Annotated in this window: 51 protein-coding genes, 3 pseudogenes and 1 riboswitch (1 of these 55 running past the window's edge); of the genes and pseudogenes, 38 read left to right on the top strand and 16 right to left on the bottom strand. The window is 63.7% G+C overall.

Annotated elements, in window-relative coordinates:
- Positions 1–313, top strand: the 3' end of a protein-coding gene (locus E3T41_RS13580) for a hypothetical protein (protein WP_092450349.1). Its footprint begins 569 nt before the window's first position; the window shows 313 of its 882 coding nt (coding positions 570–882); the start codon falls outside the window, past its left edge; it ends in the stop codon at positions 311–313.
- A 160-nt stretch (positions 314–473) separates the two neighbouring features.
- Here the strand turns inward: E3T41_RS13580 and E3T41_RS13575 are convergent, their stop codons facing one another.
- Positions 474–1172: a hypothetical protein gene (locus E3T41_RS13575; RefSeq protein WP_241991180.1), complete on the bottom strand. Its 699-nt coding sequence runs from the start codon at positions 1170–1172 to the stop codon at positions 474–476.
- A 287-nt stretch (positions 1173–1459) separates the two neighbouring features.
- On the opposite strand from E3T41_RS13575, the gene E3T41_RS13570 reads away from it, so the two are divergent.
- The 9 genes from E3T41_RS13570 to E3T41_RS13530 all read left to right on the top strand — a co-directional run bounded on the left by E3T41_RS13570 (position 1460) and on the right by E3T41_RS13530 (position 6884).
- Positions 1460–1888 carry a hypothetical protein gene (locus tag E3T41_RS13570; RefSeq protein WP_134479060.1) on the top strand — a complete coding sequence of 143 codons (429 nt, stop codon included), beginning with the start codon at positions 1460–1462 and terminating at the stop codon, positions 1886–1888.
- A 620-nt stretch (positions 1889–2508) separates the two neighbouring features.
- Positions 2509–2934: a hypothetical protein gene (locus E3T41_RS13565; RefSeq protein WP_092450343.1), complete on the top strand. Its 426-nt coding sequence runs from the start codon at positions 2509–2511 to the stop codon at positions 2932–2934.
- Positions 2935–3013: 79 nt separating this feature from the next.
- The gene (locus E3T41_RS13560; RefSeq protein ID WP_134479058.1) at positions 3014–3295 is read left to right on the top strand and encodes a type II toxin-antitoxin system RelE/ParE family toxin; all 282 of its coding nucleotides are present in this window, start codon (positions 3014–3016) and stop codon (positions 3293–3295) included.
- Entirely contained in the window at positions 3270–3590 is a 321-nt protein-coding gene (locus tag E3T41_RS13555; protein WP_134479056.1) for a HigA family addiction module antitoxin, read from the top strand. The genes E3T41_RS13560 and E3T41_RS13555 overlap by 26 nt, the downstream gene beginning before the upstream one ends.
- Positions 3591–3851: 261 nt before the next feature.
- Positions 3852–4526, top strand: coding sequence for an SDR family oxidoreductase (locus tag E3T41_RS13550; RefSeq protein ID WP_104132099.1), 675 nt, complete (start codon positions 3852–3854; stop codon positions 4524–4526).
- 170 nt (positions 4527–4696) lie between these two features.
- On the top strand, positions 4697–5152 hold the full coding sequence (locus tag E3T41_RS13545; protein ID WP_092450335.1) for a hypothetical protein: 456 nt from the start codon (positions 4697–4699) through the stop codon (positions 5150–5152).
- 67 nt (positions 5153–5219) lie between these two features.
- The gene (locus E3T41_RS13540; protein ID WP_092450332.1) at positions 5220–5789 is read left to right on the top strand and encodes an HhH-GPD-type base excision DNA repair protein; all 570 of its coding nucleotides are present in this window, start codon (positions 5220–5222) and stop codon (positions 5787–5789) included.
- 6 nt (positions 5790–5795) lie between these two features.
- Entirely contained in the window at positions 5796–6518 is a 723-nt protein-coding gene (locus E3T41_RS13535) for a DUF2461 domain-containing protein (protein ID WP_092450330.1), read from the top strand.
- 69 nt (positions 6519–6587) lie between these two features.
- A complete protein-coding gene (locus E3T41_RS13530; RefSeq protein WP_092450328.1) occupies positions 6588–6884 on the top strand; it encodes a bacteriorhodopsin in 297 nt (98 codons plus the stop codon).
- Between the two features lie 121 nt (positions 6885–7005).
- On the opposite strand, the gene E3T41_RS13525 is transcribed toward E3T41_RS13530, so the two are convergent.
- The 5 genes from E3T41_RS13525 to E3T41_RS13505 form a co-directional block, all read right to left on the bottom strand.
- A complete protein-coding gene (locus E3T41_RS13525) occupies positions 7006–7806 on the bottom strand; it encodes a hypothetical protein (RefSeq protein ID WP_134479054.1) in 801 nt (266 codons plus the stop codon).
- Between the two features lie 88 nt (positions 7807–7894).
- Positions 7895–10228, bottom strand: a complete 2334-nt coding sequence (locus E3T41_RS13520) for a hydantoinase B/oxoprolinase family protein (protein WP_092450326.1) — start codon at positions 10226–10228, stop codon at positions 7895–7897.
- 52 nt (positions 10229–10280) lie between these two features.
- Complete coding sequence (locus E3T41_RS13515) at positions 10281–12407, bottom strand: hydantoinase/oxoprolinase family protein (protein ID WP_092450324.1); 2127 nt, start codon at positions 12405–12407, stop codon at positions 10281–10283.
- 2 nt (positions 12408–12409) lie between these two features.
- Positions 12410–12865: an acetone carboxylase subunit gamma gene (locus E3T41_RS13510; protein ID WP_233195111.1), complete on the bottom strand. Its 456-nt coding sequence runs from the start codon at positions 12863–12865 to the stop codon at positions 12410–12412.
- 48 nt (positions 12866–12913) lie between these two features.
- Complete coding sequence (locus E3T41_RS13505; RefSeq protein ID WP_134479052.1) at positions 12914–14770, bottom strand: hydantoinase/oxoprolinase family protein; 1857 nt, start codon at positions 14768–14770, stop codon at positions 12914–12916.
- 166 nt (positions 14771–14936) lie between these two features.
- Between E3T41_RS13505 and E3T41_RS13500 the strand changes: the two genes are divergently transcribed.
- Complete coding sequence (locus E3T41_RS13500) at positions 14937–16784, top strand: sigma-54-dependent Fis family transcriptional regulator (protein WP_092450318.1); 1848 nt, start codon at positions 14937–14939, stop codon at positions 16782–16784.
- Between the two features lie 18 nt (positions 16785–16802).
- On the opposite strand, the gene E3T41_RS13495 is transcribed toward E3T41_RS13500, so the two are convergent.
- Positions 16803–18056 (bottom strand): MFS transporter, encoded by a 1254-nt coding sequence (locus E3T41_RS13495; RefSeq protein WP_241991179.1) that lies wholly within the window; start codon positions 18054–18056, stop codon positions 16803–16805.
- A 323-nt stretch (positions 18057–18379) separates the two neighbouring features.
- Between E3T41_RS13495 and E3T41_RS13490 the strand changes: the two are divergent.
- A pseudogene (locus tag E3T41_RS13490) lies at positions 18380–18868 on the top strand (class I SAM-dependent methyltransferase); the annotation flags it as partial.
- 40 nt (positions 18869–18908) lie between these two features.
- The gene (locus E3T41_RS13485) at positions 18909–20573 is read left to right on the top strand and encodes an ABC-F family ATP-binding cassette domain-containing protein (RefSeq protein ID WP_104132105.1); all 1665 of its coding nucleotides are present in this window, start codon (positions 18909–18911) and stop codon (positions 20571–20573) included.
- Positions 20574–20591: 18 nt separating this feature from the next.
- On the opposite strand, the gene E3T41_RS13480 is transcribed toward E3T41_RS13485, so the two are convergent.
- Positions 20592–21533 (bottom strand): Brp/Blh family beta-carotene 15,15'-dioxygenase, encoded by a 942-nt coding sequence (locus tag E3T41_RS13480; RefSeq protein ID WP_166791563.1) that lies wholly within the window; start codon positions 21531–21533, stop codon positions 20592–20594.
- On the bottom strand, positions 21530–22738 hold the full coding sequence (locus tag E3T41_RS13475) for a lycopene cyclase family protein (RefSeq protein WP_092450452.1): 1209 nt from the start codon (positions 22736–22738) through the stop codon (positions 21530–21532). Before E3T41_RS13475 ends, E3T41_RS13480 begins: the two co-directional genes overlap by 4 nt.
- Before the next feature lie 234 nt (positions 22739–22972).
- Between E3T41_RS13475 and E3T41_RS13470 the strand changes: the two genes are divergently transcribed.
- Positions 22973–23791 carry a bacteriorhodopsin-like gene (locus E3T41_RS13470; protein ID WP_233195115.1) on the top strand — a complete coding sequence of 273 codons (819 nt, stop codon included), beginning with the start codon at positions 22973–22975 and terminating at the stop codon, positions 23789–23791.
- 100 nt (positions 23792–23891) lie between these two features.
- Here E3T41_RS13470 and E3T41_RS13465 read toward each other — a convergent pair whose 3' ends face one another.
- Positions 23892–24272 carry a LysR family transcriptional regulator gene (locus E3T41_RS13465; protein WP_092450309.1) on the bottom strand — a complete coding sequence of 127 codons (381 nt, stop codon included), beginning with the start codon at positions 24270–24272 and terminating at the stop codon, positions 23892–23894.
- Positions 24273–24446: 174 nt separating this feature from the next.
- Between E3T41_RS13465 and E3T41_RS13460 the strand changes: the two genes are divergently transcribed.
- The 5 genes from E3T41_RS13460 to gcvP all read left to right on the top strand — a co-directional run bounded on the left by E3T41_RS13460 (position 24447) and on the right by gcvP (position 30707).
- A complete protein-coding gene (locus E3T41_RS13460; RefSeq protein ID WP_134479048.1) occupies positions 24447–25046 on the top strand; it encodes an LON peptidase substrate-binding domain-containing protein in 600 nt (199 codons plus the stop codon).
- Positions 25047–25327: 281 nt separating this feature from the next.
- Complete coding sequence (locus tag E3T41_RS13455) at positions 25328–25936, top strand: DNA-3-methyladenine glycosylase I (RefSeq protein WP_092450450.1); 609 nt, start codon at positions 25328–25330, stop codon at positions 25934–25936.
- A 33-nt stretch (positions 25937–25969) separates the two neighbouring features.
- A riboswitch (glycine riboswitch) is annotated at positions 25970–26065 on the top strand.
- A gap of 157 nt (positions 26066–26222) precedes the next feature.
- The gene (gcvT, locus tag E3T41_RS13450; RefSeq protein ID WP_134479046.1) at positions 26223–27386 is read left to right on the top strand and encodes a glycine cleavage system aminomethyltransferase GcvT; all 1164 of its coding nucleotides are present in this window, start codon (positions 26223–26225) and stop codon (positions 27384–27386) included.
- A gap of 26 nt (positions 27387–27412) precedes the next feature.
- Positions 27413–27799 (top strand): glycine cleavage system protein GcvH, encoded by a 387-nt coding sequence (gene gcvH, locus E3T41_RS13445; RefSeq protein WP_092450303.1) that lies wholly within the window; start codon positions 27413–27415, stop codon positions 27797–27799.
- 7 nt (positions 27800–27806) lie between these two features.
- Positions 27807–30707 (top strand): aminomethyl-transferring glycine dehydrogenase, encoded by a 2901-nt coding sequence (gene gcvP / locus E3T41_RS13440; RefSeq protein ID WP_092450301.1) that lies wholly within the window; start codon positions 27807–27809, stop codon positions 30705–30707.
- Between the two features lie 9 nt (positions 30708–30716).
- Here the strand turns inward: gcvP and E3T41_RS13435 are convergent, their stop codons facing one another.
- On the bottom strand, positions 30717–31508 hold the full coding sequence (locus tag E3T41_RS13435; protein ID WP_092450299.1) for a CPBP family intramembrane glutamic endopeptidase: 792 nt from the start codon (positions 31506–31508) through the stop codon (positions 30717–30719).
- 322 nt (positions 31509–31830) lie between these two features.
- On the opposite strand from E3T41_RS13435, the gene E3T41_RS13430 reads away from it, so the two are divergent.
- From E3T41_RS13430 to E3T41_RS13415, 4 genes are all read left to right on the top strand, one after another.
- Positions 31831–33489, top strand: a complete 1659-nt coding sequence (locus E3T41_RS13430; RefSeq protein WP_241991178.1) for an ABC transporter substrate-binding protein — start codon at positions 31831–31833, stop codon at positions 33487–33489.
- Positions 33490–33641: 152 nt separating this feature from the next.
- Positions 33642–34571 (top strand): ABC transporter permease, encoded by a 930-nt coding sequence (locus tag E3T41_RS13425; RefSeq protein WP_092450296.1) that lies wholly within the window; start codon positions 33642–33644, stop codon positions 34569–34571.
- On the top strand, positions 34561–35508 hold the full coding sequence (locus E3T41_RS13420; RefSeq protein ID WP_092450294.1) for an ABC transporter permease: 948 nt from the start codon (positions 34561–34563) through the stop codon (positions 35506–35508). Before E3T41_RS13425 ends, E3T41_RS13420 begins: the two co-directional genes overlap by 11 nt.
- The gene (locus E3T41_RS13415) at positions 35505–37253 is read left to right on the top strand and encodes an ABC transporter ATP-binding protein (protein WP_134479042.1); all 1749 of its coding nucleotides are present in this window, start codon (positions 35505–35507) and stop codon (positions 37251–37253) included. The genes E3T41_RS13420 and E3T41_RS13415 overlap by 4 nt, the downstream gene beginning before the upstream one ends.
- Positions 37254–37693: 440 nt before the next feature.
- Here E3T41_RS13415 and E3T41_RS13410 read toward each other — a convergent pair whose 3' ends face one another.
- Positions 37694–38302, bottom strand: coding sequence for a PH domain-containing protein (locus tag E3T41_RS13410; protein WP_134479040.1), 609 nt, complete (start codon positions 38300–38302; stop codon positions 37694–37696).
- 65 nt (positions 38303–38367) lie between these two features.
- Here E3T41_RS13410 and E3T41_RS13405 point away from each other — a divergent pair, with 65 nt between their 5' ends.
- From E3T41_RS13405 to typA, 11 genes and pseudogenes are all read left to right on the top strand, one after another.
- Positions 38368–38547, top strand: a complete 180-nt coding sequence (locus tag E3T41_RS13405) for a hypothetical protein (RefSeq protein ID WP_134479038.1) — start codon at positions 38368–38370, stop codon at positions 38545–38547.
- A gap of 72 nt (positions 38548–38619) precedes the next feature.
- Complete coding sequence (locus tag E3T41_RS17965; protein WP_166787603.1) at positions 38620–38790, top strand: hypothetical protein; 171 nt, start codon at positions 38620–38622, stop codon at positions 38788–38790.
- 110 nt (positions 38791–38900) lie between these two features.
- Positions 38901–39434: a hypothetical protein gene (locus E3T41_RS13400; RefSeq protein ID WP_134495622.1), complete on the top strand. Its 534-nt coding sequence runs from the start codon at positions 38901–38903 to the stop codon at positions 39432–39434.
- Between the two features lie 153 nt (positions 39435–39587).
- The gene (locus E3T41_RS13395; RefSeq protein ID WP_241991177.1) at positions 39588–41363 is read left to right on the top strand and encodes an ABC transporter family substrate-binding protein; all 1776 of its coding nucleotides are present in this window, start codon (positions 39588–39590) and stop codon (positions 41361–41363) included.
- A 224-nt stretch (positions 41364–41587) separates the two neighbouring features.
- The gene (locus E3T41_RS13390; protein ID WP_092450286.1) at positions 41588–43126 is read left to right on the top strand and encodes an ABC transporter permease; all 1539 of its coding nucleotides are present in this window, start codon (positions 41588–41590) and stop codon (positions 43124–43126) included.
- Complete coding sequence (locus tag E3T41_RS13385; protein ID WP_092450284.1) at positions 43126–44124, top strand: ABC transporter permease; 999 nt, start codon at positions 43126–43128, stop codon at positions 44122–44124. The genes E3T41_RS13390 and E3T41_RS13385 overlap by 1 nt, the downstream gene beginning before the upstream one ends.
- A complete protein-coding gene (locus E3T41_RS13380) occupies positions 44121–45899 on the top strand; it encodes an ABC transporter ATP-binding protein (RefSeq protein WP_134479034.1) in 1779 nt (592 codons plus the stop codon). Before E3T41_RS13385 ends, E3T41_RS13380 begins: the two co-directional genes overlap by 4 nt.
- Before the next feature lie 176 nt (positions 45900–46075).
- Positions 46076–46315: pseudogene (locus E3T41_RS19075) on the top strand (DUF6444 domain-containing protein); the annotation flags it as partial.
- 70 nt (positions 46316–46385) lie between these two features.
- The gene (locus E3T41_RS13375) at positions 46386–46712 is read left to right on the top strand and encodes a hypothetical protein (RefSeq protein ID WP_134479032.1); all 327 of its coding nucleotides are present in this window, start codon (positions 46386–46388) and stop codon (positions 46710–46712) included.
- A gap of 300 nt (positions 46713–47012) precedes the next feature.
- On the top strand, positions 47013–47303 hold the full coding sequence (locus E3T41_RS13370) for a transposase (RefSeq protein ID WP_092450278.1): 291 nt from the start codon (positions 47013–47015) through the stop codon (positions 47301–47303).
- A gap of 199 nt (positions 47304–47502) precedes the next feature.
- Positions 47503–49413, top strand: coding sequence for a translational GTPase TypA (gene typA / locus E3T41_RS13365; protein ID WP_092450276.1), 1911 nt, complete (start codon positions 47503–47505; stop codon positions 49411–49413).
- Between the two features lie 172 nt (positions 49414–49585).
- Here the strand turns inward: typA and efeB are convergent, their stop codons facing one another.
- From efeB to efeU, 3 genes are read right to left on the bottom strand one after another with little or no spacing between them, the layout of a single operon-like run.
- Positions 49586–50917, bottom strand: a complete 1332-nt coding sequence (gene efeB, locus E3T41_RS13360; protein ID WP_134479030.1) for an iron uptake transporter deferrochelatase/peroxidase subunit — start codon at positions 50915–50917, stop codon at positions 49586–49588.
- Positions 50914–52083, bottom strand: coding sequence for an iron uptake system protein EfeO (efeO, locus tag E3T41_RS13355; protein WP_104132113.1), 1170 nt, complete (start codon positions 52081–52083; stop codon positions 50914–50916). The genes efeB and efeO overlap by 4 nt, the downstream gene beginning before the upstream one ends.
- Before the next feature lie 28 nt (positions 52084–52111).
- A complete protein-coding gene (gene efeU / locus E3T41_RS13350) occupies positions 52112–52981 on the bottom strand; it encodes an iron uptake transporter permease EfeU (protein ID WP_092450271.1) in 870 nt (289 codons plus the stop codon).
- Between the two features lie 150 nt (positions 52982–53131).
- On the opposite strand from efeU, the gene E3T41_RS13345 reads away from it, so the two are divergent.
- The 4 genes from E3T41_RS13345 (at position 53132) to E3T41_RS13330 (ending at position 57074) form a co-directional block, all read left to right on the top strand.
- On the top strand, positions 53132–54109 hold the full coding sequence (locus tag E3T41_RS13345) for a hypothetical protein (protein ID WP_092450268.1): 978 nt from the start codon (positions 53132–53134) through the stop codon (positions 54107–54109).
- A gap of 36 nt (positions 54110–54145) precedes the next feature.
- Positions 54146–54469 (top strand): ferredoxin, encoded by a 324-nt coding sequence (gene fdxA, locus E3T41_RS13340; RefSeq protein ID WP_092450266.1) that lies wholly within the window; start codon positions 54146–54148, stop codon positions 54467–54469.
- Between the two features lie 9 nt (positions 54470–54478).
- A complete protein-coding gene (gene dapC, locus E3T41_RS13335) occupies positions 54479–55579 on the top strand; it encodes a succinyldiaminopimelate transaminase (RefSeq protein WP_277871290.1) in 1101 nt (366 codons plus the stop codon).
- A 208-nt stretch (positions 55580–55787) separates the two neighbouring features.
- Positions 55788–57074, top strand: a complete 1287-nt coding sequence (locus E3T41_RS13330; RefSeq protein WP_092450446.1) for a citrate synthase — start codon at positions 55788–55790, stop codon at positions 57072–57074.
- 299 nt (positions 57075–57373) lie between these two features.
- On the opposite strand, the pseudogene E3T41_RS17960 reads toward E3T41_RS13330, so the two are convergent.
- Positions 57374–57671 (bottom strand): annotated as a pseudogene (locus E3T41_RS17960) (hypothetical protein); the annotation flags it as partial.

Below are 57671 nucleotides of genomic sequence, written 5' to 3'. Positions count from 1 at the left end.
GCTTGCGAGACCGAAAGTCACTAGGGTGCTCTTCGCTCGTCTCTTCACGACGCGTGGCATCAAAGGTGCTTCTTTGAGGCAGAGCGACCGGAGTGATGTCAACGATCCACTTCGAACAGTGGTCGTGCCCGGGCTCGTGGAGGCTGGAGTGTGGAGTCGGAGCTTCGTCGTTCAAGGCGTCGAGTCAGCCTTGAGAAGTGATCTGCCCGCCTACCAGCGCCGCTGGTTCGTTCAGCTCGGTGCAGACCTGGGTCTGCCGGCGGCGGGGACGACCGCACTCGCTCGCTCACCCGGTTCAGGGGTTGTTCTGTAACGTAACGTGGTGGAGTTCAGATTCAACGTTTAGTTCAAGTGGATCCAGGGCTTGAAGCGGTGATGGGCGCCCGTGCCGGTCACCGCGCTTTCTCTAGCGAATCGTTGCTTCATTTGGCCAAAGTGGCGCGGAAGCCTCGACGTACGTCATGATGCGAGCGCTAATTACAAAAGTCCGCGATTCGGCGATTTCGCGATGTGACGAACTCGATCGTTAGTCTCCGATAATCCTGATAGGCAGCCATCGTCCTCGGAAATGCGGGCGGGCGGAAGTCATCGAACGGCATCAAGAACCTGACTGCAGTGGAGTCTTCATTTACAAGATCTTGCAGGAGGAAAAATTTCACGTAGCCTTCGAAGCTTTCGAACAGAGCGAAGAAATCGGGATACCGGGCAAGCGTCTCACCGAGGGGGCTGCCCATGCCGAGGTAGTGCCGTCGTACACATTCGAGGGTGAGATCGAGCCGATCGGCGATCTTCTGATTGAACCCGCGGGCACCGTTGATGGTCTGTTTACCGTCCACCTTATTGCCGGGGAAAAGCATCATCCCGCCGATCGTGTACCCGATATCGTGGAACGACTTCCGTTCCACTTCCGGTATCTCGTCGATAATGTGCGCCATCCTGAACCAGCTGTCGAACGTGGGTATGACGGAATCACTCGCAAGGTAGAACTCGCCCAAGGCAGACTTGTGGTGCAGATACGCGTCCGGCGTGTGGTCGTCCAAGTCGAACAGAACGCCGTTGGGCAAGGGTTTGCTCCAGAGCTGCATGTGATATTTGCGAAGTGTTCGACTGTGCGTGTCAGGATCTTTTCCGCGAGCGTCGGTCCGCACGTCAAACGTCGTATCGATAGCCAAGTTTCGCCCCATGAACCCGAATCTTACTAAGCCTCGATCCACCGGTCCGCCTTGAGCGAACGGGGTCGCTGACTGCTGGGCGGTGTTTTGGTGGTGGGCGCGGCGAAGTTGTCGGCCTTGCTGCCGATGGTGTTCCGTGAGCTTCGGTGCCGTGTGGCGGATGGTCAGGTGGTGACGGTTTGCGGCGGGCCGCAGGCCGCCGCGAACGCGGCTGTCCGAGTTGCGACTCGGCATCGATAGCTTCGGCGGTCTGGCATCACTGCCGTGATGGATGCCATGCTCCAAACATGAGCAATTGGCGGCGCAGGACTCTCGGCATTGGGGTCGTTCTTTCAGTGAGTGTCGGTCTCGTCGCGTGCTCGGCGACGTCGGCGACCTCGGTTCAGGAATCCCCGAACGGCCGGTTGATTGCCGTCTCCGGGCAGACGAGTGACGTTCAAGAGCAGGCGCTCGCGGAGGGAACAGTCGCGTGGGGGCGTGGCGATTGCATGGTGGTCGAAGCAGAGGAGACCTACCTCATCGTGTTCCCACGGGGCACGACTATTGGCGGCAGCGATGAGGTGATTCTTCCCGACGGCTATGTCATCAGCGCTGGCCACGAGATAGGACTCGGGGGCGGCTTCCACCCGGTTTCCACAGCGAGTGAGCTCTCGGCGACGCTGGGGGCGTGCCTGACCGAAGAGGTGTTCTGGGCAAGCGGCGAGGTGGCTGAGTAATCTCGACCACCGGATAGCGCCCTCACCCACATGCGCGAGAGGGCCGCCCATCCCAGATCTAACCTCTCGACGTGACTGCGTGGAATTTAAATTCAGTGTCTCGTTCTGAGTGTGCATGCCCCTATCGGGCTCGAATGCCCCATGGGACTTCTTATGCCGATTCCAGAGTTCGAACCAATCCGTGGAGCCGGTCAGCTCGATTCCGTCGTCGAGATAGGACGACCATCGGCGCGTCTGATCGTTGGCGTCGATCAGCGGGAGGAACAATCGCAGCATGGGAAAACTGGCATATCGATCCGGGACGAGATCGCGCGCTGGCGTGATGTCGCTCATTCTCGTTCCGCCTCCCGAGGGCCCCAAGATGAATCGACGCAATTCACGGGCCGTGGCTGACGAATACCGTGCCGCTGAGGTCGTACTGCGCGCTGGTGAACCGACTCCTGTCGTAACGTTGCTTAGTGACGGAACGTGGTGGAGTTCCGCTTCAACGTTTGAGCTCGTACTGGGCCGGCGTATACAATTTGACTCCCTGCGAGGAGTGACATGCGCAGATAGCTGATCGTCGTCCCGTGCCTGCGTGACCGCGACGCGAACGCCGGTCGCGAGAGGAGAACAAGGCCATGGTTTCTGGATCGGGACAGTCCATCATGCGTGATGCGCAGAGGGAATGGATGCAGTCGCTGCGAGCCAGAATTGCCCATATAGAACTGGTCTTTAACAACGGTGACGACGGTCACCCGCTGGTCGCGCAACTGGCGCACCTGGAATCGACGAGAACTGTCGGTGTTAAGCCTGGGAACGGCTACGCGCGACAGCGCCTCACCGCGGTGAAGCGTAGGTTCGCCTACGACCGCGAAATCATTCAGGCGCTCGACGGTCTGGGAGGCATCTTCCCTGATGTTGCGAGCACGGAGCCCTGGACCGAGCTGGGTGATGTTGATGTGGTGTTCCTCGACAAGCACGGCGAGGTGCTCGGAGCGACAGTGACGCATGAAGGAATGGTCATCACACCGGACGATGATGAGCGCCTCGATCGCCAGGCGTGAAGTTGCTTTGTCACGGAATCCGGTGGAGTTCAGGTTTAACGTATAGCGTTATTGACGCGATGCGTTATAGACTGATCGTGTGATCAGGTCGTTCGGTAGCAAGGACACTGGAAAGATCTGGCATGAGCAGTACGTCAAGGGTGTCGACCGCGCGGTGCAGCGAGCGACCCTGCGGAAACTCGAGTTGGTCAATGCGGCCAAGGATCTTGAGGACCTTCGGATCCCTCCGGGCAATCGTTTGGAACAGCTGGTCGGGGACCGTCGAGGTCAGTACAACATCCGGGTGAACGTCCAGTGGCGCATCTGCTTCGTCTGGAGAGAAGGAGGAGCAGCCCATGTCGAACTCGTCGACTACCACTGAGAACGACTCGATCGAGCCGATCCATCCGGGAGAGATCCTGATGGAGGACTTCATCGATGGATTCGGGATCACGCAGAACAAGCTCGCGGTCAGCATTGGGGTGCCGCCGCGCCGGATCAATGAGATCGTGCACGGCAAGCGGGGCATTACGGCCGACACGGCGATCCGCCTGGCGCGGTACTTCGGAACATCGGAAGAGTTCTGGATGAACCTGCAGTCCAACTATGAGCTGCGTCGCGAGCGCCGGGCGCTGTGGGATAAGGTTGCATCGATCACACCGCTGAAGGTCGCGTGACAGATTCTTCGATCAAGGTAGTTGCGCACAATGCGTTGGGGGCGCGAGACTTCGCCCAACTGGGGCGGCTGTTCGAAAGACGGGACCCGTACCCGTGCGACGTCGGACTAGTCATCGCGTCAATGCATCCCTGAATGCGCGTGCCGCAGTCTCCGGACTTCATGCAGGCAGCCGTTGGAACGTGCTGGATTTCAGGTTCAACGCTTAGGCTCAAGTTTCTTGCGATATTCGTCACGAGAGCATCAATCGAAGGAGACCATCGTGCCTGTCATCGCCATCATCGGAGCCGGACCGGGACTCGGCGCAGCGGTTGCGCGCCGGTTCGGGCGCGAGGGCTTCTCGCTTGCCCTGATATCCAGGAACCAGTCGAAGCTGGACGCTATGGCAGCCGAGCTGACCGATGCCGGCTTCACCGCGAGTGGTTACGCTGCGGATGTCCGCACGCCCGCGTCGCTCGAAGCTGCCCTTGCACGTGCCGCGGCAGAGCTCGGTCCCATTACTGCGCTGCAGTACAGTCCTCTCCCGTCGCGCGACTACCTGAAGCCGGTGCTGGAGATGACTCCTGAGCTGGCGCTGGAGGCATTGCAGTTCTCGGCCCTCGGACTCATCCACGCCGTGCGCACGGTGCTGCCGGGAATGCGTCTGGCAGGAAGCGGCAGCATCATCCTGATCAACGGCGGGACCTCGGTGCAGGCGCGCGCCGGCTTCGCCGGCACGTCGATCGCCTTCCCCGCCGAGAGCGCCTACGGCGAGATGCTGCACGATGCCCTAGAGGGTGACGGTATCCGGGTTAACCAACTGGTGATCCCCGGCGGCATCCCCCAGCTTCAGCTTGCCAACGGCATCGATGGCGTCGCTGATCGCATCTGGGACCTCCACGCCGTTGCCGGTCCGTTCCGCACCATGCTCATCCCGCTCGAGGACGGCCGGGAGTAGCGAACTCGTTGCCCCGTCGCACGATAGTCCGCCCGACTGCACGACGAAGTGAGGCTCGGCGCGGTCTGCGCGTGGACGCAGTGCCCCCAAAAGAAGTCCACCGCCACCCGAGCGGCCGCTCGTCCGATGGAATTGCGTCGGTTGACTGCGTCGAGTGTTAGCGTTCTGGCATGACTGAGACGGCCAAGCAGAGATCCCGTACCTCCCGCACCGGGTCGATCCCACGCACGGCGGCACGGATCGCGCTCGGACTGGTCCTGGCCGGTGCCGGAGCCACCCACCTCACAGTCGCGCGTGACGATTTCCAGGCACAGGTGCCGGAGTGGGTACCGCTGAACGACGACCTCGTCGTGCTCGGCTCCGGGGTGGTGGAGATCACCCTCGGCGTGGCCCTCCTCGTCGCCGCGAAGCAGCGTGTGCTGGTCGGATTCGTGGTAGCGGCCTTCTTCATCGCCATCTTCCCCGGAAACATCTCGCAGTACCTGACGAAGACCGACGCGTTCGGCCTCGACACCGACCAAAGCCGCTTCATCCGACTGTTGTTCCAGCCGCTTCTCGTGCTGTGGGCACTGTGGGCGACCGGGGCGAGCACAGTACTCCGTCGGGCGCTGCGTGGGCGCCGATAGCCCCGTCCGTCGTGAACCGGGCCGTACCGGGTCGGCTGCACAGGGTGGCGGTGGCAGACTGATTCCCATGACGACGCTGCACATCACCGGCGATGACACCGCCGACGCCCTCCTCAGTGAGAATCCGTTCGCGCTGCTCATCGGAATGCTGCTCGACCAGCAGGTTGCGATGGAAACGGCTTTTGCCGGTCCGGCCAAGATTCGCGAACGGATCGGCACCCTTGATCCGAAAGTGATCGCCGACTTCGACACGGATGCCTTCGCCGAGATGTTCCGCGCGTCACCGGCCGTGCACCGCTACCCGGGTTCGATGGCGGCGCGTACCCAATCGGTGGCCGGGGCCATCATGAGCAACTGGAACGGCTGCACCGCCTCGATCTGGACGGAGGGCGATCCCGACGGCAAGGAAATATTCCGTCGGCTGAAGTCACTGCCCGGGTTTGGCGAACAGAAAGCGAGGATTTTTCTCGCACTCCTCGGTAAACGACTCGGAGTCGACGCGGCCGGCTGGCGCGAAGCATCCGCTCCCTATGGGGAGGAAGGGTCATACCGATCGGTGGCCGACATTGTCGACCCCGAATCGCTCACTCGCGTGCGCGAGACCAAGCGCGCCGCTAAGGCAGCCGCGAAGGCGTAGTCTCGCGTGGTGGGCCCTCACTTCAACGAACGGACATTCGACTTTCTCGACGAACTCGAGCATCGCAACGAACGCGATTGGTTCCAGGAGCACAAAGCGATTTACGAGCACGAGTTGAAAGACCGGATGCTTGCGGTCATCGAGCGAATCAACCTTGCGTTGGGCGACTTCGCGGCCGAGTGTGTGCGCCCGCCGAACAAGGCCATGATGCGCATCTATCGTGACGTTCGATTCTCGAACGACAAGTCGCCGTATAAGACTCATCTCGCTGCCCACTGGCCACCCCGTGGACTGGAGAAGGCTGGGGGAGCGGGATACTTTCTGCAGGTGGGTGTGCGCAGCGTCATGGTGGCCGGCGGTGCCTACAGCCCGCCGCCGCCGCAGCTACGGGCCATCCGCGACTACGTGCTCGACCACCACGGAGAGCTGCGCTCTCTGCTCGCCACGCCCGCGCTCACACAACTGGCGCAACCGTTCGGCGGCAACAAGCTCATCCGCCCGCCGCGCGGCTTCCCGGTCGGCCATCCGGCGGCTGACCTTTTGCTCAATCGCAGCTGGGCGCTGGTCGGCCACCTGCCCGGCGACGTCGCGCTCGACGAGAATTTCACCGACCTCGTCATTGAACGGTTTCGGGCGTTTCAACCGGTAGTCGACTTTCTCAACGTTCCACTGGCCGCGGCCACCCCGCTCGAGCAGGAAGCAGCCGTAGGCCGCCGTCGCTCTGCCTGACCACAGCCAGCCGGGACCCGCGCCGCATCAGGCCAGGGCCCCGCTAAGTGCCGGTCACACTTTGTCCCTGTGGTGGTGCACAATCTGGGCGCCGTTTCTCACAGCAAAATTCTGACCTGGGGTGTCTATCCGATCGCGTACCTGCTTCCGGCCATCGGTGTGAGCGGTGGAGACGCCTGGGTCGGTAAGCAACTCGGATACTCGATAGCCGACATTCTGGCGAAGGCGCTCTATGGGCTCATTATCTTCCAGATTGCGCGGATGAAATCCTTTGCCGACGACCCGGCATTCGCGCTGGAGGAACTGTCCGTCGAGGACGCCGGGGAATTGTCTCGGTCGATCAAGCCCGCGGACGTCGTGAAATAGGGCGAACGTCATCGGGGCCCGGCCGAGCGAACGTCTGCTCGGCCGGGCCCCCTGTACACCCTGGGCCTATGACATCGAGGTGACAACGGATGTCTGATGCCTCACCCGACAAAGGCGCAGCCTAGTCCAGCGCCGTAATACGGCTCAGCACCTGCTCGGGAACCGCCTGGCGCGGCACCTCGCCCACCAGAAAATCGCCGTCGGGCAGCAGCGTGCCGGAGTCGGACGACCAGAACTCCGCGCTGATCACCGCTCCGCTCAGCTGGCTGCCGTGCAGCTCGACGTGGTCGTCGTGTCGCTGGCCGAGCGCCCACCGGTAGTGGTCGGTCACGTTGGCGACTGGAGAATAGGTCGACAAAGGTACCCCGCCAACAGCCGGGCCGCGGTCGTCGAGCAGCACGGCGATCAGCGGCAGCGCGGCGAACCCGCGCAGCCAGTCGGCAACATACATTGACGCGTTTTCGGCGTTGTCGGCGTCGAGCCCGGACACATCGTTCGACCCCGAAAACGGATGCGTGAGCGCCAGCCACTGCATCGGCGACGGAATCTGCAGCACGACCGGTACCCGCTGGGTCTGGCTGAAGAGGGTGGCCAGTTCAATCACGTGCGCCGTCGTCTCGGCATCACCGAGCAGGGTACGCAGGGCATAGCCGGTGCGGGTTTTGGCGCCCATCGCTGCCTGAAGCGCAGGGTCGGCGGCGACCCGCTGGGCGTAGAACCGGTCGAGGCTGAGCAGGGCCAGGTCGGACTTCAGCACGCCCTGCACTTGGCCGAAGAAGTTCGCGAAGGCCATCGGCTCCTGCCACGGCACCGGCTTGCCCTGCAGAAAAACGGATTGGGCATAGTCGTGGCTGTCCAGCACGACCGCGCGACGGCGGCCCGACGTTGGCTCGGCCAGCAGTTCATTCAATGAAACGGTCACGGTGTCTCCCATCGATCAATCAAGAAAATCGACCCGGGCTGCGGGACCGTAAGGAGACGGTCCCGCAGCCCGGGTCAGCTGGTGAAAATTAGGACTTGTGCACGGCCACTTCGCCGTACTTCTGCTCGAGTTCGCGCACGCGCGCCTCGAGCTTGCTGATTTTCAGAACTCGGCGGTCGGGCACCATGATGAGGGGTAAATCTCCGATCTTGCCCTTGACCCGCTCGGGCTCAATTTTGCCCCAGTGCGTCGCCAGCAATTCCTCGTTGTTGTCCTGGCCCCACGAGCCGTAGTAAAGCAGGTCCTTAGGCGGCTCTTCTTGAACGAACTCCGCAACAAACTCCTTGTACGGCTTGCCGCGACTGATGCGATCTTGGCGCATCTGGGCCCGCAGTTCAATCGTTGCCTGCTCATACACCACGAAAGTGTCAGCTTCCCAGACGACGCCGTAAACGTTCGTGGCGACCTGGGCCGAGATTCTGTCCAGCTCAAGGTCGGTCACGACGAGTTCGGGGTCGCGCTCTAGCACGTCGCCGTAGCCACCGCCGGCGCCCTGGGCGATCATGTAGAGTTCGCCCTCCTTGGCTACGTCGAACTGCAGCCCCATGTGTCCGGTCTGGTAATCGCCGCCCTCGAAGGGCTGCTCGTTCATGACGCGTTCCATCGAAAGGTTGAACTGCGACGGGTCCTTCTTGATGATGTCGTAGATGTTGATGTCCTTGACCATGGCCAGGGGATAGACCGGGCAGCCGTACCCTCCGAACATTCCGGGAACCGAGGAGAACTTCGATCCGGAGGTGACGGTCATGAAACCCCAGCTGGGTGTACCGCGAGAGGCCACCATCATCTCGTAACCCATGCCGCCGCGATACTTGCCGAAGCCCTGATTGTCGCGCACCAGCCGCTTGCTGACCAGTTGCAAGAACGGTACCTCTTCTTCCATGACTTCCTGCTCGCCGAGGTCGGCCATGGCGCAGAACAACGGCGCCACGGCGTCTTCACCGTCGCGGAACGCCTTCGCCCCGCCGCCCATGCCGTTGAGGTCGGCACACAGATTACCGACCTGCTCACCGTTCTGTGTGGTGCCGCCCCAGAGAAAATCGTTGATCTGGTTGAACCAGGGCGCCACGACGTTCGAGTATTTCTGTGGCGATGAGAACTGCATCTTGGCGAAGGCCGACTGTAGGGCGGAGAAGCCGCGGAAGGATGCCTGCAGCGACTGGCCGACGGGCGCGTCGTAGCCGGCATCCGCCCAGGTATGTTCCTCCGTGATAATTTCGATGGGCGACAACGCTCCGGTGCTGCGAGGCAGGTCAGGCCACCAGTACGAGAGAACTGCCTGGGACATGAAAGATTTCGTTGACGCGAGCGGCGAGTTGAGGGCCCGATTGAGAATCTCGGGGCCGGTACCGGTGAGATCGATAATCATTCGTTCGCCCTTCACAGTGATCTTGCAGGCGAACTTGATCAGAATGTTCTCCTTAAGCGTGGAGTCCACGAACTGATTGAAGGTGACGGTGCCGTCTGGCAGCTCGCCAATACGGCGGCGTACCTCAGTCTCGACGTCCTCGACGGTGACGCGAAGTGACGCGACGAAGGTCTCCTGCCCAACCTCGTCGATGAGCCGGTCGACGGTGTCCATGATGCGCCGGGTGGCGCCCATCTTCACCTTGATGTCGGCGAGCATGAGCTTCGGGTCGCGCGTGGAGTGTTGCAAGAACGTCAGCAGGTCGCGCCGCAGGTGCCCCTTCTCCACAATCTTGATCGGCGAGGCACGCAGACCGTCATCGAATGGTGACTCCGAACCCGACGGCATACCACCTGGTTCGCACGCTCCGTTCTCGCCTTCGTGGATGGTCGCACCCACCCAGGCGATGATGATTCCGTCGCGCATGACCGGTACGAGCATCGACTGATCGGTGTTGTGCACCATGCCGAAGCGGGAGTCGTTGTGGAAGAAGCCGTCACCCGGGTTGATGCCGACGGTGGGCTCATCCTTCCAGTTCTTCATGATGTAGCGGATGGGATGGTGCAGCACCGCGGAGAAGGCGATCACGCCGCGGTTGGAGAGATACGTGACATCGCCCTCGGCGGTGTAGACCGCGCAGGAGAGGTCGGCCCACTTCGCTCCGGGCGCCGCGCCCATGCTCTCGCACATCTCGAAGGCCTCGTCAAGTGCACCGGCCAGGCGTTTGCGAATCCGGTCGACCTCGAGCGGGTCAATGCCCTTCGCGATGCACTCCTCCTCATAGGCGGTGCGCGGCATGATCTCGTGAGTACGCATGATGGCCGGGTCTGGCCCGAGGAAGAGGGTAGTCTCGTCCATGAATTTGTCGACCCACTGCTGTTCTTGGTCGGTCAGTAGCTGGGATGCGTCGTCGTCTCCGCTGGTGGGCACGAACTGGTCAGTTGTCAGTGTCATGGTGTTCAAGCTCCTTTGCTTGCGTTCGCTGAAGAAAAAGTGGGAAAGTCGGTCAGTCGCTCAGTAGCCATACCGCCCCCTGCACTGTCGGTTCCAGGCGCCAGCCTGGTTCCACCAGATAGGTGGTGTTTTCGGTCGTGACGATCGCCGGTCCGTGGATCACGTATTCGTGTTTGAGCGCGTCGGCGTCGTAGACAGGGGTGTCGACCGCGCCGGCGATGCTCGTGAAGTGCACCGAACGCCGCGAGACCGGTGCCGGCTTAATCTTCTCGCCGCCGGTTTTGATCGACTCGAATTGAATGACTTCGCCCTCGATATAGGACGCTACGCGAATGGTCTGCGCCCGGACGCCCGCCTCTGGCGCCTGGGTTCCCTCGCCGTATCGTTCGCCAAAGATCTCGGAGAACGTCTTGATCAGGTGCAGCACGTCGGCGACCCCGTTGACCCGGTTGATGTTGAAGGCGACGGCAGTGGTGACGAGCTGGTTGCCGTAGCGCATGTCCATTTCGAGTCGGTAGCGCACGTCGGCGCGGTCGTAGCCCTGGCGCACGAGGTCTTCGGCGCCCTTCGCTTCCAGCTCCTCGATGTACCCGTTGAGCGCTTCGTACTGAGCGTAGAGGCTGCGCTTGATCGGTTCGTAGAGCACGACGTAGGCGCTGCGTTCGTGAATGTGCAGCGGTCGCATATTGCCGGCGCCGAGCGCCGAGAACACCGACGCGAAGGGTGGAAACAGGATGCGGCTGATGCCGGCGCTCGCCGCGATGCCGCAGGCATGCAGCGGACCGTTACCGCCGTAGGCGAGCATCGTGTAGTCCTCGATCAGCCCGCCGCGCGAGCGCAGCTCCTTTTCGATGCCAATCGCCATCTGTTCGTCGACTGTCTTCTTGATAACCTTGGCAACCTCGACCGCGTCGAGGTCGAGCTCGTCGCTGAGCGTCTCATCGATGACATAGATCGAACGCTTCTTGTTGAGATTGATGTGCCCGTTGGCGTAATTGTCCGGGTCGAGGTAGCCGAGTACCAAGTCGGCGTCGGTGACCGTGGGGCGCAGGCCGCCACGGTCGTAGCAGGCCGGGCCCGGGTCGCTTCCGGCTGATTCCGGTCCGATTTGGATGGCGTGGTGAATGCGGTTGTAGGCGGCGATAGATCCGCCGCCGGCGCCGAGCGTGTTGAGGTGGATCATCGGCGCGGAGACCATCCAACGACCAATGGTGGGCTGGAAATCGTAGTGCCGCACACCGCCCTCTGGCACCAGACCGATATCGAACGAGGTGCCACCCATGTCCATTGACACGACGTCGCCGAGGCCGGTCGACTCCGACAGGTGCTGGGCCGCGCCGACGCCGGCGATCGGTCCGGAGTGAATCGTTTGCAGGGCATCCGTTGAATTGGGCTGCGCCATGCCGCCCGAATTGTGAATGACGAGCATCGGCTTCTCATAACCGGAGTCACGCAGGTTGTTGGAGAGCTGATTGAGGGCATGAAACATTGTCTGGTGCAGAAAAGCGTCGACGACGGTGGCCATTGCTCGCACGTATTCGCCCTTGCGGCCGGAGACCTGGCTGCTCAGCAGCACCGGAATCGACCCGAGCTCGTGCGTGGGGTACTCGTCGAGAATGATCTCGAGAATGCGATCCTCGTGCACCGAGTTCTCGGTCGCGTTGGTCAACGCGATAACGATGGCCTCTGCGCCGTTGTCGACGAGTTCGCGCACCTGGGTGCGCACGTCGTCGTACATCAGGGGCACCAGTACCTCGCCGACCGAGTCGATCCGTTCTTTAACCGAGCGGATGAGGCGGCGCGGCACAAGCGGGTCTGGTCGCTGGGCATCGGGCATATCGCCCTGCTTGACCCCGTCGAGTCCTTCGCCGTAGCCGCGGCCACGAGAGAGCGGGATGGTGTCCTCGAAGCCGTGGGTGACGATCGCCGCGACCCGCGGCCCCTTACCCTCGATCAGGGCGTTGGTGCCGAGGGTGGTGGCGTAGCGCACCGAGTCGACCTCCTTGAGCGCGGTTTCGCGGCTGATGCCGGCGCGCTCGCAGGCCCGGTCGAGGGCTTCGTTGAAACCGAGGGCGAGGTTGTGGTGGGTGGTGAGCGCCTTGGATTCGATGTACACGTCGTCCCAGACGAAGAAGCAGTCGCTGAATGTGCCGCCGATGTCTACGGATATGCGTTTCACGGTCAGTGCCCTTCGGAGTTGTCGGCGTGCGAGTGGGAGTGGGAATGTGCGGACACGGAATCAAACCGGGCGCTGAGGTCGGTCTCGGCGTTCTCGCCGGGGCCGTAGTTGACGACCTCCTCGGGGTTGCCGCCGTGGGCTTCCCACTTTTCGCGCAGGGAATCGATGTCCCAGAGCATGTCGACGGTCGGCGGATGCCCCGGCGGCAGGTATTCGGCCTCGATCTGGGTGCCGCAGGTGGGGCAGTAGAACTCCAGGATGCGGCAGAAGGTCGGGTCCGGGGAGAACGTGAACTCGTACTTTTCCGGGTCGATCACCGGGGGGTGAATCTCCTGCGGGTCCCGGTCGTAGACCAGAGTTCCTTCCTTGTAGTTGCCGCGGGCGTCGCCGAAGTCATGGGCGCAGACGCGGCAGATCCACCGCTCCGTATCGAGGTCGATGAGCAGGTATTCGGTCATGGGAACGCGCATTGTGTTTGTACCTTCCTGGGGAAACAAAAAAGTGGGCTAAAGCGTGTCGGCGAGCTGCAGGTCGCCGGCCGTGGAGACCGTCAGGGTCCAGCCGAGCGGCACGCGCGCGGTGAAGAACGGTCCCTCGACGATGGCCGGTCCGGCCGCCGTGGCGCCGGGCTTCTGGTCGTCGAGTTGGTAGACCGAGACGCTGTCGATCTGGGTGGGAGTGGAGCGCACCTGCCGGGTTCCGGCGGCCACGGCGGCGCTCGCCGCAGCGGGTATCCCGCTGGCGATGGTCGGGTGCGGCAGCCGGAAGGTGGCCTTGAGCGAGAGAATCTCTTCGCCGTCTTCGACAATGGTCGACCAGTCGAGTTCGCACTCGCTCAGGTCGTGCCCTTCCTGGAACATGTCCTTGCCGGCATCCGCTTGCATCGACGTGCGCACCGCGGTGATCTCGGCCTCCGAGAACCCGGTGACACTCGTTTCGTAGGACTGGGCGATGTCGGAGAAGCTGATTCCGTAGGCCGAGAACACCGCGGCGAGCCGCGGCACGAGTACGTTGTGCACGCCGGCAATGCGTGCGGCGGCGCAGGCGTTCATCGGTCCGCCGCCGCCGAACGCGGCGACCGTCGTGTCGCCCGTCGCGCTCACGAGGTCGGCGAAAGCCCGCGCCAGGTGGCTGGAATAGCTGGCTTCCATGCGAATCAGGGCCTCGTCGAGGCTGATTCCGAGCGGGTCGGCGACGGTCTTGGTGATGACAGCGCGCGACCGTTCGGCGTCGAGGGCCATCTCGCCGTTCAGATAGGTGGCGGGGTCAAGCACGCCGAGCAGCAGATTGACGTCGGTGATCGTGGCCTGCGTGCCACCGAAACCGAAGCAGGCCGGTCCGGGGGCTGCCCCGACGCTTTCCGGCCCGACGGTGATCTCGCCGTCGTGCACGGCAATGATCGAGCTGCCGCCGACTCCGGTCGAGCGCACATCGCTCATCTCGTAGGAGATGTCGACGCCCTGGATCGATCCGCGCCGGTCGACGGCGATCGTGGAATTGGCGACGGCGCCGACATCCGTTGTGGTGCCGCCGACATCGATCATGAGCACGTTGTCGAGCCCGTACGCCTCGGCGAGAGCACGGGTGCCCTCGAGGCCGCCGCGCGGTCCGGAGGAGTAGGTCTTGAGCGCGACCGACTTGGCCACGCGGGAGGAAGCGCCGTCGTTGCGGTAGATCAGCAGCGGGTTCTTCACCTTGTAGGCGCGCAGCCGGTGTTCGGCGCTGTACAGAAAACGCTCGACCGTGGGGTGCAGAAAGGAGTTGAGGATGCCGGACCAAACCTGACGCTGGCGGGAAGTATCAGAGGCGAACTCGCGGGAGAACAGAATCGGCACCGAACCGAGCAGGTGTCGGGGAAAGTTCTTGAGCATGGTGCGCTTGAACAGGTGTTCGCGTTCGGCGCTCAGGCCGGCGACGACGAGACGCTCCGCTCCGGCGGTGGTCAGTCGGTTGATCTCGGCGACGAGCTGGCGGGAGAGTTCCTCGGGACTGCCGTCGGCCGTGATGATGCCGATCCGGGCACCGATCAGGTCGGTGAACAACGCGGCGGTGTCGTCCGAGTGGCCGAGCGAGTCCGGCAGGGTGGGATCGTCGGTGATGAGCCCGATCTTGGGCCCCTTGCGCTGCACCAGCGCGTTGGTGCCCTGGGTCGATGAATAGCGGATGTGCTGGGTTGAATGCAGCAGGTCGGCTAGATTCGCTTCGCCGAACAGTAGAGCGGATGCCTTTGTCATCGCGTCGAAGAGACACTGGGACAGGTCGACCGGAGTGGTGAGGGTCTTGGTAAACGTGAAATCCGTGCCACTGGCGACAACAATGTCGGTGAGGGTTCCACCATTGTCGATGTTGATCAATCGTTCCATGAGCGCTCCTTTGCGGTTTGTGGTGAGTGATCGAGGCTCTCGGGGAGCCACGTCACCAAGAATGACCCCGCGTCCGAGGTGCAGCGTGTCCCAGATTGGGACACCGCACGACTAGCGCTCGCGGGGTCGCAGCGGGCATGCTTGCAGAGTCCACAAGGGAGTCGATATGCATAGAGTCGCCGATCGGCGAATCAAGATAGCGGCGGCGCGCGCCGATTTTCTGCGATTCGGACACGCTGAAACCCAATCGGTTCCTGGCGTGGTGGCCGCCTCCTGGCAGCGTTCCTTCTCAGCGGGAGTGGATGCATCCACTTCTCAGGCAGTGTTTCACAACGACCTCGATCTGACCGGCCGCCTGATGCGCTGCTCGGAACCGGTCATCGCCCGGCTGAGCGGTGAGATGGCTGAAATGCCGCTGTCGATCGTACTCACCGACTACAAGGCACGAATTCTGAGTCGTTCCGAAACCGACAAGACCATCGGAACCCTGCTCGATGACGTGTCACTGGCGCCCGGCTTCAACTACGCCGAGGCGAGCGTCGGAACCAACGGAATCGGCACCGTGCTCGAGTCGGGTCAACCGTTGTACATCGTGGGGCCCGAGCATTTTCTCGAGCACCTGCAGCCGTTCGCCTGCGCCGGGAGTCCCATTCGGGACCCGATCACCGGGCGGGTGGAGGGGGTGCTGGATATCAGCTGCCTCATCGAAGATGCCAGCCCGCTCATGCATTCCCTGGTGCGGTCGGCCGCCCATGAGATTGAGCGCAACCTGCTCGTCGATCGCAGTCAGCGACAGCAGGCACTGTTTGAGGAGTATGTGCGGGTGGATTCCCGCAACCGGGGCGCCGTCATGGCCATCGGCGGCACCGTGGTGATGGGCAACGCGGTCGCGCAAAGTTCGTTTTCTCCCGATGAACAGTGGACCATTCAAGAGCACGCTCGCTATCTGATGATTTCTCCTGGTCAGCCGGTCGACCAGATCGAGCTGTCCTCGGGCAAGGTCGTGCATGTTCGGGGCAAACGTGTCGTGGTGGGCCCGGACGTCGCCGGCATCGTTGTGGTGGTCGAAATCGTCTCCGAGCCCGCACCGGTACCGGTGCCCGCATCGAGACTGACCCTGCCGCCGCTGCGGAGGCACCGGTTGAAGAAACCCATTCCTGCTGACTCTTCGGCGATTCTGCACGATGCGGAATCCTTGCTCGGCAAACGCGCCTCGAGCGGAGTGGTCACCGCGCTCACCGCCGGCGCGCCCCTGCTCGTGCTGGGGGAGGCCGGCGGCGGCAAGGTGTCGCTGCTCGCCGAACTATATCGCCAGATTGTTCCGCTGGGTCGAAGCGTCGTGTTCGGTGCCGAGCAGCTCAATCAGCACGGCGTGCACTCGGCCATTAATAACGACCTGATCAGCGCCCTGGCCCGGCCAACGCTGTACATCTTTCGCAATATCGATCGGTTCACCGAGGCAGCGACCGCCGAACTCGAGGCGTTTCTGGTGACCCGCGAAGCCGGTGCTGGCGGCCTGGCCGTCACCGTGTCGCAACCCGATCTTCAGGCTGACCTGGCCGCTGCCCGCCCGTACACGGCCCTACTGCAGCACTTCACAACCTCGGTCACGGTTGCGCCGCTGCGGCACCGCCAGGGAGACCTGCCCGACATCGTCACCCGGGTGCTCGCGCGACGGGCCGGTTTACGTCCGGCCACTGTGAGCGCCGGAGCGATGCGGGTGATCTCCCGCTATCCGTGGCCGGGCAATATTCGTCAGCTCGAAGAAGCGCTCGACACCGCCCTGCTCACGCGACCGGTCGGCGCCATCCAGGCCGAAGACCTGCCCGCCTACTGCCACGGCGGTGCACCGCGCCTGTTGTCGGCGATCGAAGCGGGGGAGCGTGACCTCATCGTCGGTGCCCTGCACAAAGCCGACGGCAATCGGATGCGCGCGGCCGAGTCCCTGGGAATAGCTCGGTCCTCCCTCTACCGCAAGCTAAAAACCTTCGGTATCACCGTCACCGACTCGTAGCCGGGCTGCGGCATCCGCTTACTGGCGGTGTGTGGCACGCAGGCGAATCACAGACCAGACGACCACGACGGCGACGAGTGCCATGGCGGACAGTCCGAGTCCGGAGTAGCCGGCCAGCGCCAGAATCGGCCCGGCGATCGCGCCGCCGAGAGCGCCAGCCGCGTTCATCGAGAGGTCGGAGAACCCCTGCAGCGAGGATCGATCCTCGATCTCGACGGCCTCGGCGACGAGCGCAGAGCCGGCGACAACGGATGCCGACCAGCCCAGGCCCAACAGCACCAGACTTACCGTCATCGTGCCCTGCGACCCGTCACTGAGCCAGGCCGCTCCCAGCGCCCCGAGCAGCAGGACCTGCCCGCCGAGGATCACCCGAAGCCGGCCGAACCGGTCGGCGAGCGCCCCGAACGCCGGGGAGAGGGCGTACATGCCGGCCACGTGCAGGCTTATCGTCAGCCCGACGATGGTCAGGGTCGCGCCGTGGTCCCGCAGGTGCACCGGCGCCATCGACATCAGGGCCACCATGGTCGCGTGGCTGAGCGCGATCACGACAACGGCGTACCGGGCCGCCGTGTTGCCGCGCAGAATAGCCAGACCACCACTGGCCCGAAGGATGCCCACGCTCGTCGTGCGCGCCGCCAGCGCGGTCAGCAGGGGGTCGGGTCGCAGCCCGAGCGCGTAGACGAAGGCGGCGGCGACCGTGGCGCCGAGCGAAAAGGCGAACGCCCCGGTCATCGCCGGAAGCCCGAGGGTGGCGCCGAGCGCCTCGCCCGGTCCGAACAGGTTCGGGCCGAGCACGGCGCCAATGGTGGTGGACCAGACCACGATGGACAGGTCCCGCGCTCGAAAGCGCTGGCTGGCCAGGTCGGTCGCTGCAAAGCGGGCCTGGAGGTTCGTTGCTGAGCCGGCGCCGAGCAGCATCAGGGCCAGCAGTAGCAGGGGGAAGTTGTCGACGGACACCGACATGATCGCGAGCACCGCACCTGCGCCGGCCATAAGCGAACCGGTCGCGAGCGACACGCGACGCCCGCGCGCCTGCGCCAGGCGGGCGAGCGGAACGGCCACGAGCGCGGCCCCGAGGGTGCTCATGGTGGCGGCCATGCCCGACCAGGCGCTGGACCCCGACAGCTCGGCGGCGAGTAGCGCGCCCAGCGACAGGGTTGCTCCCATGCCGATACCGCCCAGAATCTGCCCGGCGATGAGCACTCGCACGACGCGCTGCTGTAGGTTCGGTGCGGGTGACGAGGTCGTCGCGCGTGTGCTGGCGTGCTTCACAGTCTGTTCCCCCAGTTGGTCGCACCGTCGGGCGTGCGACTCGAGTGCTCGCGAGGCTCACTCTACCGAGCGGCCGACCGGTCTGATCGACGCCGGCCGCGAAAGTTGCGCCGTGCCGCCCCACCGGGCATCGTGGGATCATGACGAATCCCGGCGAGCACACCGCCGCACTGCACGACGAGCCTTCACAGGATCCCGCAACCTTCTGGGAAAACCGCTATCGCGAGAGCGATCGTGCCTAGAGCGGGCGCGCGAACGCGGCGCTCGAACGCGAGGCCGCCGGCCTCGCGCCGGGCACGGCGCTCGACCTCGGCAGCGGGGAGGGTGGCGACGCCCTCTGGCTTGCCCAAAACGGATGGTCCGTCACCGCCGTCGACATCTCCCCGACCGCGCTCGCCCGCGGCCAGGCCGCCGCCGAAGGGGCTGGCCTCGCTGAACGCATCCGCTGGATCGCCGCCGACCTGGCCACCTGGCAGCCGGACGGCCCGTTCGACCTCGTCACGGCACACTTTTTGCAATCACCGGTCGAGCTGCCCCGCGAGGTCATCCTGCGCCGCGCCGCCGCAACGGTCGCCCCCGGCGGCGTGCTGCTCGTCGTGGGCCACGCCCAGTTTCCGCCGTGGTCGAAGCACAAGCCAGACGGCGTTCCGTTGCCGACCGCCGACGACGTGCTCGCCTCGCTCGAGCTGCTCGCCGAGCACTGGGAGATCGTCACCAAAGCTGCTGTTGAGCGGGAAGCCATCGGCCCGGACGGCCACGTCGCCACCCTCGTGGACAGCGTGCTGACCCTCCGTCGCACCCACTCGATCTGAGCCGGTCGCCCTACGCCTGCGGCAATGAGAACATTGGGTAATGACCGGAACACTCGTGGCCAAGGGCCTGGCCGGCGGCTACGCGCACCGCACCCTCTTTGAATCGCTCGACCTGACCGTCGCCCCCGGTGATGTGATCGGCGTGGTCGGCGCCAACGGCGCGGGCAAATCCACCCTGTTGAACCTGCTGGCGGGGCTTACCGAGCCGCAAGCCGGCACCATCGCGCTCAGCCCAGCGGATGCCTTCGTCGGCGCGCTCCCGCAGGAACACGAACGGGTGCCCGGGGAAACCATCGCCGGCTACATCGGCCGGCGCACAGGCTGCGCCGAGGCGACCCGCGAAATGGATGCCGCGGCATCCGCTCTCGGAGCCGCTCAGCCGCGCGCCGGAGGGATCGACCCGGCCGACGCCTATTCGAGCGCGCTCGAGCGTTGGCTGGCCAGCGGTGCGGCCGACCTCGACGAGCGGCTGCCGATCGTGCTCGCCGACCTCGGCCTCACCCTCGGCAGCACACTCACCGCCGATAGCCTGATGACCGCGCTTTCCGGCGGCCAGGCTGCCCGGGTTGGCCTGGCTGCCCTGCTGCTCTCTCGCTTTGACATCGTGCTGCTCGATGAGCCGACGAATGATCTCGACCTCGACGGGCTCGAACGCCTCGAAACCTTCGTCACCGGGCTGCGCGGCGGCGTCGTGCTGGTCAGCCACGACCGCGAATTCCTCGCCCGCTGCGTCACCCGGGTGCTCGAACTCGACCTCGCGCAGGGCGCAAACCGGGTGTTCGGCGGCGGCTACGACGCCTACCTCGAGGAACGCGAAACCGCGCGCCGGCACAACCGTGAGAACTACGACGAGTTCGCCGCCAAGAAAGCCGACCTTGTCGGGCGGGCCAGAACTCAGCGCGAATGGTCGAGCCAGGGCGTGCGCAATGCCATGAAGAAGGCACCGGACAACGACAAGATCCGCCGCAAGGCTTCGGTCGAATCGAGCGAGAAGCAGGGCCAGAAGGTGCGGCAGATGGAGAGCCGTATTGCGCGCCTGGAAGAAGTCGAGGAACCCCGCAAGGAATGGCAGCTCGAGTTCACCATCGGCGCCGCCCCGCGCTCGAGCGCCGTCGTGGCCACCCTCAATAACGCCGAATTCCGGCAGGGCGACTTCGTGCTCGGCCCGGTCTCCCTGCAGATCAACGGCGGAGAACGCATCGGCATCACCGGCCCGAACGGCGCCGGCAAGTCCACCCTGCTGCGCGCTCTGCTGGGACGTCAGAAAGCGGATGCCGGCAGCGCTCACCTCGGCGCCAGCGTTGCGATCGGCGAAATCGACCAGGCCCGGGCGCTCCTGGCCGGCGCCCGGCCCCTGGCCGCGAGTTTCGAGCTACTCGTACCCGATCTGTCCCCGGCCGAAGTGCGCACCCTGCTGGCTAAGTTCGGCCTGAAAGCCGACCATGTGAACCGCCCGGTCGACGATCTGTCGCCAGGGGAGCGCACCCGGGCCGGGCTAGCGCTGCTGCAGGCGCGCGGTGTGAACCTGCTCGTGCTCGACGAGCCGACCAACCACCTTGACCTCGCGGCGATTGAGCAACTGGAACAGGCGCTCGACAGTTATGAAGGCACGCTGCTTCTGGTCACCCACGACCGGCGCATGCTGGCCAACGTGCGCACCGACCGGCACTGGAAAGTCGAAGCGGGCCAGGTTCTCGAGGGCTGACGGTCACGTCCGAACAGCTCACCCGGGCAGGGCCATCAACTTCTTTTGGTGCCGCTTTTCGTGGGTGACCACGATCATGTGCGGCACGGTGAGGCCGGCCAGGCCGATGAACAGCACTTGCAGAATCTGCTCCGGCATATCGCCGCTGGGGCCGATGACGAACAGCAAAGCACCGGCCGCGAGGATCGGCACCACGGTATACACGACCACGATCAGGGGCGGTAGTCGCCCTCCGCCACGTTCTTCGGCAAACCCCGCCCTCAAATGCCGAAAGCTGTGCAGCGCACAGAAATACACCAAAAAGAACACCAGCGGCTCGCAGGCCAATGCGAGCACCGACGTGAGCACGATTTCCACGCTCTCATGCGGCCGATGCCGCATGGCGGCGACGGCCGCCACCAGCAGCCCGGCCAGAGCGAGCGGTGCCAGTCCTGCCTGCACGTCCGACACCATCGCGCCGTCGGCACCGGCAAGCACCACGTAGGCAGCGCCCACCTGATCCGGATGTGAGAAGGCCGGTACGCTCAGCAGCCCGAATCCGGTGAGAAAGCGCAGCCACAACCCACGATCAGCGTTCCAATCAGACCCGAAATGCAGCGCCGACACGATCAGGAACGCAACCAAGCTCAGCACCGGGGCGACTAGCCAGAGCAGCACGACACCGACCACAATCGCGAGGTATACCGTGTTGAACGCAGCAAAACCCAGCGGGGTTCGCCAGACGCCGGCGCGACGCGCGATCAATGGATCGAGGGCACCGTGAGGCAGACCCAGCACGGCGACGAGCACGCCGAGAAGTACGACCTGAAGCGTAGGTGAGAGCATCGGCAGGCCGAACTCGAGCATGGCCAGCGTGGTCAGTGCCAGACCGGAGAACACCACCGTTTCGATGGGGACGTGGCGGATTCGGGCGGTTGCGCGGGCGGTACCGATTCGGGGCGCGGCGACCTGCTCCATCATTGTGTCTCGCCCGAGCACACGGTCCCAGTGGGCGTGACGACGAGTAAGGCCTGTGCAGCCGATGCAGAGGTGAAGGCTGTGGGTGCGGCTACCTGGGCGATAAACGGGCTCCATGGCAGGCTGAATATGATTTTGGCATAGTCTGCGGCCCGGGCGCCGTCACTGAGGAAACGCACCAGGGTGGCCGGCGGCACACCGCGGGCCAGAGCGAGAAAATACTCTGCAGTACGTTCCGGATGCGCGCGAACGGCCTGGAGAAATATGCGGTCGAAGGTGCGACGCAGCCACGGTTCTTCGGGATGCCCCACCGCTTCCCGCCCCGCCAGGAGGCGATCCGTGCACACTTGCGCCCACCGTTGAATGCGCAAGAATCCATAGCCTGAGGCGGCTCGCAAAGCGCCGCCCGCATTTCCGGCAAGCACCACCCCGGGTATCTCCGGCGCGGTCTGACGGCCCCGTCCCATGGCCAGCACCCCACCCTCGGTGCGCACCCGACGAACGTCATCCAGACCCAGGCCCGTTAAAACGTGGTCCAACTCACCGGCCAGAAGTTCCCGTTTGATCGGCGTTGTGCCGAAGCGGGTCCACTCCACGATGGCCCGGTTTGGACCCAATGGCAGCGCGTAAACGAAGCTCAGGCCTTCCTCATTGGCGGCAAGCGACCCCATCAATGTCACCTCGGTCGGATCGAACGGATGCGGCCCGTCACACTCGAATTCAACGCCCACAAAACTTTGATAGAGCATCGCCGCAGCGGGCCGTGGTCGCGTATCGATCACCTGACGGGCCAGCAGTGTGCCGCCGCTGGTTTCGACCCGCACACCGTGCGGCACCGCGCTCACCATTTCGGCGCGTACGCCGAGACGCAGGTCTACACGCGGCGACTGAGCGATGTCGGTCTGCGCGCTGGAATAGAAGTCGATGCCACGAATGTACTGGTATGACAAAGCCGGAACCTCGTGCCGAACCGCGCTACCTGCGGCATCAGTAAAGGTCCACGTCGGCCAGCGTTGGGAAACCAAGTGCGAGAGTTCGTGATGTTCTTGCTGCCAAAAGCACCAGCTGCGGTCGTCCTGGTACGCGGTGCGCGGTTCGACGACGACAACGCGCGGCCCGGCTGGCGCGCGCGCCAGCCGGGCCGCCAGGCTGAGCCCCGCCAGTCCCGCACCAAGCACCACAACGTCAGCGTCTTCGACAGAGTTCATTTTTGCTCTATTTCTCTTAACCACATGCTGAGGTGTGGTGATTCTGTGGACCGATCGATTCGGCTACAACAGCTGAAGAAATCTACGGATGAATCACTACTACCTCTGAACGTCGATTTGGAGTAGGTTTCCTAATATACCTAGCCAGGTTACCTAGGTACGTGCTTTATCTCCCGTACCGTCAGCGATTCTCGAGCATCAGAGGCTATTTTGATACCTGATTCACTAACCCAAGTGCAGTACGACACCATCTACAATATTTTCTCCCTCGTCATTGCCTCGCAGCTTTTCACCTCTATCTTTCTGGTCATTAGCCTTCCGCGCGTATTGCCGCGATATCGTCAGGCATTGACTGTCGCGGCGATCGTTTGTGGCATCGCGGCGTACCATTATTTCCGCATCTTTAACTCGTTCACGGAAGCTTTCGTGACCGAGGCGGTCGGCGGCCGCGGTGATTATGTTCAGGTCGCGGGAGCGTCGTTCAATGAGGGATACCGCTACGTTGACTGGCTGCTGACGGTTCCGCTGCTTCTCCTTGAACTCGTGGCAGTTCTGGCGCTGGCCCGGAAGGTGCAGAGCAGCCTGCTCACCCGGCTCATTCCTGCTGCTGCCCTGATGATTGCCTTGGGCTACCCCGGCGAAATGGCGTCGGACAATCTCACCCGTGGCATCTTCGGTCTGCTCTCTTCTCTTCCCTTCGCTTATATCCTCTACGTGCTCTTCGTTGAACTGACCAAGTCGCTCGACCGCCAACCCGCGACGGTGCGTAAGACCATCAGCCTGCTGCGACTGCTCCTGCTGGCAACGTGGGGCGTCTACCCGATTGCCTACCTGCTGCCCGGACTGGGTATCGACGGGTCCGACGCATGGGTCGGACTCCAGATCGGCTACTCCGTAGCAGATATCCTGGCCAAATGTCTGTACGGCCTGATCATCTTCCGGATCGCGCGGATGAAGTCCTTCTCAGATGACCAGGCCTTTGCCGAGGTCGAACTGACTCTGGAGGAGGCGACGAGCCTCAAGCAGCCTCTCGTTCAGAATCGGCGGAAGTAGTCGACGAAGCCGTCGATATGAATGGGACCTGCCAGACCGGTAATCGGTCCTGCGGGTCCCGTTTTGGCCGCCACGTGCATTGCCAAAAAAGCGTCGCGAATCAGCGCGACTGGCGCTTCTTCCCTAGCTTCGGCTGGCCCTTCACCGCGGGGGCACGGCCCTTGCCCTTGTTGGCCTTGGCCTTACCGCCGCCGCCTGAACCGCCTGACCGGCGCGAACCGCCGGAACCGCCGCCGGCCTGCGCGCCGCGCGCGGCGGCCTCAGTCAACTCGAGGCGGGCGTCGTCCAGGAAGGCAGCCCCGATCTCAGTGAGCGTAGTGCTCTCGGCGGCACGATCGAACAATGCATAGCCGAGTTCGGCTTCGACTCGCTTTACCGAGGCGCTGAGGGTGTCGCGGGAGACGCCGAGTGTCTGCGCGGCGCGGGCGAAATCGGGTGCCTCAGCGGCGGCCACGAAATGTGCCAGCAGGGTGATGTCCACGTAAAGCCTCTCGTTCGCTGCGCGGGAGGCGAGCAGCCCTTCTAGGCTACGCGCCGAAACCGACCGAACCCACCGCTGCACGCACGGATGTTCCACCGCTGCACCCAACGAGTGTTCACCGCGAACACGTGCCTGGGGCTAGGCGCGGCGGCGTCAACGTGGTTCGCTGGGTGTATGACGACCCTGCCGATGTTCCCTCTGGGATCCGTGTTGTTCCCCTACATGCCGCTGCAACTGCGCGTGTTCGAGGAACGCTACCTCGTGATGCTGGCCCGGGTGCTCGATGCCGAGCCGGCCGAATTCGGCATCGTGCTGATCGAACGCGGCCAGGAAGTGGGCGGCGGCGAACGTCGGTTCAGCGTCGGCACCGTCGCCCGGGTTACTCAGCTCGAAGCCCCTGAGGGTTATCTCGGGCTGGTGGTGCAGGGTGAGCGCAGAATCGAGGTGACCGAGTGGATGCCGGAGGACCCGCATCCGCTCGCGATGGTTCGTGCACTACCCGACCTGGAATGGGACGATGCGCTGCTGCCGCGCCGCGAACAGGCCGAGCAACTTGTGCGCCGCACCCTGTCACTCGCGAGCGAGTTCAGCGACCAGGAGTGGTCGCCCGATGTCGCGCTCTCGCACGACCCGACCGCCGCCGCCTGGCAGCTCGCCGCGATCGCCCCGGTCGGACCGCTCGATCAGATCGTGCTGCTGCGCTCGCCCACCATGGAAGCACTGCTCGACAACATCATCGAGCTGACCCAGGCCGCGGCCGCGACCTGGGCTTAGTGACTCACACGCCGATGTCGCGTTGGCGCAGGGCGATGGCTGCCGTCGCCGCCAGTAGGAGCGAGACGGCGTAGAACACGACGATCGTCGTCACGTTCGCCCCGGTGCTCAGCGGGCTGTCACCGAACGCCCAGAAGTACGGACTCAGGGTGTGCAGCCACTCCAGGCTCGCACTCTGATTACCGAGCGCATTGAAGACCTCTCCTGGGCTCTGGCTGCGACTTTAGTCCTCTTGCTCACCTCGGCCGCCGCCTGTGGCGAGCGGTGTTCTAATGGACTGGATGACAGAAATCCCACCAGCCTCCGGCGCCATCGTCGGTCCCGACGGCCTCGCCCGACCCCGGTGGGCTGCGGTCGACCCGATGCTCCGCGACTACTACGACACCGAGTGGGGTATTCCGGTGCGCTTTGAACACGCCCTGTTCGAGCGCATCAGCCTCGAGGCGTTCCAATCCGGGCTGTCCTGGGCGATCATTCTGCGCAAGCGCCCCGGTTTTCGTGCGGCATTCGCCGACTTCGACCCCGACCGGGTCGCTGCCTTCGACGAGGACGACGTCGAACGCCTGCTGAGCGACGCGGCGATCGTACGCAACCGCCTCAAGATTCGCGCGACGATCACCAACGCCCAGGCCACCGTCGCGCTGCGCGAGCAGGGCGGACTGGTCGACTTCGTCTGGGGGTTCCAGCCGAACGAAACCCCGCAGCCGCGAACGCAGGCCGACGTGCCGACCAGCTCCGAGGCATCCGTTTCGCTCGCGAAAGCCCTCAAGAAGGTCGGCTTCGTCTTCGTCGGACCGACCACGATGTTCGCCCTGATGGAGGCGATCGGCATGATCGATACCCACCTGCTGGACAGCCATCGACGCGGAAGCAGCGGAGTGTGGGGCTAGGCTGAGCGCTACCACAACTGAATATCGGGCTATATGGACGGTGCGGGAGAGTTCGGCGCGACAGCGTGCGAACACCGAAGGAGCAATCCTCCCCGACAATCTCTCAGGTACTCGTACCGCATCGAACTGGCCACTCTGAAAAGTAGATTGTGCGTGCCTGACAATCTCGCCCACGGTGAAAGTCAGCGCCCGCGCGCTGGTGAAGCTCTCAGGCACGAGCGACAGAGGGGGAGTTCCCACGCGGCTCAAACGAGCCGTGCACACCATCCTGTGACCCGGAGAACTCATGACCACGGCCGATTCCAGCACCCCCGACTCCACCGATTCACGAAATACCGAACACTTCTCCCCTCTGCACCAGGCGCACGTCGATGCCGATGCCAGCTTCACCGACTTCGCTGGCTGGCAGATGCCGGTGCGCTACTCCAGCGATCTCGCCGAGCACCACGCCGTGCGCAACGCGGCCGGCCTGTTTGACCTGTCCCACATGGCCGAAATTCTGGTCGAAGGCACGGATGCCGCCGCCTACCTCGACTACGCGCTGGCCGGCGAGCTCTCGGGTATCGAACTCTTGCAGGCCAAGTACAGCCTGCTGCTGGCCGAGAACGGCGGCATCATCGACGATCTCGTCGTCTACCGCCTCGATGAAACCAAGTTTCTGGTTGTGGCCAACGCCGGCAACAGATTCGCCGCGTTCGACGCGTTGCTCGCCCGTGCCGAAGGCTTCGACGTGAGCGTCGTTGACCAGAGCGACGACTACGCGCTGATCGCCGTGCAGGGTCCGAACGCCCTCGCCATTCTGCGCGCCACCGGCGGCGTCACCGACGTCGGCACCGACCTGCTGTTCATGAAGTATTACCGAATCACGGATGCCTTCTTCCGTGGCCAGCCGCTGCTGGTCGCCCGCACCGGGTACACCGGTGAAGACGGTTTCGAGCTCTACCTCGCGGCCGACCAGGCCCGTGAGCTCTGGGACGCACTCGTGGTCGCCGGCGCCGACCGCGGCCTGGTGCCGGCTGGGCTGGCCAGCCGCGATACCCTCCGCCTCGAGGCTGGCATGCCACTCTACGGTCACGAATTGACCCTCAACACCTTCCCGGTCCAGGCCGGACTCGGCCGCGTCGTCAACCTGAAGAAGGAGAACGACTTCGTCGGCCGAGCGGCCAGCGTTGCGGGGCCGGAGGCTGGGGCATCCGTTTTGGTCGGTCTGATTTCCGCTGGCAAGCGTGCCGGACGCGCGGACTACGAGATCTTCCGCAGCGTCGATGCGGAAAACGCCGACGGCGTCATCACCAGCGGCGCCCTGTCGCCGACCCTCGGTTACCCGATCGCCATGGCCTACGTCAGCCCCGACCTCGCCCGTCTCGGCACCGAGGTCTACGTCGACGTACGGGGTACCCGCATTCCGGCGACCGTCACCTCGCTCCCCTTCTATAAGCGCGTCAAGTAGACCCTCACCCTGCGAAAGGCAATCCCATGACAAACACATCTTCGCTTCAGCCGTCCGAACTTCAATACACCGCCGAGCACGAATGGGTTTTAGTCGATGGCAGCGTCGCGACCGTCGGCATCACCGCGTATGCCGCCGAAAAGCTCGGTGACGTCGTTTTCGTCGAACTGCCGGGCGTCGGCAGCACCGTCGCCAGCGGCACGGTCGTCGGCGAAATTGAATCGACCAAGTCGGTCGGTGAACTGTTCGCTCCGGTCAACGGCACCGTCACAGAAACCAACGACGCCGTCGTGGACAGCCCCGAACTGGTCAACAGCGACCCCTTCGGCGCGGGCTGGCTGATCAAGGTCGAATTCGAGACTCTCCCCACGCTGCTCAGCTTTGCCGAGTATTCCGCCCTGATCGGGGAGTAGACGCACTATGAGCCAGGCTTTCACTCAGCGTCACATCGGAACGGATGTCGACGCCCAGTCCCACATGCTCGCCACGCTCGGCTACGACTCGGTGGAACACCTCGTCTCCGCCGCCATGCCGGCATCAATCCACGCCGACCTGTTTCGGCAGGACGGCGACAGTGCCCTGCCGCCCGCCGCAACCGAGAGCGAAGCCGTCGCGGAGTTGCGCGCCCTCGCCGGCCGCAACACGGTCAAACGCTCGATGATCGGCCAGGGCTACTACGATACGTTCACGCCCGCCGTGATCAAGCGCAACGTGTTCGAAAACCCCAGCTGGTACACCGCCTACACGCCGTACCAGCCGGAAATCTCGCAGGGCCGGCTCGAGGCCCTGATCAATTTTCAGACCATGATCGCCGACCTCACCGGGCTGACCACGGCCAACGCGTCGATGCTCGACGAGTCAACGGCCGTCGTCGAGGGCATGCTGCTCGCCCTGCGCGCGTCCAAGTCGGGCTCGCGCCGCTTCATCGTTGACACGGATGCCTTCCCCCAGACGCACGCGCTGCTCGCCAATCGCGCCGCCGTACTCGGCATCGAACTCGCCCAGGTTGACCTGAGCGAGCAGACCACGGCCGAGGATCTAGGCGACTATTTCGGTGTCTTCGTGCAGTACCCGTCCGGCTCCGGTCGCATCTGGAACCCGCAGACCGTCATCGACCTGGCGCACGAACACAAGGCGCTCGCCGTTGTGGCCGCTGACCTGCTCGCCCTCACCCTGCTGAAGTCGCCCGGCGACCTCGGCGCCGACGTCGCCGTCGGCACCAGCCAGCGCTTCGGTGTGCCGATGGGCTTCGGCGGACCGCACGCCGGCTACATGGCCGTGCGCAAGGGACTCGAACGCCAGTTGCCCGGCCGCCTGGTGGGAGTGAGCGTGGACGCCACCGGCCACCCCGCCTACCGCCTCGCCCTGCAGGTACGCGAACAGCACATTCGCCGCGACAAAGCCACCTCGAACATCTGCACCGCCCAGGTGCTGCTCGCCGTCATGGCCGGCATGTATGCCGTCTATCACGGGCCCGAGGGCCTGAAAACGATCGCCACCCGGGTGCACGAGCGGGCCGGTGCCCTCGTCGCCGCCCTGCGCGCGATCGACGTCGACGTGCTCACCGACGCGTTCTTTGACACGTTCCAGATCAACGTGCCGGCGGGCGCCGCCGAGGTCGTCGCGAAGGCAGCCGCGAGCGGCTACAACCTGCACCAGGTCGATGAGAACATCATCAGCGTGTCGGTGGATGAGACCACCACGCTTGCCGACCTCTCTTATATCGTCGGAGCGTTCGGCGGCCGCTCGGCATTCGGCCACGTCGACTTCGACGCCGTGCAGCACGGGCTGCCGACCGATCTCGATCGCACCAGCGATTTTCTCACCCACCCGGTGTTCAACACGCACCGCTCCGAGACCAGCATGATGCGTTACCTCAAGCGCCTCGCCGACTACGATTATGCGCTCGACCGCGGCATGATCCCGCTCGGCTCCTGCACCATGAAGCTCAACGCGGCGAGCGAGATGGAGGCCGTCAGCTGGCCCGAATTCGCCGGAATCCACCCATTCGCACCGCGCGCCGACGTCGAGGGCTACCTGCACCTGGTGCGCCAGCTCGAAACCTGGCTCACGGATGTCACCGGTTACGATTCTGTGTCGCTCCAGCCGAACGCCGGCAGCCAGGGCGAACTGGCCGGGCTGCTCGCCATTCGTGGCTACCACCAGTCCAATGGGGAGAGTGCCCGCACGGTCTGCCTGATCCCGTCGAGTGCGCACGGCACCAATGCGGCATCCGCTGCCCTGGCCGGCATGCGTGTCGTGGTCGTGGCCTGCGACGAGCTCGGCAACGTTGACCTCGCCGATCTGCACGCCAAGATCGCCGAGCACGCGGCCGATCTGGCCGCGCTCATGATCACCTACCCGTCCACCCACGGCGTGTATGAGCACGAGGTCGCCACCATTTGTGCGGCCGTGCACGCGGCCGGTGGCCAGGTTTACGTCGACGGCGCCAACCTCAACGCGCTGCTCGGATTCGCCCGGTACGGCGATTTCGGCGGCGACGTCTCGCACCTGAACCTGCACAAGACCTTCTGCATCCCGCACGGCGGCGGCGGTCCGGGTGTCGGTCCGGTTGCGGCCAAGGCGCACCTCGCGGCGTTCCTGCCGGGGCATCCGCTTGCCCAGAGTGACGAGCATTACCTGCTCGGCAGCGGGGGAGCCTCGGCCACCGTCGTGCACGCTGGCGGACCGGTCTCGGCTGCGCCCTACGGCAGCCCGAGCATCCTGCCCATCTCCTGGGCGTATGTGCGCATGATGGGCATCGATGGCCTCAAGCAGGCCACCGGTGCCGCAGTGCTCGCCGCCAATTACGTCGCCAAGCGCCTGGAGAACAGCTACCCGCTTCTCTATTCCGGCGAAAACGGCCTGGTCGCGCACGAGTGCATCCTCGACCTGCGTCCGCTCACCGCGGCCACGGGGATCAGCGTGGACGACGTGGCCAAACGCCTCGTCGACTACGGCTTCCACTCGCCGACGATGAGTTTTCCGGTCGCCGGCACGCTCATGGTCGAGCCCACCGAGAGTGAAGACCTCGGCGAAATCGACCGCTTCTGCGACGCCATGATCGCGATCAAGGCTGAAGCGGATGCCGTCGCCGCCGGCCGCTGGCCCGCCGACGACAACCCCCTGCACAACGCTCCGCACACCGCGCAGTCCGTGATCGAGGGGGAGTGGGAGCATCCCTACGACCGGGCAACGGCGGTGTATCCGCTGGCGTCGCTCGTGCGCAACAAATACTGGCCGCCGGTGCGCCGCATCGACAACGCCTACGGCGACCGCAACCTGGTCTGCGCCTGCCCGCCGCCCGAAGCCTTCGAGTAGGGGACGGGGCTAGCTGGCCGGGGCGAGCAGTCCCGGCCACCAGGCCAGCGCGAGCGGGTACCCGACGAACGAGAGAATGTCGAGCAGCCAGTGCGTCACCACGAGCGGCATGGTGCGCCCCCAGCGGGTGTAGCACCAGCCGAACACGACTCCCATGGCCACGTTGCCGAAGAACGGTCCGACGCCCTGGTACAGGTGGTAGCTGCCACGCAGCACGGCTGAGCTCAGAATGATCGTCCAGGTCGACCAGCCGAGCTCACGCAGCCGGGTGAACAGGTAGCCGACCACGATGATCTCCTCGACCAGCGCCGCCTTCAGTGCGGCGAACACGAGAATGGGGATGGTCCACCAGAACGTGTCGAGCGGTGAGGGCACGACGGCCACGGTGAAGCCGAAGGCGCGCCCGGCCAGGTAGAGCGCGAGCCCCGGAATACCGATCACGAGCAGCAGCCCGAACCCGCCGAGTACGTCCTTACCTGGCCGGGTCAGGTCGAAGCCGAGCCGGGTGAACGGGTTCTGCCCGGGCTTCCAGAGCAGAAACAGCACCAGCGCTACCGCTGCGAGACCGAACGCGATGCCGAGAAACTGGTAGGTGAAGTCGAGCCACTCCCGCGGCGACTGCGAGCCGTTGATCGTCGCTGACTGGTCGGCGAGCGGTGTTACATCGGTCAGCCGGGCCACGATCGACACGATCGAGTAAACGGCCGACGCCCCGAGCGACAGCGCGAGCACTATGCCGATCTCCCAATACAACGGTGAATTTCCGAGCCGGGAACGGTGCGGGGCGGATGCTGGCGGCATGGCCCTATCCTGCCACCCCGGCATCCGCAGACGCTCGCGTCGCGATCGCGGGGGAAGCATCCGTTCGAAACCCGCCCCGCAACATATGTGCAAAATGACAGTGTGTGACGCTCAATAGTTGTCAGATAGATTGCGCGTCTGTAAAATTTTTCATCGTATTGCCCAATCTGGATTAGTAACAAACTAGGGTCGTAACAACCCCCCAATATTGAGCCGGTTCTTTCGCGGTCAAAATTGGGTTGACTCTATTGGCGCGTGCCACGGTCAAGAGCTGTGTCAGGCGCCCTTTTGTGCATAGGAGCAAAAATTGAAAATCAGGAGAATGGGCATTGTTGCCATCGCTCTCGCCTCGACCGGAGCCCTCGTGCTCTCGGGTTGCGCTGGAGAATCAACGACATCGGCTGACGGCACCGCGATCATCACGACGAACGGCAGCGAACCGCAGATGTCGCTGATCCCGACCAACACCACCGAGGTGGGCGGCGGAAAGATCATCACGTCCATCTTCGCCGGTCTGGTCTCGTACTCGGCGGACGGCGAGATTCAGAACGAGGTCGCCGAGTCGATCGAGTCCGACGACGCCACGACCTGGACCGTCACGCTGAACGACGGCTGGACTTTCACCAACGACGAGCCCGTCACGGCATCGTCCTTCGTTGATGCCTGGAACTATGGCGCGCTGTCCACCAACGCCCAGGGTTCCTCCTACTTCTTCGACAACATCGTCGGCTACTCCGACGTCTCCAACATGATCGACGACCCGACCGGCGCGACCGACGAGGACGGCAACGTTCTTCGCGTTGCCTCGCCGCTCGCCGAGACCATGTCTGGCCTGACGGTCGTCGACGACACCACGTTCACCGTGGAGCTCGCCGGAACCGAGGCCGACTGGCCGCTCCGCCTCGGCTACACGGCCTACTCGCCGCTGCCCGAGGTTGCTTTCGAAGACATGGATGCCTTTGGTCAGAACCCGATCGGCAACGGCCCGTACGAGCTCGCGAGCGAGAACGCCTGGGAGCACGAGGTGCAGATCGAACTCGTCACCAACCCCGACTACGCGGGTGTGCGCACCCCCGCCAATGATGGATTAACCATCATCTTCTATGCCTCCTTCGATGCCGCTTACGCGGCCGTGCAGGGCGGCGACCTCGACGTGCTCGATGCCATCCCCGAATCCGCCCTCGCGAGCTACGAGTCGGACTTCCCGGATACCTTCATCAACGAGCCCGCCGCGGTATTCCAGGCCTTCAACATGCCGTACTACCTCGAGCACTGGTCCGGCGATGAGGGCAAGCTGCGTCGCGCCGCCGTCTCCATGGCCATTGACCGCGCCGAGATCACCGACGTCGTCTTCCAGAACACCCGCACCCCCGCCACCGACTTCACCTCCCCGGTTATCGATGGCTACTCCGATTCCCTCGCGGGTTCCGAAGTGCTCGAATTCAACCCCGAAGAGGCCCTCGCACTCTGGGCCGAAGCCGATGCCATCTCGCCGTACACCGGCACCTTTGACATCGCGTACAACGCCGACGGACCCCACCAGGTCTGGGTCGACGCCGTCGTCAACAGCGTCAAGAACACCCTCGGCATCGACGCAGTCGGCAAGCCGTACCCGACCTTCGGCGCTGCACTTGAAGACCGTGACGCTCAGGCACTGACCGGTGCTACTCGCGCCGGATGGCAGGCCGACTACCCGTCGCTGTACAACTTCCTTGCGCCGCTGTACCAGACCGGTGCCGGTTCGAACTACGAGGGCTACAGCAGCGAGGCATTCGACACGCTCCTGAAGGAAGGCGCCGCGGCATCCAGCGTTGAAGAAGCCACCGCCAAGTACGTCGAGGCTCAGGAAGTCCTGCTGCAGGACCTCCCGACCATCCCGCTGTGGTACCAGAACACCTCCGGTGTCTGGTCCGACACGGTGAGCAACGTTGAGTTCGGCTGGGATTCCGTGCCGCTCTACCACGCAATCACCAAGAACTAATAGTTCGTTCCTAGTTCCTCGTTCGTCGTTACGAGAGGCCCGGGGGTCATTCCCCGGGCCTCTCGAGTTCCCCTTAATGATTGCGAATCTTTCATGCACTCGACTTCACCCGTGCCAATCAGCACCGTGTCAACTGCGCCGACGGGTAGCTGATGCTCTGGTATACCGGCAAACGTCTGCTCCAGATGATCCCCGTGTTCTTCGGCGCCACGTTTCTCATCTACTTCATGGTGTTCTCCTTGCCCGGAGATCCCATCGCTGCCCTCTACGGCGAACGTCCCCCGTCGGACGCCGTTATTGCCCAAATTCGCGCCGAGTACAACCTCGACAAGCCGTTTTTTGTGCAATACCTGCTCTACATTGGAAACTTCTTCCAAGGTGACCTCGGAACGACCTATTCCGGTCGCTCCGTCTCCGATGTAATGGCCTCCGCGTTCCCGATCACGGCCCGACTGGCCATGCTCGCTCTCGCCTTCGAAGCCTTCTTCGGCATCCTCGTCGGCCTCATTGCCGGGCTCCGCAAGGGCAAGCTTTTCGATGCCAGCGCCCTCGTCGTGAGCCTGCTGCTGATCAGCGTGCCGACCTTCGTGATCGGCTTCGTGCTGCAGTTCGTCTTCGGCGTGCAACTGGGCTGGGCCCGCACCACGGTCAGTGGAGCAGCACCGCTTGACGAACTGATTTTGCCAGCGCTGGTGCTGGCATCCGTTTCGTTTGCCTATATTGTGCGCCTCACCCGGGCCAGCGTGTCCGACAACCTCAACGCCGACTTTGTGCGCACCGCCACAGCGAAGGGGCTGTCCCGCCCCCGCGTCGTGACCGTGCACGTGCTGCGCAACTCGCTCGTACCAGTGATCACCTTTCTCGGTGTCGACATCGGCTCGCTCATGGTCGGTGCCATCGTCACCGAGGGAATCTTCAATATCAACGGGGTCGGTGGAACCGTCTTCAAGGCCATTCGCCTCGGCGAAGGACCGACCGTGGTGTCGTTCATCGCCGTCATGGTGGTGATCTTCGTGCTCGCCAACCTGCTCGTCGATCTGCTGTACGCAGCTCTGGACCCAAGGATCCGTTATGCCAAGTAAGAACCAGGGCGCGCAGCCGCACTTTGTTGCAGCGCTCGAAGACACCCCCCTCGTGGCCATCGACCACCTCGACGAGACCGCGAAAGCGCGCAGCACCTGGGCGGATGCCTGGGACGCGATGCGTCGTCGGCCCGCCTTCTGGATTTCCTCCGGACTCATCCTGCTCATCGTCTTGGTGGCGCTGGTTCCCGGATGGTTCTCGTCGGTGTCGCCGACCCAGTGCCAGCTGTCGGACAGCAACGGGGGGCCGCAGTCGGGGCATCCGCTCGGCTTCACCTTCCAGGGCTGCGACGTCTATGCCCGAATCATCTTCGGCACCAGCGCCTCGGTAACCGTCGGCATGTTGGCTGCGGCGATCGTGACTCTGTTCGGCCTCATCGTCGGTGCCCTCGCCGGCTACTACGGCGGTTTCCTCGACGCCATCGTCTCTCGCATCGGCGACATCTTCTTCGCCGTTCCGACCGTGCTCGGCGCCATCGTGCTGCTCTCGGTGCTGCCCGACCGTACCCCGGTGGTCATCGCGCTCGTCATCTCGATCTTCGCCTGGCCGCAGGTCGCCCGCATCATGCGCGGCGCCGTGCTGACCGCGCGAAACTCGGACTACGTGGTGGCGTCGGTCGCACTCGGCGTGTCCAAGTTCAAGATTCTGGTGCGCCACGTGGTTCCCAACGCCATCGCCCCCGTGATCGTCATCGCGACGGTCTCACTCGGCACGTTCATCGTTGCCGAAGCCACGCTCTCGTTCCTCGGTATCGGCCTCGGGCCGGGCACAATGTCGTGGGGACGCGATATCGGCGAAGCGCAGACATCCATTCGTACGAGCCCGCAGGTGCTGCTGTATCCCTCGATCGCGCTCTCCCTGACCGTGCTGGCGTTCCTCATGCTCGGTGACGTGCTCCGCGACGCGCTCGACCCCCAGGCGAGGGCACGCCGATGACCCAGTTAGTGACCGAAACCGTGAACCAGACTCCTTCCGCCGACTCCGAACCGCTCCTGGAGATCCGCGATCTCGAGGTCGGCTTCCGCACCCAGCGCGGCATCGTGCCCGCCGTGCGCGGCGTCAGCCTCACGCTTTACCCCGGTCAGACCCTCGCGATCGTCGGGGAGTCCGGTTCGGGCAAGACCACGACGGCCCAAGCGATCATTAAACTGTTGGCCGGCACCGGCCAGGTGACCGGCGGGCAGATCCTGTTCGAGGGTCGCGACCTGACCATTCTGAACGCCACCGACATGCAGGCCGTGCGCGGCCGCGAGATCGGCTACGTTCCGCAGGACCCGATGAGCAACCTCAACCCGGTGTGGAACATCGGTTTTCAGGTGTCCGAAGCCATCAAGGCCAACAGCGGACTTCGCGGCAAGCCCCTGAGGGCGCGCACCATTGAAGTGCTGCAAGAGGCGGGTCTGGCGGATGCCGCTGACCGGCTCAAGCAATACCCGCACCAATTCTCCGGCGGCATGCGTCAGCGTGTGCTCATCGGTATCGGACTGTCGGCCCGGCCGAAACTGCTCATCGCCGACGAGCCGACCAGTGCGCTCGACGTCACCGTGCAGCGCCAGATTCTCGACCACCTGGCCACCCTCACCCGGGATTACGGCACCAGCGTCCTGTTTATTACTCACGACCTCGGTCTCGCCGCGGAGCGGGCCGAGCAGCTCGTCGTGATGTACAAGGGCAAGATCGTCGAATCGGGCCCGTCGCAGGAGATCCTCGCCAACCCGCAGCACCCGTACACCCAGCGTCTGGTGGCGGCCGCGCCGAGCCTCGCCTCGCGGCGCATTCAGGCGAAGAAGAATGAGGATGGCCCGGCGACCGAAATCTTCTCGGCTGGAGGCACGGACACCGCGCTGATTCAGCGTGCTACAGACCGTGAACTTGCAGCCTCGGGCAAGGACCTCATCTCGGTCGAGGGCATCACCAAGATGTATCGCATTCGTAAGTCCGGATTGCGTTTCGACGAGCTTCTCGCTGTGAACGACGTATCGTTCGGGGTGAAGAAGGGCACCACCACGGCGATCGTGGGGGAGTCCGGTTCCGGCAAGTCCACCGTGGCCAAGCTCATTCTGCAGCTAGAGGGCCTCACCAGCGGGCGGATTGAATTCGAGGGGCGCGACGTCGCTGGCTTGAAGGGGCGCGAGCTGCTGAACTTCCGCCGCCGCGTGCAGCCCGTGTTCCAAGACCCGTACGGTTCGCTCGACCCGCAGTACAACGTGGGAAACACCATCGCCGAGCCGCTGCTCGCGCACAAGGTTGGCACCAAGCGGGAGCGGCAGAAGCGTGTGCTGCAGCTGCTCGATCAGGTGTCCCTGCCCGCATCGACCCAGTTTAGATACCCGAGCGAACTCTCCGGTGGCCAGCGTCAGCGCATCGCGATCGCGCGAGCTTTGGCATTGAAGCCCGACGTGCTCGTGCTCGACGAAGCCGTCTCCGCACTCGATGTGCTTGTGCAGGGTCAGATCCTGAACCTGCTTACCGAGTTGCAGACGGACCTGGGTCTGACGTATCTGTTCATCACGCACGACCTCGCTGTCGTGCGCCTGGTCGCCGACAATGTCTGCGTCATGCAGAAGGGACGAATCGTCGAAGCCTCGTCGACCGACGACGTGTTTGACAACCCGCGGGAGATCTACACGCAGGAACTGCTGGCGGCAATCCCCGGAGCGAACTTTGAGTTCGGGCGATAGCCGAACGCTTACTGCAATCCAGGCCCGACCGGTAATTATTCCGGCCGGGCATTTCGCCGACCGACTGCCGCGTATGGCATCTTGTGGTTGGGTGTCCCCAAACGAACGAAACGCTTCGTTCTCACGGAGCAGACGCGGGATTTGTGCAGAATGCGCGACTGGAACGATAAAAAATGGTGCAATTTCATAACGGTTCGGGTATTTCTTTGGCAAAAATGATAGATCTTCTTTCTGGCCCTAGCTAATCGCGCTTGACCTGCGGCCGCAGCACGGCGAACCTTTCACAGTGGATGACATGATTTCTGCCTGGGCGAGCGGATCCGGATACTATGACAGCGCGACGACAGGCCCGGACACCGTGCGTGTGACCACCGGCACCCAATACTTTGAGATCGGCGACAGCACCTCAGGCCTCGACACGACCCCGTTGTTCCCAGAGGCTAGGCAAGAAATATCGCCAGAACGGATGCCGCAGCGCCCGCCACCAGCACGCCGCAGCGCCCCCATGCCCAGACGACCGCAACGGGGGTCTGGGCTGCGAGGCCGTTGTCTACCTGGCCGCTACGCTGCAACGCGTCCCAGCGCGCGCGCACCAGTTGCGCCGCCTGGCCGGACTCACTTCCAAGCAGGTCGCCGAGCCGCGGCGGGCCGCTGACGTAGGGTACCGGGTCAATGGTCTGATGACGTCCGGCGCTGGTCTGGCTCCGGCCGGGCGCCGGGGCGCAGTAGACCGCGAACTTGTGCCCCGGCGTGTAAAGGGTGAGTGCGAACTTGGTGTCGACGTGCACGAGCGCCTCCCACGGCACCACGATGGTGCGCAGCGGATTGCGAATAGTCACGACATCGTCGCTCACTTGCAAGTCGGGCCGCCAAAGCACCTCCCAGACGAACAGCATGACGAACAGGGCCGGAACGGCGAGCCAGCGGTTCGATGTAGTGGGCAGCAGGAACAGACTGAGCGCGCTGAGCGCGGCAACCGTGGCAAAGATGGTGGCGATGATGCGGTTGAACCGCGAGTAGAAAACATTCGGGTCGGAAGCGACAGGCATGCAGCCATGCTGCCAGATTTTGATTGCACCCACCGCACGAGCAGCTTCGATGAAGGCAGGATTTTATGGCCGACGAGGCGACGACCGCGTTGTCTGGCCGTGTGCTGCAGGTCACCGACCTCACCGTGCACTTCGGCGTCGATAACGTTTGGGTGCCGGCCGCGCTCAGCCTGAACTATTCGATCGAGCGGGGCAACGTGTTCGCCATCGTTGGCAGGTCAGACTCGGGAAAGAGCGCCAGCTAGACGAGTATTCTCGACCTGCTCCCCGAAAACAACCGCATCTTTGGCAGCGTCAAGCTCAACAGCCGTGAGCTCATGGAACTGAAGCCCGTTCAGATACACACGGTGCACGGCGGCCAGATAGCGATGATCTTTCAGGAACCGATGACGGCGCTCAACTCGGTCGACACGATCGGGTTTCAGATCATCGAGACCCTGCGTGCCCACTTCGGCATATCCCCCTCGCAGTCCAAGACGCGCGCATGAGCTGCTCGACATGGTCGAACAGCTTAATCTGCTGATGGCGTTCAACTCCTACCCCCACCGATTGAGCGGTGGACAACGTCAGCGTGCCATGATCGCTTAATCCGTCTCCTATGGACCCGCAGTTGCTCATCGCCGACGAACCCACGACCGCCCTCGACGTGTCAGTGCATGCTCACGTGTTCCAACTCATACAGTCGCTGCAGAAGCCGGTGGACTTCGCCTGCCTGTTCATTACCCACGACCTCGCGGTCATCGACGTGCTCGCCGATCGAATTGCCGTAATGCACCACGGCCGCATCGTGAAAACCGGCACTCGAGACGAGAATCTGCGCTACCCGAAACACCCGTACACCCAGCGGCTGCTCGCGACCGCTCCCCGATCCGACCGAACAGCGCGCCCGCCGGGAGCTGCGTCGCGAGTTGCTGGCTGCGGGGATCGACGAGTAGTCAAGCCTGGAGCGTGTTCTAGCTTCTGCGACGAAATCGGTTTTCGTCGCAGAGTGTGCAGAAAGTGCGAACTGTTCGTAAGCCTCGCCGACTGCAACGCTAAACCGGCCTGTATTATATCTCAGCGCGCCCGCAAAACGGGAGCGCTTGTGAGCAATATACAGATATTTTGTCTTCTTTATGAGAATAATTCATAGAAAGCGTGTTTTTGAGTTACCAGTGTGTAACGTTTCGTACCTTGCTCGTTTGGCGTACTACAGCCGCCCTAGGGTCGAAGCACCACCAGGGCGGCGGCGCGACAAAAAAAATGCGCGGCCGTCATTTGCACACACACTGCACAGGAGGAAAATTTGTTCATTTCAACACCACACGTAAAGCGCCTGGCCATGGCCGGCGCAATAGCGGGTGTCGCTTCGCTTTTCTTGGCGGGTTGCACCACTACTGATGACCTCGAAACGCCCGCGGAGTCCGGCGGAACCGTGCGCATTGCCGAGGTCAACGAGCTCAGCTCGTTCAACACCGGGACGGCAGACGGAAACGTCGACATCAACAACCAGCTTGACTACTTCACCCAGGGGGACTTCTTTCACCTCGACGACACCGCTTCGTTGGTCTATGACGAGGGGTTCGGCACGGTCGAGCTCCTTTCTGAAGACCCGCTGTCGGTCAAGTACACCGTCAATGACGACGTTGTCTGGTCCGACGGGGAATCCATCGACGCCGATGACATGCTCCTTGGCTGGGCCGCGCAGTCCGGCTACTTCGATGACGCCGATGCTGAAGCCACCGTCGGCACGACCTACTTCAGCCCGGCCGGCAGCACGACCGGCCTCGACCAGATGGCTTTCCCCGAGGTTGGAGATGACGGCAAGTCGATCACCGTCACCTACTCCGGTCCCTATGCCGATTGGACGTTGTTCTCACCGATGAGCGTTCCGGCGCACGTGCTGGCCGAGCAGGCCGGCTTCGAGCCGGATGGCATGATCGCTATTCTGGAAGCCGCAACCGAGGGCAACGTCGACGCTCCGGTCGAGACCAACGCAGACCTGCGGGCCGTCGCTGATTTCTGGAACAATGGTTACGCGACTTCGTCGCTCCCAAGTGATTCTTCGTTGTACCTGTCGTCCGGCCCGTTCGTGGTCTCATCGTGGGACCCGGCACAGTCGGTCACTCTTTCCGTCAACGACACCTACACCGGCGACCTGTCGCCTGTTGGCATCGACCAGATCGTCGTGCGGTTCATCGGCGACGCGAACGCTCAGGTACAGGCGCTGCAGAACGGTGAGGTTGACATCATCAACCCACAGGCATCGGCGGATACGCTGTCGTCGCTTGAGGCTCTCACCGGCGTCAAGGTGCTGACCGGCGATACCGGCAGCTACGACCACGTCGACCTGAACTTTGCGGCCGGTGGAGTTTTCGCTGACGCCAACGTGCGTGAGGCTTTCCTGAAGACCATCCCGCGCGAACAGATTCTCGACGCGATCATTCGCCCGCTCGACCCAGAAGCCGAACTGCTCAACTCTCAGATCTTCTTCCCGGGCGTGAATGGCTACGACGAGGCCACCTCGACCAACGGCTCAGACGCCTACGACACGGTTGACATTTCCGGTGCTACCGCGTTGCTCGCCGGTGCCACACCGACAGTTCGGCTGGCCTACAGCAACGCCAACACCAACAGGGTCGACGCGTTCCTGGCCATTCAGGCTTCGGCTGCTGAAGCCGGTTTCATCGTCGTTGATGGTGGCCTTCCGGCCGACCAGTGGGGCGACGCCCTTGCACTTCCCGAGACCTGGGATGCCTTTATCTTCGGCTGGAGCACCGTCGGTGCTGGAGTGCTCGGCGTTCCTCAGTTGTTCGACTCCGCATCAGACAGCAACTTCGGTGGCTTCAGTGACCCGGCAGCGGATGCCCTGATGGACCAGCTCCTGGCGACGACCGACGCCGACACTCAGGTCGAACTGCAGGTTGGGGTGGAGAAAGCGCTCTGGGCGGGTGGTTTCGGACTTCCGATGTACATCCTGCCCGGCGTGATTGCCTTTGGCCCGAACGTCGACGGTATTGAGTACAGCCCTTGGCAGACTGGCCCGATCTGGAACTTCTGGGATTGGACGATGGCTGCGTAACCAGATTCCGGCATCCGTTCGTAGGCAACTCATGCCACTGAGCTAGCTCAGCGCAGATAACATAGGTGCGTCGGGGATCACGATCCCCGACGCACCTGCCTTCCGCTCGTGTTCGACCCCGATCTGACCCGCGCCCTTTGCGGGGTTGCACGTTTCCATGCGTAGACCGACGGACGACAAAGATGTCGCTCCGTCTACCCGGCCAAGCGAGGTTCATTAGAGCAATGTTGAGCTTTATTGTCAGGCGAGTTTTCGTCTCCGCCCTGCTCCTACTCGGAGCATCTTTTATCATGTACATTCTGACGGCGCTCTCGGGCGATCCGCTCGAGGAACTTCGCGGCAGCCGCGACCCCAACCGGGCCCAGCTCATTCAGCTGCGTTCCGACCAACTCAACCTCGATGTGCCGGCGCCCTTGCGCTATTTTGGCTGGCTTGCCGGAGCTGCAAAGTGCCTCATCCCGATGGCTGATTCCTGCGATCTCGGCGTGAACATCCTCAATCAGCCGGTCACCGGCCTGATCCCGATGGCCCTGGACTCCACGATTCAGCTGATCACGGGCGCCACGCTCCTAGCGATCGTCGTTGGGATCACGATCGGCATCGTCTCGGCCCTGCGACACAACACCGGATTCGACTACTCGGTCACGTTCATCATCTTTCTGCTGTTTTCGATGCCGGCCTTTTGGATCGCTGTCCTGCTCAAGGAATTCCTCGCGATCGGCTTCAACGACTTTCTGGCCCAACCGGTGATCTCCCTGCCAGCCATTCTGGGAATCGCCGTGGTTGCCGGAATCATCTGGCAGGCCATGGTCGCCGGTCCGCGGCGGCGTCGCGTAATCGTCTTTGTCATTTCCGGGCTGGCTACCACGGCACTGCTGGTGTTCTTCAACTTGAGTGACTGGTTCCGCAACCCGGGGCTTGGAGCGGTGATGATCGCCGTATCAGCGTTCGGCGTCGCGGTTTTGGTTACCGGGCTCATTGCCGGGTTCAAGGACCGCCGCGCCATGACCACCGCCCTCATTAACGCCGGCCTGGCCGTCATCGCCTACTTCACCCTGCAGAACCTGTTCGACATGTCGAGTTGGGCCACGATCAGCATTCTCGCCGTCGCCACCCTCGTGGTGGGACTGGCCAGCGGATGGCTCGTCGGCGGCGACGATCGCGCCGTCAGCATGCGCATCGGCGCGATTACCGCGGTATTATCCGGTGGGCTGTTGCTCATTGATCGCTTCATGCAGTCCTGGGCCCTGTACAGCGCTGACCGCGCCATCGGTGGTCGTCCCATCGCCACGGTCGGATCGAGCACACCGACGCTGGACGGTGACATCTGGATCATGGGGATCGACACCTTCACGCATTTTCTGCTGCCCACGATTTCGCTCACGCTGATCTCACTGGCCGGTTACACCCGATACGTTCGCTCCGGCATGCTCGACGTGCTCGACCAGGACTACATCAGAACGGCCCGAGCGAAGGGGCTCGACGAACGAACCGTCATCGTTCGACACGCCTTCCGCAACGCCCTCATCCCGCTCGCGACGCTCGTTGCGGCGGACATCGGCGCCATCATCGGCGGCGCGATCATCACAGAACAAGTGTTTGCCATTAGCGGAATGGGGCAACTTTTTATCCGCTCACTGAGCAACGTCGACCCCAACCCCGTTATGGCCTACTTCGTGGTGGTCTCCATCGTGGCATTGATCGCCAACCTGATCGCGGATCTATCGTATGCGGCGCTTGACCCGAGAGTGAGGACCCACTGATGACGCAGGTGCTCGAGACGGAAAAGAAATCCGAACAGGTCGGTCACAGTCAGGCCCGCCTGATCTTTGGTCGGTTCGTTGAGCACAAAATCGCGCTCGTCTCGATCCTGATCGTCGCGTTCATCACCGTGCTGTCGTGGTCAGTGGTTGGTGTCGGGTCGATACCGGGTTGGTGGCACCTCACCTATAACCAGCTTAATCCGCTCATCGATGGCGGCCGGCCGACTATGTCTGTGGTGCCACAATGGCTCGGGGGTGAGGGCGTCTTTCTCGGCGAACATCCGTTCGGCCAGGACCGTATTGGCAAGGATTATTTCGCCATGACCATGCGCGGCATACAAAATTCGTTGACGGTCATGTTCATTGTGGGCATCCTGGCCACTGTGATTGGCACCGTCATTGGGGCCGTTGCCGGCTACTATCGCGGCGTCATTGACGCCATCTTGATGAGGTTCACCGATCTCATCATCATCATCCCGGTGATCGTGATCGGCGCCCTCGTCGGCTCGATCGCGAGCACGCTCGGAGGTGCCATCGATGGTCCGGTCATCCTCGGAATTCTCCTCGGTCTGTTCACCTGGACGACTCTGGCTCGACTGGTTCGCGGTGAATTCTTCACCCTGCGGGAGCGCGAGTTCGTCGAGGCCGCTCGCGTTGCGGGGGCATCCGACGCACGCATCATCTTTAAACACATCCTCCCCAACGCCATCGGCGTGGTCATCGTTGCGGCGACGCTGTTGATGGCTGGCGCCATTCTGCTCGAGGTTGCCCTCGGGTTTCTCGGGTTGGGCGTGCGCCCGCCCGATGTGTCGCTCGGACGACTCATCAGCGACAATCAATCGTCGTTCGCACATCGGCCTTGGCTGTTCTGGTGGCCGGGCCTGTTCATCATCACGCTCGCCCTCTGCATCAACTTCATTGGCGACGGACTGCGCGACGCGTTCGATCCGCGTCAGCGCCGGTTCCGCCCACGTCGCCAGAAGAAGGTCCTCAAATGAACACTCACATTTCAGTAACCGCTCCTAAGCCCGGTACCGCTCCGGTGCTCGAAATGATCAAAGTTGGCGTTGAGTTCGGTGTGGGACGCGACTGGGTGCCGGCGGCGAAGAACCTCTCGTACTCGATCCGTCGCGGTCAGATTCTCGCGGTGGTCGGCGAATCGGGATCGGGCAAGAGCGCGAGCTCGATGGCCATCCTCGACCTGCTTCCCCGGAACTCCCGAGTGACCGGCAGTATCAAACTCGACGGCGAGGAACTGCGTGGCCTGACCTCCGGCCACATGCGGCAGGTGCGTGGAGCCAAGGTCGCCGCAATCTTCCAGGAGCCCATGACGGCGCTCAACCCGGTGTTCACGATCGGGTTCCAGATCGTTGAGACGCTTCGGGTGCACACCGGAATGCGCCCCATTGACGCGCGTGTTCGAGCCATCGAACTGCTCACCATGGTCGAATTGCCCGACCCGGAGAAGGCTTACAACTCCTATCCGCACCAGCTCTCCGGTGGTCAGCGGCAGCGGGCCATGATCGCACAGGCGTTGTCCTGCGACCCGATGCTGCTCATCGCCGACGAGCCGACCACGGCACTCGACGTCACAGTGCAGGCCGAGATCCTTGAGCTGCTGCGCGACCTGCGCGACAATCTCAATAGTGCCGTCCTGCTGATCACCCACGACATGGGTGTCGTCGCCGACCTCGCCGACGACATCGTGGTCATGAAAGACGGAGAGATCGTAGAGGCGGGGGAGGTGCATCAGATCTTCTCTGCCCCCAAGCACCCTTACACGCGAGCGTTGCTGGCGGCCGTGCCCCGTCTCGGGTTCGGTTTCGGCCCGGACGACGCGACCGGTGCCATCGACGTGTCGGCCGCGCTCATGAAGGCCCTGGAACAGGGCCCCGTCACGACCACCGACCGGACCACACGCACCGACCGGCCAGTGTCACCCGACGGAGCCCTGCGCATGGACGATATTTCTGTGGAGTTCGGTCAACGCCGCAAGATCAAGGCGTTCAAGGCCGTTGACCGCGTCTCCCTGAGCATCAGCCCCGGTGAGGTTCTCGGCCTCGTCGGCGAGTCCGGATCGGGCAAAACAACCGTCGGGCGAGCTGCCGTCGGACTGCAGCCCATTTCAGAGGGCTCGCTCATTGTGACCGGACGCGACATTAGCCATGCCTCGAGCAAGGACTTGCGCGGGCTTCGTCGCCGCGTCGGAATCGTGTTCCAGGATCCGTCCTCCTCACTCAATCCGCGCCTCTCCATCGGCGACAGCATTGGTGAGCCGCTCAAGCTCGCGGGTGAAGCGCGCGGAAAGGCTCTCGGCCTGCGGGTCGAGGAGCTCCTGGACAGCGTGCAACTGCCGCGGTCGTACCGCAACCGGTACCCGCACGAATTGTCTGGCGGACAGAAGCAGCGGGTCGGTATCGCCAGGGCTCTGAGCCTGAGCCCGCTCCTGCTGGTCGCTGACGAGCCGACATCCGCTCTGGATGTTTCAGTGCAGGCGACAGTCCTGACACTGCTCAAAGAACTGCAGGAGAGGATGAAATTCGCCTGCCTGTTCATCAGCCACGACCTCGCCGTGATCGACATCATGGCCGACCGCATTGCCGTCATGCACAAGGGGAGGATCGTGGAGACCGGTTCACGTGACGACGTTCTGCGAGCACCGGCGAACCCGTATACCCAGCGACTCATTGCGGCAATTCCCGTGCCGGACCCCGACGCGCAGCGTGATCGACGGCAGTTGCGACTTGCCCTGATGCGCACTGCGGTCGACTGACGGGAGAGCCTCGGCCGGCGGATCCCGTCGGGTTACAAGTCAGGTTCTCTGTGGTGGGTTTTGCAGTTATCGGCGATTCAAGAATATTTTGGACTTTGTCTCTGCAACGATGACGTCATCGTCAGGGTTCCCTCGCATGGCGAGTTACTTCGCACGGTCGCCGACCTAATGAAAAAAACGTTGGTAACCAGGCTGAGTTCAACGCGACGGTTGATCGATTGGAGAAACGGGTCGATCGTCTCGAGCAAGACAATGCAACGTTGGGTTCCCGACTGGATAAGAACTCGATAAACTGCTCGAAACCGCCCAAGACGGACAGCTTCTGCAAGACCGCCAGCAAGGCTCGATCGCTTCGTGAATCTTCCGGTAAACCGCAGAGAAAACAGGGCGGCTGCAGTGGCGCTTCGGGTCGATGACGACAATACCGACTCGGTTCTCCGCTATAAACCCACCAGCTGCCGCGGCTGTGGGAGTTCATCGCGTGGCGTGACCGGGACCATCACTGCGAAGCGGCAAGTCGTTGACGTCCCGCCGATCAGGGCGGAAACTGTCGAGCATCGACGGATCGAGAAGCTGTGCCGGTGTGACATCGGTACCACGGGCGTGTTCCCGGCTGACGTAAAATATGCGGTGTCCTACGGGCCGAGGCTGCACGCGGTCTGCGCTTACCTGATCAACGTGCACTATCTGCACGCTGCCCGCACCGCGGCAGTGTTCAACGATCTGTTCCTGAACCCCGTGTTCCATATCGCCCCGAAACGGGGACTGGCGGGCATGTTGAACGGTGGGTGCTGCAGTCATTCACCGGGGTAATGGTCCACGACGGGTAGGAGCCCAACAAGACCTTCACCGCCGCAAGCCATGGTTTATGCAACGCCCACCACCTCCGCGAGTTACAGAGAATCACTGAAGACACCCAGAGGCGGGGTGGGCGAAACGGATGAGCGAATTCCTCTTCGCCACGCATCGGCAGGTTGAAGAGGTTAAAGCCCGCAGAGACACCGGCCTCTTGAACGGAGCACTCAAAGCAGTCCGGCAGAGATATGCGGAAATCGTCACGACCGGTGATGAACAGTTCCGGCCCTCGTTCACCCAAAAACCGGGGAGCATATCATGCAAGCGGAGCCGCGACGACTGCTCATCAGGTTGGGGCTGCACCAAGCCGACGTGCTGTGCTTCACCACCGACTTCACGGTTTCGTTCGGAAACAATCAGGCCGAACGCGACATCAGAATGGTCAAGTTCCGCCAAAAAATCTCGGGATGTCTACGCTCAATCGCGGGCACAGAACACATCGTGGTCATCCGTTCCGTGATGTCCACGGTCAGGAAACAGGCAGTGATCGAGTTCGAAGTCCTACTCGACGCCCCTACAGGCAACAGCTGGCTCCCCGGTCAGCCCTGACCACGACCGCCTGGCACCAGTCAGAACCCGGCGAGTCAGGGAAACGCAGGGCCTTCTCCAAGAGCGTGACTAGTTACCCCGCCGGAGCGTCGAAACCATACGGTAGGATAGTACTTTGGGTCACATTATGACCCCTGGTATCCATTCTTCGTCGCGCGCGAGACTCTGCGGCACTCATTCTTCGTAAGGATCTATTTTTATGGCGATTGCTACACGCAATAACCTCCGAAATGTTGCAATCGTTGCTCACGTTGACCACGGTAAGACAACGCTGGTTGACGCGATGCTCAAGCAGACCGACTCCTTCGCAGACCACTCACACGTTGAAGAGCGCGCGATGGACTCGAATGAACTCGAGCGCGAAAAGGGCATCACGATTCTCGCCAAGAACACGGCGGTCTCGTACAAGGGCATCCACGCCACCGAGGGGCCCATCACCATCAACGTGATCGACACCCCGGGCCACGCTGACTTCGGTGGTGAGGTCGAACGTGGCCTGTCCATGGTCGACGGTGTTGTTCTGCTGGTTGACGCTTCCGAGGGCCCGCTGCCGCAGACCCGCTTCGTGCTCCGCAAGGCGCTGGAGGCCAAGCTTCCCGTCATCCTCCTGGTCAACAAGACCGACCGCCCCGACGCGCGCATCGATGAGGTCGTGGCCGAAAGCCAGGACCTGCTCATCGGCCTCGCGAGCGACATGGCCGACGACTTTCCCGACCTCGACCTCGATGCCGTCCTCGACGTGCCCGTCGTCTACGCCTCCGGTCGTAACGGTGCTGCCAGCTGGAACAAGCCCGAAGACGGTACGCTGCCCGACAACGATGACCTCGAGCCGCTGTTCGATGCGATCCTCAAGCACATTCCGGCACCGACCTACGATGACACGCACCCGCTTCAGGCCCACGTCACCAACCTCGACGCCTCGCCGTTCCTCGGCCGCCTCGCGCTGCTGCGCATCTTCCAGGGCACCATTAAGAAGGGCCAGACCGTGGCCTGGGTGCAGCAGGACGGCACCGTCAGCAACGTGAAGATCACCGAGCTGCTCATCACCAAGGCGCTGGACCGCTACCCGACCGAGAGCGCCGGCCCCGGCGACATCGTGGCCGTGGCCGGTATCGAGAACATCACCATTGGTGAGACCCTCGCCGACCCCGACGACGTGCGCCCATTGCCGACCATCACGGTTGACGACCCGGCCATCTCGATGACCATCGGAACCAACACCTCGCCGCTCATGGGCAAGGTCAAGGGCCACAAGCTCACCGCCCGCATGGTCAAGGACCGCCTCGACCGCGAACTCGTCGGTAACGTCTCGCTCAAGGTCGTCGACATCGGACGCCCGGACGCCTGGGAGGTTCAGGGTCGTGGAGAACTGGCCCTCGCCATCCTGGTCGAGCAGATGCGTCGTGAGGGCTTCGAGCTCACCGTCGGCAAGCCGCAGGTAGTTGTGAAGCGCGTCGACGGCAAGGTGCACGAGCCCTTCGAGCACCTCACCATTGACGCTCCGGAAGAGTACCTCGGCGCCATCACGCAGCTGCTCGCCGCCCGCAAGGGTCGCATGGAGAACATGGCGAACCACGGCACCGGCTGGGTTCGCATGGAATTCATCGTTCCATCGCGCGGCCTGATCGGCTTCCGCACGCAGTTCCTCACCGACACGCGCGGTACCGGTATCGCCAACGCGATCCTGCACGGCTACGAGCCCTGGGCTGGCACCATCAACACCCGCACGAACGGTTCCATCGTGGCCGACCGTTCGGGAGCGGTCACCCCGTTCGCGATCATCAACCTGCAGGAGCGCATGTCGTTCTTCGTGCAGCCGACCTCCGAGGTCTACGAAGGCATGGTCATCGGCGAGAACTCGCGCGCCGACGACATGGACGTGAACATCACCAAGGAAAAGAAACTGACCAACATGCGTCAGTCCAGCTCCGACACGTTCGAGTCGATGACACCGCCCAAGCAGCTCTCGCTTGAGCAGTGCCTCGAATTCGCCCGTGAAGACGAGTGCGTCGAGGTCACCCCCGCCGCCGTGCGTATTCGCAAGGTCGAGCTCACCGCATCCGCTCGCTCGCGCCAGGTTTCGCGCGTGAAGAAGATGGACGCGAACTAACTCGCATCTGCTTTCTCGCAGAAGCCCTCGCAGCCTCGGCTGCGGGGGCTTCCCGCATTAATCCTCGCCGACCCGTGAATCTTGGCCCCAAAAATCGTTCAAATGGCCCCGAAACTCGGCTTGGTTGCGCACCCACTCTTTGTGTCTTTGAGTCTCTTGTCTTTGAGTCCTTTTAGGCGAACAGAGCCGCGCCTACGCAGCTCCCTGGGCTTGCCCCGGCTGGCACCGCGAACAGCGCGCTCCCGACGTGCCGAATGTACTCGTTGAGCGCATCGTGCTTGGCCAGGTTGAGCTGCACCGCGGTGAACTGTGCCGGAGACCGCTGAAAGCTGATGAAGAAAAGACCGGCCTCGAGCCGCCCCAGGTCATCGTTGCCGTCGACGAAGTTGTAGCCACGACGCAGCAGCTTCATGCCGTGGTTCTGGGTCGGATGCGCGAGCCGCACGTGTGCTGCAGCACCGATGAGCGGCTCATTCTCGCGGCCGGCCAGAGTGAAATCTGGCTCGCTGAACTCGGTTCCGCCTGACAGCGGAGCACCGGCACCCTTGGTGCGGCCGAACACCGCCTCCTGCTCGCGAAGAATCGTGCGATCCCAGGTTTCAATGGTCATCCGGATTCGCCGCGCCACCAGGTAGGAGCCGCCGGTCAGCCAGGCGGGCCCGTCGTCCGCGGACACCCAGACCTGGTCGGTGACGACCGCGGGCTCCTCGGCCTTTATGTTGGCGGTGCCGTCCTTGAATCCGAACAGGTTGCGCGGGGTGGCCTGGGCCGTTGATGTCGATGAGGTTCGTCCGAATCCGAGCTGGGACCAGCGCAGGGCCGCCCGGCCGAAGGCGATGCGGGACAGATTGCGAATGGCGTGCACGGCCACCTGCGGATCATTGGAACAGGCCTGGATGCACAGGTCTCCGTCGCTTCGGCCGGCATCGAGGTCGTCCCCGGGAAAGTGCGGAAGCGGCGTCAGATTGGCCGGGCGGCGGGCGATGATGCCGAAGCGATCGACGCCATCCGCTGTTTCAAACAGGGTCGGACCGAAGCCGAACGTGATCGTAAGGCCGGCCGTGGGCAGCCCCTGCGCCTCACCGGTGTCCTCGGGTGGGGCATCGTAGGGGCCGCTGACGGCGCCGTACTCGCCGATATCCGCTCCGGCGCACATCGCGGCCGCCGCGACCGTCCAGTCCTGGAGCAGCTCGATCAGCTCGGCTCGCGTCACGCCCGCCGAGACGTCGAACGCGGCAAAGTGCAGGCGATCCTGGGCGGGCGTGACAATGCCGGCCTGGTGGCTGCCATAGAACGGGTAGACCGCCGAAGCGGATGCCTCACCCGGCGACGCCGACGCCGCCAGCGCCACCCGGTCCCCGGCTGCGCCCAGCCCGATGCCGGCGACGCTGGCCCCGGCGAGGCCGAGTAGCCCGCGCCGGGAGAGGCCTCGTGCTGTGCCGGCCGGTTTGGTGGACCCGGCCTCGCTGGATTCTGCCCGCTTAGAACCGGTCCAGCCCGTCACAACACGAGCGCGGCCGTGAGCTGGTTGAGCGGCTCGCCGAGCGCGTTGACCTGGTCGGCGAGGGCGCGAATCTCGGCCGGAGTGAGGTCGGTGTAGAGCCTGAAGCCCTCATCAACGCGTTGGGCGTCGAGCAGTGTCTGCAGCGAACCGAACTCGGTGTCGAGCGCAGCGGCCAGGTCGGCATCCGTTTTGAGCAGTATCGGTCGCACCCCGTCGTAAAGCACTTTGGCGCCGTCGACGTTGGCCTGGAAATCCCAGAGGTCGGTGTGCGACCAGGCTTCTTCCTCGCCGGTGACCTTGCCGGTGGCGACCTCGTCGAGCAGGCCGATGGCCCCGTTGGTCTGCTGCGACAGGGTGAACGTGAGGCCCTGCACCTTCTCGTGCAGGGTGGCGGTGTCGGCGACGAGCTGCTCGGTGAGCGCCGCACGCTTCTCGGCGGTGTAGGCCACGAAACCCGCCTCAGCGTCTTGCGGCCAGAGATCCTTCTCGATGGCGTGCCAGCCGGTCCAGTTTTGGCCCTCTTCGAGGTCGGCTTCGCGCAGGTCGAGCTTGGGGTCGAGGTCGCCGAACGATTCGGCGATGGTTTCGACGCGCTCCCAGTGCACCCGGGTGGAGGCGTACAGGCTGCGGGCGGTGTCGTCGTCCCCGGCTGAATAGGCGGCGGCGAACGCGTCGGTGCCGGTGACGAGTTGGTCGATCTGGTCGCTTACGTAGGAGGCGTAGTTTGTGTTCGAGGTATCGATCTGGGTGACGAGGTCGACGTCGACGGTGGCGGCGGCATCCGTTTTGGTGGCGGTGAACTCGGCCTTGCCGACGCCGTCGCCGGTCATGCCCGGTTTGCAGGCGGTGAAGTAGCTGCCCTCGGCGAGCTCCACGACCAGGTCGCGGGTGAGTCCTGGACCGATATTCTCCGCCTCACCCACGATGCGCAGGCCGTCTGCGGCCAGCAGGTAGAACTCGGTCACCTGGTCACCGGAATTGGTGACCGAGAAACGGATGCTGCCGGTCGGCGCCTCGTTCGCGCTCACCGCGCAGTCGGTCGCGCTGCTGTCCACCGTGAGCGCGGTGTGGGTGGCCGCCGGGCTGTTGGCGACGCAGCCGCTCAGCAGGCCGATACCGAGAACGCCGAGGCCGAGCAGGCTGGCGGAACGTAAGACACGGGGCATGGAGATCCTTTGAGCTGGGCGAGAAGAGTTAGTGCGCGGCGACGGGCGTGGGCGCCGGTGCGGTTGGTAGAGCCAGGGCCGGGCGGGCGCTCGGGCGGCCGTGACGGCTCTTTCTGATGAACACCGTCAGGGTGGGCACGGCATAGGCCAGCCAGGCGAACATCTCCAGCCAGGTGGTGGCGGGGGAGAAGTTCAGGGTGCCCTTGAGCAGCGTGCCGTACCAGCTGTCCGGAGGCACGGCGGCGCTCACATTGAAGGCGAGGGCGTGCAGCCCGGGCAGTAGGCCGGCCTCCTGCAGGTCGTGCACGCCGTAGGAAAGCACACCAGCCGCCACGACGATGAGGATGGCGCCGGTATAGGTGAAGAACTTCGCCAGGTTGATCTTGAGCATGCCGGCGTAGATCAGAGCGCCGAGGCCGATTGCCGTCAGGATACCGAGCGCAGCACCGAACAGCGGCAGGGTCGTGGCGCCGGTGGCCTGCACGGCCGCCCAGATGAACAGGGCCGTTTCGATGCCCTCCCGGCCGACGGCAAGGAATGCCACGAGCACGAGTCCGAGGCCTGCACCGACGAGGTGTTTGTCGATGTTGCCCTGCAGGTGGCCCTTGAGGTCGCGTGCGGTGCGCAGCATCCAGAACACCATCCAGGTCACCAGCCCGGTCGCGACGATCGAGAGCACGCCGCCGATGGTCTCCTGTGCGGTGAACGACAGCCCGTAGGTGCCGAAGGTCAGCAGCGCGCCGATGCCGAGGGCGAGCAGCACGGCCAGGGCCACACCGAGCCAGATGCGCGGCAGCACGTCACGGCGACCGATTTTCACGACGTAGGCGATGAGAATTGTCACGATCAGCGCGGCCTCAAGGCCTTCGCGCAGGCCGATCAGGTAGTTTGCGAGCACAGGGGTTCCTCGTCGGGTTCGGGCGTCGATTTTGGTAAGGCTAACCTTACCGAATCTGACTCTAGCCCGTGGATCGTGACCGTGTCTAGTTACGATTGGATTCTGAGCCCGTAATCAATAGCCAGCAGAGCAGAAACGGTGCGTGCGCCCATGGTCATGTCCGGCAGCGGTGAGCGGATCCTGTTCGTGCATGACCGACCGGGCGACGAATCCGCGCTGACCGGCGGCACGATTGCCCGATTGCGCGCCGACGGGGCGAGGGTCGTCGTGCTCTACGCCACAACGCTGACCGAAACGGATGCCGCAGCGGTGCAGGCCGCGCTGGCCGCGCTTAGCGCGCGCAGCTGGCATGAGCTGCCGCGCGGGCTGGAGCCCAGCAGCGCTCTGCACAACGAAATCGATGAACTCGGTGCGACCGCCCTGGTCGTCGGCGCCGTTGACGATGTTCTGCGCGACGCCGCGACCGTGGCCGCACACGCGGCCGGCCTGCCCGTGTTTCTGGCCCGAACGGTGCGACAGTCGCCCGGACAGCGCCTCGTGGCGATCGACGTGGGCGCTCAGCTCGAGCAGAAGCTGCGGGCGCTGACGCATTTTCCCGCGCGCTGGAACGTCACCGACCACAGGCGCGACCTGGTCGACGGCACGACCGACGTGATCACCGACACCGAAACGTTTCTGCAAACGAATGCCCCTTACCCCGCCCCGCCGCAGCTCGCCTCCCGGCCCGCTCGCCTCACTCTCGCGAACCGATCGCTGGCCGGCCTCGGCGGCCTGCTCGTGGGCATCCTCTTTGGTGTGTTGGGAACCATCGCGCACCAGGCCACGCTCACGCTGTTCGGCATCGCGCTGCCGATCGGACTGACGATCGCGTTCGTGGCGATCGCTGCGCTGTTGCTCGGCCTGCGCCTCGTGATCGGCGACCGGTTCGTCGTCGGGCTGGCCGCTACCGGGCTGCTGGTGACCATTTTCGTGCTGTCGCTGCGCGGTTCCGGGGGGTCGGTGCTCGTGCCTGCGGGTTTGCCGGGAACCTTGTGGACCGTGGTTCCGGCATTGATCGCGGCCTTTGTGCTGGCCTGGCCGAAGCTGCCGCCGCGCCTCCGGGCGCCGCACCAGGGCGGTGGGGCGTAGAATCAGGAGTCCGCTCTCGAAGGGAATCCCAAGCCTGTGACGTATGTGATCGCTCTTCCGTGCGTCGATGTGAAAGATCGTGCCTGCATCGACGAATGCCCGGTGGACTGCATTTATGAGGGCGAACGCTCCCTCTATATTCACCCCGATGAGTGCGTCGACTGCGGCGCCTGCGAACCGGTCTGCCCGGTCGAGGCCATCTACTACGAAGACGACCTGCCCGAACAGTGGGCCGATTATTACAAGGCCAACGTCGAATTCTTCGACGACCTCGGCTCCCCGGGCGGCGCGGCCAAGGTCGGCGTGCTCGCCAAGGACCACCCCATCATCTCCGCGGTGCCGCCGCAGGTTCAGCACTAAGCGGTCTTCGTGCTGAAGCCGCTCCCGGATTACCCCTGGGACCAGATGGTGCCGTTTGCCGCTCAGGCCCGGCAGCACCCCGATGGAATCGTCGACCTGTCGATCGGTTCGCCGGTCGATGCAACGCCCCACGTGGTGCAGCAGTCGCTGCGCGCGGCGACGGATGCCCACGCCTACCCGCAGACCGTCGGCACGCCCGCCCTGCAGCAGGCGATCATCGCTTGGTATGCCCGGCGCCGCGGGGTGACCGGCCTGGAGTCGAACAACGTGCTGCCCACGATCGGTTCCAAGGAACTCGTCGCGCTCATGCCGTTCATGCTCGGCGTCGGCGAGGGTGACACGATCGTGCATCCGCTTGCCGCCTACCCGACCTACGCGATCGGCGCCGCGATCGCGGGCGCCACGCCCCTGGCCGCCGACGACCCTGCCGAATGGCCGGACTCGACCAAGTTGATCTGGCTGAACAGCCCGGGCAACCCCGACGGGCGGGTACTCTCGGTCGACGAGCTGCGCGCCGCCGTCGACCGCGCGCGCGAACTCGACGCCGTGATCGTGAACGACGAGTGCTACGCCGAACTCGGCTGGGACGCCCCGTATGACACCGAACCGATCCCGAGCATTCTTGACCCCCGCGTCATCGAGGGGGATCAGCGCAAGATCGTCGCGATCTATTCCCTGAGCAAACAGTCCAACATGGCCGGGTACCGTGCGGCCTTCGCGGCCGGTGACAGCGACGTGCTGGGCCGGGTGCTCACCGTGCGCAAGCACGCCGGACTCATGCTGCCGGCACCGCTGCAGGCTGCCATGATCGCTGCCCTCGGCGACGACGAGCACGTCGCCGCGCAAAAGGAACGCTATCGAGCGCGCCGCGTTGTGCTCCGGCCGGCGCTCGAACAGGCCGGTTTTCGAATCGACCGCAGCGAGGCCGGCCTGTATCTGTGGGCGACCGAGGGCCGACCAGCCTGGCAATCCATCGAACGGATGGCCTCCCTCGGGATCCTCGCCGGCCCCGGCCCGTTCTATGGTGACGCCTACCCCGAGCACATACGGTTCTCGCTGACCGCGACCGACGAACGTATCGCCGCAGCTGCTGCTCGCTTGCGCGCCTGACCTGTGGATGATCACCAACGAACCGCCCGAACTCTTAGCTGATGCAACAGTAGGCGGCCGGGCAGATTAGGCTGTAGTCGCGGCGGAGTCGACCACGGCAGTAAGTTAAAGTGCCGACTCAGTGACGCGTCGCCACATTTCATCCGTCAGTGAGACCCGAGGAGGTTCCGTGACCGACGTTGCGCAGCACATTACAACCGGCGAACCGATGAGCGCTGACCCCAACAAGGTCACGCTTACCTTTCCCGGCGGCAGCGCAGAGTTCCCGATCCTGACCAGCGTGGACGGCGTGTCGAGCATCGACATCTCAACCCTGACCAAGAAGACCGGCCTCACCACGCTGGACTACGGCTTCGTGAACACGGCGGCCACCCGCTCCGCGATCACCTACATCGACGGCGATGCCGGCATCCTGCGCTATCGCGGGTATCCGATCGAACAGATCGCCAAGAACTCGAACTTTCTCGAGACGGCCTGGCTGCTCATCTACGGTGAGCTGCCCAGCGCGAGTGAACTCGCCAACTTTGACGATCGCATCCGTCACCACACTCTTCTGCACGAAGACATGCGCCGCTTCTTCGACTCCCTGCCGCACAAGGCCCACCCGATGAGCGTTCTCGCGTCCGGCGTCTCGGCACTGTCGACGTTCTATCAGGATTCGCTCGACCCGAAGGATCCGGAGCAGGTCGAGATCTCGACCATCCGTCTGCTGGCCAAGCTGCCGGTCATGGCCGCCTACGCGCACAAGAAGAGCATTGGGCAGGCGTTTCTCTACCCCGATAACTCGCTGAGCTTCGTCGACAACTTTCTCAAGCTCAACTTCGGCAACATGGCCGAACCGTACGAGGTCAACCCGGTCGTCAGCAAGGCGCTTGAACGCCTGCTCATGCTGCACGAAGACCACGAGCAGAACGCGAGCACCTCGACGGTGCGCCTGGTCGGTTCGACCGAGGCCAACCTGTTCGCGTCCGTTTCGGCCGGCATTAACGCCCTGTTCGGTCCGCTGCACGGTGGCGCCAACGAAGCAGTGCTCGCGATGCTCGGCGAGATCCAGGCATCCGGTCAGGGCGTCGAGAAGTACGTCGAACGCGTCAAGAACAAAGAGCACGGCGTGAAGCTGATGGGCTTCGGCCACCGGGTCTACAAGAACTACGACCCGCGCGCCACCCTGGTCAAGGAGAGCGCCCACGAGGTGCTCGCGGCTCTCGGCGTCAAGGACGACCTGCTCGACATCGCGCAGGAACTCGAGCACATTGCGCTGAGCGACGACTACTTCAAGGAACGTCGTCTGTACCCCAACGTCGACTTCTACACCGGCGTCATCTACAAGGCGATGGGCTTTCCGACCCGCATGTTCACCGTGCTCTTCGCGATCGGTCGGTTGCCTGGCTGGGTCGCGCACTGGCGTGAAATGAACGAGGATCCGGCCACCAAGATCGGTCGCCCGCAGCAGCTCTACGTGGGCTCCCCGGCCCGGGACTACCTGCGCCGTTAGCGGGCTGGCTGTTCGCCGCCTCGCTGTCCGATCTCAAGTCGTCACCAATTGGGTTGCGGTGGCGTCTCGTCGTCACTGTGCGCCTGCCTACCCGCCCGACGTGCGTGAGGTGCCACTTTTCCCCTTGACCGGGTGGGTTCGAAGGTGACGTGCCACCTTTGGCCCCTTCGCGAGCCCCTGGGGACCTCGCCATGGGGCAAAAGATGGCATGTCGCAAGAACGATGGGGCCAGAGTTGGCCGGGACAGTTTCGGCGAGCATCCGCTGCACGGTCAGGCGGAGGGAGTCGCGCCGCTGTGGTCAGCAGCCGGGGCCGTGGGGGTTGGTGAGGCAGTCTTCGGCGACGAGTACGGTGGATTCGTTTGCGGCCATGACGGTGAATGGGGCTGAGGGCATGGTGATGGTGCCGTCGACTGGGCGCCAGCCTTGGTCGCCGAAGCTGTAGTCGGCTTGGTATTCGATGGTGAGGACGATGGAGTAGGTGCCCTGGGCCGTGTACTTGTGGCTGGTGTCGGTGGTGGTGAATTCAGGAAGTCCGAGTGCTTCCCAGCTGGCGCCTCCGGTCGGGGAGGTGGCGGTGTTTCCGTCGCCGAAGTTC

It is taken from the genome of Cryobacterium sp. Hh38 (assembly GCF_004403235.1).
GTDB lineage: Bacteria > Actinomycetota > Actinomycetes > Actinomycetales > Microbacteriaceae > Cryobacterium > Cryobacterium levicorallinum.
This window is presented reverse-complemented; position numbering and strand designations above follow the sequence as displayed.

Bases quoted from the DNA above. Each gene is read 5' to 3' on its own strand.
- E3T41_RS13390 (WP_092450286.1), top strand. From the start codon at position 41,588: ATGTTGAGCTTTATTGTCAGGCGAGTTTTCGTCTCCGCCCTGCTCCTA.
- typA (WP_092450276.1), top strand. From the start codon at position 47,503: ATGGCGATTGCTACACGCAATAACCTCCGAAATGTTGCAATCGTTGCT.
- E3T41_RS13415 (WP_134479042.1), top strand. From the start codon at position 35,505: ATGACCCAGTTAGTGACCGAAACCGTGAACCAGACTCCTTCCGCCGAC.
- E3T41_RS13505 (WP_134479052.1), bottom strand. From the start codon at position 14,770: ATGGAACGATTGATCAACATCGACAATGGTGGAACCCTCACCGACATT.
- E3T41_RS13425 (WP_092450296.1), top strand. From the start codon at position 33,642: ATGCTCTGGTATACCGGCAAACGTCTGCTCCAGATGATCCCCGTGTTC.
- gcvH (WP_092450303.1), top strand. From the start codon at position 27,413: ATGACAAACACATCTTCGCTTCAGCCGTCCGAACTTCAATACACCGCC.
- E3T41_RS13430 (WP_241991178.1), top strand. From the start codon at position 31,831: ATGGGCATTGTTGCCATCGCTCTCGCCTCGACCGGAGCCCTCGTGCTC.
- E3T41_RS13405 (WP_134479038.1), top strand. From the start codon at position 38,368: ATGGCCGACGAGGCGACGACCGCGTTGTCTGGCCGTGTGCTGCAGGTC.
- E3T41_RS13475 (WP_092450452.1), bottom strand. From the start codon at position 22,738: ATGAACTCTGTCGAAGACGCTGACGTTGTGGTGCTTGGTGCGGGACTG.
- E3T41_RS13480 (WP_166791563.1), bottom strand. From the start codon at position 21,533: ATGATGGAGCAGGTCGCCGCGCCCCGAATCGGTACCGCCCGCGCAACC.
- gcvP (WP_092450301.1), top strand. From the start codon at position 27,807: ATGAGCCAGGCTTTCACTCAGCGTCACATCGGAACGGATGTCGACGCC.
- E3T41_RS13555 (WP_134479056.1), top strand. From the start codon at position 3,270: ATGTCGAACTCGTCGACTACCACTGAGAACGACTCGATCGAGCCGATC.
- E3T41_RS13520 (WP_092450326.1), bottom strand. From the start codon at position 10,228: ATGACACTGACAACTGACCAGTTCGTGCCCACCAGCGGAGACGACGAC.
- E3T41_RS13410 (WP_134479040.1), bottom strand. From the start codon at position 38,302: ATGCCTGTCGCTTCCGACCCGAATGTTTTCTACTCGCGGTTCAACCGC.
- efeO (WP_104132113.1), bottom strand. From the start codon at position 52,083: ATGCCCCGTGTCTTACGTTCCGCCAGCCTGCTCGGCCTCGGCGTTCTC.
- E3T41_RS13400 (WP_134495622.1), top strand. From the start codon at position 38,901: ATGGACCCGCAGTTGCTCATCGCCGACGAACCCACGACCGCCCTCGAC.
- E3T41_RS13435 (WP_092450299.1), bottom strand. From the start codon at position 31,508: ATGCCGCCAGCATCCGCCCCGCACCGTTCCCGGCTCGGAAATTCACCG.
- E3T41_RS13345 (WP_092450268.1), top strand. From the start codon at position 53,132: ATGGTCATGTCCGGCAGCGGTGAGCGGATCCTGTTCGTGCATGACCGA.
- E3T41_RS13370 (WP_092450278.1), top strand. From the start codon at position 47,013: ATGCAAGCGGAGCCGCGACGACTGCTCATCAGGTTGGGGCTGCACCAA.
- E3T41_RS13485 (WP_104132105.1), top strand. From the start codon at position 18,909: ATGACCGGAACACTCGTGGCCAAGGGCCTGGCCGGCGGCTACGCGCAC.
- E3T41_RS13565 (WP_092450343.1), top strand. From the start codon at position 2,509: ATGGTTTCTGGATCGGGACAGTCCATCATGCGTGATGCGCAGAGGGAA.
- E3T41_RS13510 (WP_233195111.1), bottom strand. From the start codon at position 12,865: ATGACCGAATACCTGCTCATCGACCTCGATACGGAGCGGTGGATCTGC.
- E3T41_RS13385 (WP_092450284.1), top strand. From the start codon at position 43,126: ATGACGCAGGTGCTCGAGACGGAAAAGAAATCCGAACAGGTCGGTCAC.
- E3T41_RS17965 (WP_166787603.1), top strand. From the start codon at position 38,620: ATGGAACTGAAGCCCGTTCAGATACACACGGTGCACGGCGGCCAGATA.
- E3T41_RS13570 (WP_134479060.1), top strand. From the start codon at position 1,460: ATGAGCAATTGGCGGCGCAGGACTCTCGGCATTGGGGTCGTTCTTTCA.
- E3T41_RS13420 (WP_092450294.1), top strand. From the start codon at position 34,561: ATGCCAAGTAAGAACCAGGGCGCGCAGCCGCACTTTGTTGCAGCGCTC.
- E3T41_RS13330 (WP_092450446.1), top strand. From the start codon at position 55,788: ATGAGCGCTGACCCCAACAAGGTCACGCTTACCTTTCCCGGCGGCAGC.
- E3T41_RS13500 (WP_092450318.1), top strand. From the start codon at position 14,937: ATGCATAGAGTCGCCGATCGGCGAATCAAGATAGCGGCGGCGCGCGCC.
- E3T41_RS13380 (WP_134479034.1), top strand. From the start codon at position 44,121: ATGAACACTCACATTTCAGTAACCGCTCCTAAGCCCGGTACCGCTCCG.
- E3T41_RS13460 (WP_134479048.1), top strand. From the start codon at position 24,447: ATGACGACCCTGCCGATGTTCCCTCTGGGATCCGTGTTGTTCCCCTAC.
- gcvT (WP_134479046.1), top strand. From the start codon at position 26,223: ATGACCACGGCCGATTCCAGCACCCCCGACTCCACCGATTCACGAAAT.
- E3T41_RS13455 (WP_092450450.1), top strand. From the start codon at position 25,328: ATGACAGAAATCCCACCAGCCTCCGGCGCCATCGTCGGTCCCGACGGC.
- E3T41_RS13545 (WP_092450335.1), top strand. From the start codon at position 4,697: ATGACTGAGACGGCCAAGCAGAGATCCCGTACCTCCCGCACCGGGTCG.
- E3T41_RS13540 (WP_092450332.1), top strand. From the start codon at position 5,220: ATGACGACGCTGCACATCACCGGCGATGACACCGCCGACGCCCTCCTC.